49 protein-coding genes, 6 pseudogenes and 1 riboswitch (2 of these 56 running past the window's edge) are annotated in these 57,258 nt (G+C 65.6%); of the genes and pseudogenes, 47 read left to right on the top strand and 8 right to left on the bottom strand.

Features of this window, described 5'->3' with window-relative positions:
* Positions 1-753: the 5' portion of a SurA N-terminal domain-containing protein gene (locus ACETMP_RS07715; protein ID WP_375160491.1), read on the bottom strand. Its footprint begins 1,146 nt before the window's first position; only the first 753 of its 1,899 coding nucleotides appear in the window; it begins with the start codon at positions 751-753; the stop codon falls past the left edge of the window.
* A 276-nt stretch (positions 754-1,029) separates the two neighbouring features.
* Here ACETMP_RS07715 and tpiA point away from each other — a divergent pair, with 276 nt between their 5' ends.
* The 7 genes from tpiA (at position 1,030) to ACETMP_RS07680 (ending at position 7,172) form a co-directional block, all read left to right on the top strand.
* On the top strand, positions 1,030-1,785 hold the full coding sequence (gene tpiA, locus ACETMP_RS07710; RefSeq protein ID WP_375160490.1) for a triose-phosphate isomerase: 756 nt from the start codon (positions 1,030-1,032) through the stop codon (positions 1,783-1,785).
* 139 nt (positions 1,786-1,924) lie between these two features.
* Positions 1,925-2,311 (top strand): preprotein translocase subunit SecG, encoded by a 387-nt coding sequence (gene secG / locus ACETMP_RS07705; RefSeq protein WP_375160489.1) that lies wholly within the window; start codon positions 1,925-1,927, stop codon positions 2,309-2,311.
* Positions 2,312-2,477: 166 nt separating this feature from the next.
* The gene (locus ACETMP_RS07700) at positions 2,478-4,109 is read left to right on the top strand and encodes a CTP synthase (RefSeq protein WP_028136195.1); all 1,632 of its coding nucleotides are present in this window, start codon (positions 2,478-2,480) and stop codon (positions 4,107-4,109) included.
* 79 nt (positions 4,110-4,188) lie between these two features.
* Positions 4,189-4,515 (top strand): NIPSNAP family protein, encoded by a 327-nt coding sequence (locus ACETMP_RS07695; RefSeq protein ID WP_028136196.1) that lies wholly within the window; start codon positions 4,189-4,191, stop codon positions 4,513-4,515.
* Positions 4,516-4,835: 320 nt separating this feature from the next.
* Positions 4,836-5,684: a 3-deoxy-8-phosphooctulonate synthase gene (gene kdsA, locus ACETMP_RS07690; protein WP_375160488.1), complete on the top strand. Its 849-nt coding sequence runs from the start codon at positions 4,836-4,838 to the stop codon at positions 5,682-5,684.
* Positions 5,684-6,892, top strand: a complete 1,209-nt coding sequence (locus tag ACETMP_RS07685) for an MFS transporter (RefSeq protein WP_375160487.1) — start codon at positions 5,684-5,686, stop codon at positions 6,890-6,892. Before kdsA ends, ACETMP_RS07685 begins: the two co-directional genes overlap by 1 nt.
* Positions 6,893-6,956: 64 nt before the next feature.
* On the top strand, positions 6,957-7,172 hold the full coding sequence (locus ACETMP_RS07680; protein WP_028136199.1) for a hypothetical protein: 216 nt from the start codon (positions 6,957-6,959) through the stop codon (positions 7,170-7,172).
* Positions 7,173-7,217: 45 nt separating this feature from the next.
* On the opposite strand, the pseudogene queF reads toward ACETMP_RS07680, so the two are convergent.
* A pseudogene (gene queF, locus ACETMP_RS07675) lies at positions 7,218-7,669 on the bottom strand (preQ(1) synthase).
* 47 nt (positions 7,670-7,716) lie between these two features.
* On the bottom strand, positions 7,717-8,694 hold the full coding sequence (locus ACETMP_RS07670) for a lyase (RefSeq protein WP_375160486.1): 978 nt from the start codon (positions 8,692-8,694) through the stop codon (positions 7,717-7,719).
* Positions 8,695-8,868: 174 nt separating this feature from the next.
* Between ACETMP_RS07670 and eno the strand changes: the two genes are divergently transcribed.
* The 16 genes and pseudogenes from eno to ACETMP_RS07590 all read left to right on the top strand — a co-directional run bounded on the left by eno (position 8,869) and on the right by ACETMP_RS07590 (position 25,796).
* Positions 8,869-10,152, top strand: coding sequence for a phosphopyruvate hydratase (eno, locus tag ACETMP_RS07665; protein WP_375160485.1), 1,284 nt, complete (start codon positions 8,869-8,871; stop codon positions 10,150-10,152).
* A gap of 34 nt (positions 10,153-10,186) precedes the next feature.
* On the top strand, positions 10,187-11,335 hold the full coding sequence (locus ACETMP_RS07660) for a zinc-binding dehydrogenase (RefSeq protein WP_375160484.1): 1,149 nt from the start codon (positions 10,187-10,189) through the stop codon (positions 11,333-11,335).
* A gap of 120 nt (positions 11,336-11,455) precedes the next feature.
* On the top strand, positions 11,456-12,454 hold the full coding sequence (locus ACETMP_RS07655; protein WP_375160483.1) for an MBL fold metallo-hydrolase: 999 nt from the start codon (positions 11,456-11,458) through the stop codon (positions 12,452-12,454).
* Between the two features lie 271 nt (positions 12,455-12,725).
* Complete coding sequence (locus tag ACETMP_RS07650; RefSeq protein WP_375160482.1) at positions 12,726-13,277, top strand: NADPH-dependent FMN reductase; 552 nt, start codon at positions 12,726-12,728, stop codon at positions 13,275-13,277.
* 177 nt (positions 13,278-13,454) lie between these two features.
* The gene (locus ACETMP_RS07645; RefSeq protein WP_028136207.1) at positions 13,455-13,772 is read left to right on the top strand and encodes a septum formation initiator family protein; all 318 of its coding nucleotides are present in this window, start codon (positions 13,455-13,457) and stop codon (positions 13,770-13,772) included.
* A 215-nt stretch (positions 13,773-13,987) separates the two neighbouring features.
* On the top strand, positions 13,988-14,947 hold the full coding sequence (locus tag ACETMP_RS07640) for a GAF domain-containing protein (RefSeq protein ID WP_375160481.1): 960 nt from the start codon (positions 13,988-13,990) through the stop codon (positions 14,945-14,947).
* Between the two features lie 312 nt (positions 14,948-15,259).
* A pseudogene (gene adh, locus ACETMP_RS07635) lies at positions 15,260-16,776 on the top strand (aldehyde dehydrogenase).
* Between the two features lie 261 nt (positions 16,777-17,037).
* Positions 17,038-18,060, top strand: coding sequence for a pyruvate dehydrogenase (acetyl-transferring) E1 component subunit alpha (gene pdhA / locus ACETMP_RS07630; RefSeq protein WP_375160480.1), 1,023 nt, complete (start codon positions 17,038-17,040; stop codon positions 18,058-18,060).
* 28 nt (positions 18,061-18,088) lie between these two features.
* Positions 18,089-19,493 (top strand): annotated as a pseudogene (locus ACETMP_RS07625) (pyruvate dehydrogenase complex E1 component subunit beta).
* Between the two features lie 3 nt (positions 19,494-19,496).
* Positions 19,497-19,799 carry a DUF5076 domain-containing protein gene (locus ACETMP_RS07620; protein ID WP_028136212.1) on the top strand — a complete coding sequence of 101 codons (303 nt, stop codon included), beginning with the start codon at positions 19,497-19,499 and terminating at the stop codon, positions 19,797-19,799.
* Positions 19,800-19,801: 2 nt separating this feature from the next.
* Positions 19,802-20,254, top strand: a complete 453-nt coding sequence (locus tag ACETMP_RS07615) for a nucleoside deaminase (protein WP_028136213.1) — start codon at positions 19,802-19,804, stop codon at positions 20,252-20,254.
* 58 nt (positions 20,255-20,312) lie between these two features.
* Positions 20,313-21,672, top strand: a pseudogene (locus ACETMP_RS07610) (pyruvate dehydrogenase complex dihydrolipoamide acetyltransferase).
* Positions 21,673-21,694: 22 nt separating this feature from the next.
* On the top strand, positions 21,695-21,928 hold the full coding sequence (locus ACETMP_RS07605) for a hypothetical protein (protein WP_375160479.1): 234 nt from the start codon (positions 21,695-21,697) through the stop codon (positions 21,926-21,928).
* A 17-nt stretch (positions 21,929-21,945) separates the two neighbouring features.
* Positions 21,946-23,367: a dihydrolipoyl dehydrogenase gene (lpdA, locus tag ACETMP_RS07600; protein ID WP_375160478.1), complete on the top strand. Its 1,422-nt coding sequence runs from the start codon at positions 21,946-21,948 to the stop codon at positions 23,365-23,367.
* A gap of 131 nt (positions 23,368-23,498) precedes the next feature.
* On the top strand, positions 23,499-24,740 hold the full coding sequence (locus ACETMP_RS07595; RefSeq protein WP_375160477.1) for a threonine synthase: 1,242 nt from the start codon (positions 23,499-23,501) through the stop codon (positions 24,738-24,740).
* An 84-nt stretch (positions 24,741-24,824) separates the two neighbouring features.
* Entirely contained in the window at positions 24,825-25,796 is a 972-nt protein-coding gene (locus ACETMP_RS07590) for a tripartite tricarboxylate transporter substrate binding protein BugD (RefSeq protein WP_375160476.1), read from the top strand.
* 85 nt (positions 25,797-25,881) lie between these two features.
* On the opposite strand, the gene ACETMP_RS07585 is transcribed toward ACETMP_RS07590, so the two are convergent.
* A complete protein-coding gene (locus tag ACETMP_RS07585) occupies positions 25,882-26,802 on the bottom strand; it encodes a LysR family transcriptional regulator (RefSeq protein WP_375160475.1) in 921 nt (306 codons plus the stop codon).
* A 190-nt stretch (positions 26,803-26,992) separates the two neighbouring features.
* On the opposite strand from ACETMP_RS07585, the gene ACETMP_RS07580 reads away from it, so the two are divergent.
* Positions 26,993-27,418 carry a YybH family protein gene (locus ACETMP_RS07580; RefSeq protein WP_375160474.1) on the top strand — a complete coding sequence of 142 codons (426 nt, stop codon included), beginning with the start codon at positions 26,993-26,995 and terminating at the stop codon, positions 27,416-27,418.
* 22 nt (positions 27,419-27,440) lie between these two features.
* Here the strand turns inward: ACETMP_RS07580 and ACETMP_RS07575 are convergent, their stop codons facing one another.
* Positions 27,441-29,624, bottom strand: coding sequence for a transglycosylase SLT domain-containing protein (locus ACETMP_RS07575; protein ID WP_375160473.1), 2,184 nt, complete (start codon positions 29,622-29,624; stop codon positions 27,441-27,443).
* A gap of 318 nt (positions 29,625-29,942) precedes the next feature.
* Here ACETMP_RS07575 and ACETMP_RS07570 point away from each other — a divergent pair, with 318 nt between their 5' ends.
* From ACETMP_RS07570 to ACETMP_RS07535, 8 genes are all read left to right on the top strand, one after another.
* Entirely contained in the window at positions 29,943-31,679 is a 1,737-nt protein-coding gene (locus tag ACETMP_RS07570; protein WP_375160472.1) for an adenylate/guanylate cyclase domain-containing protein, read from the top strand.
* Positions 31,680-31,784: 105 nt separating this feature from the next.
* Positions 31,785-31,955, top strand: a complete 171-nt coding sequence (locus tag ACETMP_RS07565) for a hypothetical protein (protein WP_375160471.1) — start codon at positions 31,785-31,787, stop codon at positions 31,953-31,955.
* A 150-nt stretch (positions 31,956-32,105) separates the two neighbouring features.
* The gene (locus ACETMP_RS07560; RefSeq protein ID WP_375160470.1) at positions 32,106-32,318 is read left to right on the top strand and encodes a hypothetical protein; all 213 of its coding nucleotides are present in this window, start codon (positions 32,106-32,108) and stop codon (positions 32,316-32,318) included.
* A 108-nt stretch (positions 32,319-32,426) separates the two neighbouring features.
* Positions 32,427-32,690 (top strand): hypothetical protein, encoded by a 264-nt coding sequence (locus ACETMP_RS07555; protein ID WP_375160469.1) that lies wholly within the window; start codon positions 32,427-32,429, stop codon positions 32,688-32,690.
* Between the two features lie 39 nt (positions 32,691-32,729).
* Positions 32,730-32,944, top strand: a riboswitch (cobalamin riboswitch).
* A 113-nt stretch (positions 32,945-33,057) separates the two neighbouring features.
* Positions 33,058-35,295 carry a TonB-dependent receptor gene (locus tag ACETMP_RS07550; protein WP_375160468.1) on the top strand — a complete coding sequence of 746 codons (2,238 nt, stop codon included), beginning with the start codon at positions 33,058-33,060 and terminating at the stop codon, positions 35,293-35,295.
* Between the two features lie 1,642 nt (positions 35,296-36,937).
* On the top strand, positions 36,938-38,188 hold the full coding sequence (locus tag ACETMP_RS07545) for a dihydroxy-acid dehydratase (protein WP_375160467.1): 1,251 nt from the start codon (positions 36,938-36,940) through the stop codon (positions 38,186-38,188).
* Positions 38,073-38,612, top strand: coding sequence for a dihydroxy-acid dehydratase (locus ACETMP_RS07540; protein ID WP_375160466.1), 540 nt, complete (start codon positions 38,073-38,075; stop codon positions 38,610-38,612). The genes ACETMP_RS07545 and ACETMP_RS07540 overlap by 116 nt, the downstream gene beginning before the upstream one ends.
* Positions 38,613-38,645: 33 nt before the next feature.
* A complete protein-coding gene (locus ACETMP_RS07535; RefSeq protein ID WP_375160465.1) occupies positions 38,646-39,473 on the top strand; it encodes a tetratricopeptide repeat protein in 828 nt (275 codons plus the stop codon).
* Between the two features lie 124 nt (positions 39,474-39,597).
* Here the strand turns inward: ACETMP_RS07535 and xth are convergent, their stop codons facing one another.
* Positions 39,598-40,395, bottom strand: coding sequence for an exodeoxyribonuclease III (gene xth, locus ACETMP_RS07530; protein WP_049820088.1), 798 nt, complete (start codon positions 40,393-40,395; stop codon positions 39,598-39,600).
* 134 nt (positions 40,396-40,529) lie between these two features.
* On the opposite strand from xth, the gene ACETMP_RS07525 reads away from it, so the two are divergent.
* Positions 40,530-42,872, top strand: a complete 2,343-nt coding sequence (locus ACETMP_RS07525) for an ATP-binding protein (RefSeq protein ID WP_375160464.1) — start codon at positions 40,530-40,532, stop codon at positions 42,870-42,872.
* A 4-nt stretch (positions 42,873-42,876) separates the two neighbouring features.
* On the opposite strand, the gene erpA is transcribed toward ACETMP_RS07525, so the two are convergent.
* Positions 42,877-43,206 (bottom strand): iron-sulfur cluster insertion protein ErpA, encoded by a 330-nt coding sequence (gene erpA / locus ACETMP_RS07520; RefSeq protein ID WP_375160463.1) that lies wholly within the window; start codon positions 43,204-43,206, stop codon positions 42,877-42,879.
* A gap of 129 nt (positions 43,207-43,335) precedes the next feature.
* On the opposite strand from erpA, the gene ACETMP_RS07515 reads away from it, so the two are divergent.
* The 12 genes from ACETMP_RS07515 (at position 43,336) to surE (ending at position 55,401) form a co-directional block, all read left to right on the top strand.
* Positions 43,336-44,532 carry a deoxyguanosinetriphosphate triphosphohydrolase gene (locus ACETMP_RS07515; RefSeq protein WP_375160462.1) on the top strand — a complete coding sequence of 399 codons (1,197 nt, stop codon included), beginning with the start codon at positions 43,336-43,338 and terminating at the stop codon, positions 44,530-44,532.
* 9 nt (positions 44,533-44,541) lie between these two features.
* Positions 44,542-46,332: an arginine--tRNA ligase gene (gene argS / locus ACETMP_RS07510; protein ID WP_375160461.1), complete on the top strand. Its 1,791-nt coding sequence runs from the start codon at positions 44,542-44,544 to the stop codon at positions 46,330-46,332.
* A gap of 140 nt (positions 46,333-46,472) precedes the next feature.
* Positions 46,473-48,020 (top strand): SPOR domain-containing protein, encoded by a 1,548-nt coding sequence (locus tag ACETMP_RS07505; protein ID WP_375160460.1) that lies wholly within the window; start codon positions 46,473-46,475, stop codon positions 48,018-48,020.
* Between the two features lie 46 nt (positions 48,021-48,066).
* Positions 48,067-49,095 (top strand): beta-N-acetylhexosaminidase, encoded by a 1,029-nt coding sequence (nagZ, locus tag ACETMP_RS07500; protein WP_375160459.1) that lies wholly within the window; start codon positions 48,067-48,069, stop codon positions 49,093-49,095.
* Positions 49,092-49,931 (top strand): segregation and condensation protein A, encoded by an 840-nt coding sequence (locus ACETMP_RS07495; protein ID WP_375160458.1) that lies wholly within the window; start codon positions 49,092-49,094, stop codon positions 49,929-49,931. Before nagZ ends, ACETMP_RS07495 begins: the two co-directional genes overlap by 4 nt.
* A 21-nt stretch (positions 49,932-49,952) precedes the next feature.
* Complete coding sequence (gene scpB / locus ACETMP_RS07490; protein WP_375160457.1) at positions 49,953-50,729, top strand: SMC-Scp complex subunit ScpB; 777 nt, start codon at positions 49,953-49,955, stop codon at positions 50,727-50,729.
* Between the two features lie 166 nt (positions 50,730-50,895).
* Positions 50,896-51,129, top strand: coding sequence for a twin-arginine translocase TatA/TatE family subunit (locus ACETMP_RS07485; protein WP_028136237.1), 234 nt, complete (start codon positions 50,896-50,898; stop codon positions 51,127-51,129).
* A 93-nt stretch (positions 51,130-51,222) separates the two neighbouring features.
* Positions 51,223-51,759, top strand: coding sequence for a Sec-independent protein translocase protein TatB (tatB, locus tag ACETMP_RS07480; RefSeq protein ID WP_375160456.1), 537 nt, complete (start codon positions 51,223-51,225; stop codon positions 51,757-51,759).
* Positions 51,756-52,568 carry a twin-arginine translocase subunit TatC gene (gene tatC, locus ACETMP_RS07475; RefSeq protein WP_375160455.1) on the top strand — a complete coding sequence of 271 codons (813 nt, stop codon included), beginning with the start codon at positions 51,756-51,758 and terminating at the stop codon, positions 52,566-52,568. The genes tatB and tatC overlap by 4 nt, the downstream gene beginning before the upstream one ends.
* A 137-nt stretch (positions 52,569-52,705) precedes the next feature.
* Positions 52,706-54,037, top strand: coding sequence for a serine--tRNA ligase (gene serS, locus ACETMP_RS07470; RefSeq protein WP_375160454.1), 1,332 nt, complete (start codon positions 52,706-52,708; stop codon positions 54,035-54,037).
* A gap of 125 nt (positions 54,038-54,162) precedes the next feature.
* Positions 54,163-54,525, top strand: coding sequence for a hypothetical protein (locus tag ACETMP_RS07465; protein WP_375160453.1), 363 nt, complete (start codon positions 54,163-54,165; stop codon positions 54,523-54,525).
* A 108-nt stretch (positions 54,526-54,633) separates the two neighbouring features.
* Positions 54,634-55,401, top strand: a complete 768-nt coding sequence (gene surE, locus ACETMP_RS07460) for a 5'/3'-nucleotidase SurE (protein WP_375160452.1) — start codon at positions 54,634-54,636, stop codon at positions 55,399-55,401.
* 114 nt (positions 55,402-55,515) lie between these two features.
* Here surE and ACETMP_RS07455 read toward each other — a convergent pair whose 3' ends face one another.
* Positions 55,516-55,887, bottom strand: a complete 372-nt coding sequence (locus tag ACETMP_RS07455; protein WP_028136243.1) for a response regulator — start codon at positions 55,885-55,887, stop codon at positions 55,516-55,518.
* A 226-nt stretch (positions 55,888-56,113) separates the two neighbouring features.
* On the opposite strand from ACETMP_RS07455, the pseudogene ACETMP_RS07450 reads away from it, so the two are divergent.
* Positions 56,114-56,766 (top strand): annotated as a pseudogene (locus ACETMP_RS07450) (protein-L-isoaspartate(D-aspartate) O-methyltransferase).
* Between the two features lie 109 nt (positions 56,767-56,875).
* Positions 56,876-57,258 (top strand): annotated as a pseudogene (locus ACETMP_RS07445) (peptidoglycan DD-metalloendopeptidase family protein); it runs 1,004 nt beyond the window's last position.

The raw sequence follows: 57,258 nt of genomic DNA, 5'->3' as shown, positions 1-57,258 counted from the left end.
TACCTCGCTCCACTTGCCGATCTCTTCCGGCGAGACCACCACGAAGGCGATCTTGCGATATTCGGGCGCGCGGAACTGGACCTTGTGATCCTCGAAATAGGCCGCGAGCGCCTCGGGCGAGGGTGCGTCGATCTGGCCTGCCTGGGCGGCATCGAGCCTGACGAATTCAATGGCGCGCTGCTCGTTCTGGTATCGCGTCAGCACGTCGATCATGGCCTTCGGCGGCTCCAGGCCGGCCCCGATCGTGCCGGTGATCTGCCGGCGCAGCGACACCTTGCGCTGCTCGGACACGTAGCGCTGCTCGGTATAGCCGAAATTGCGGATCAGGGCCTGGAAGCGGCTCGCATCGAAATTGCCGCCGACACCCTTGAAGTTGGGGTCGTTCATGATGAGCTGGCGGATCTGGTCATCGGACTGACCGAGCCCGAGCCGGCGCGCCTCCTCGTCGAGGGCAGCTTCCGCGATGGTCTGCTGCAGCACCTGGCGGTCGAGGCCGAAGGCGCGGGCCTGATCGGGCGTCAGCGGCCGGCCGACCTGGCGGCCGATCTGCTGCAGGCGGTCGGTGTAGATCTGGCGGAACTCGTTGAGCGAAATCTCGGTGCCGCCGACCTTGGCCACCGTGGACTGCCCGAAGCCCTTGAAGATGTCGGCAATGCCCCAAACGCCGAAACTGATGATCAACACGCCCATCACCACGGCCATAATGATCTTGCCGAGCCAGTTTGATGAGGCCTTGCGCATTCCTCGAAGCATTTGGTCCAACTTGTCTGAGCAGGAGGGGAACGGGAGCGCGTCTTAATGCAGATTCCGCAAAAGCGCGTCACCAAATTGATCCATCATCATAAAGTGGCGGCTTTCCCCCGCAACCTCGGGTCCTCGGACCGCTTGCGGCTGCGGTGAAAAGCCCCAAAGCGTTTTCGAGCGAAGTGGACCCGGTTCGGGTCTGGAAAACGCGTCAAAACAAGAATCTGGAACTGCGGCAGGTCCTCTGCTAGCGCATGCACAAACCTCATTTTGCTGGGAATTGACATGACCGACGCCATCCGCCCCCTGATCGCCGGCAATTGGAAAATGAACGGTCTGAAGGCCCAGGCCGCCGAGTTCGCGGCCATGCTCGACGGCGCGGCCGGGGTGACCGGCAAGGCCGATCTGCTGGTCTGCCCGCCCGCGACCCTGATTGCGACCTTCGCCGAGAAGGCGCGCGGCAAGAAGGTCGCGGTGGGGGCCCAGGATTGCCATCCCAAGGCCTCGGGCGCGCATACCGGCGATATTGCCGCGGAAATGCTGGTGGATGCGGGGGCGAGCGCCATCATCGTCGGCCATTCCGAGCGCCGCGCCGATCACAGCGAGGGTGATGCCCTGATCCGCCAAAAGGCCGAGGCGGCCTGGCGCGCCGGAGCGACAGCGATCGTCTGCGTCGGCGAAACCCAAGGCCAGCGCGACGCCGGCCAGACCCTGGAGATTCTGCGCGGGCAGCTCGCGGGCTCGCTGCCCGATGGCTCGACCGCCGCAGATCTCGTCGTGGCCTATGAGCCGGTCTGGGCCATCGGCACCGGCCTGACCCCGACGGCCAAGGATGTCGAGCAGATTCATGGGTTTATCCGGGAACTCCTAACCACCAGGTTCAAGGCCGAAGGTAGCCGGATGCGCATCCTCTACGGCGGCTCGGTGAAGCCCTCGAATGCGGCCGAGCTGATGGCCGTGAGCAACGTCAACGGAGCTCTGGTCGGCGGTGCCAGCCTGAAGGCGGCCGATTTCCTTGCGATTGCCAAGGGCTGCCCCTAGCTAATCCAAAGCGCTGATCCGGACCCGATCGGGGGTGGCAATGCCCCCTCCGATCGTGTAACACCGCGCAACTTCAGGAAAACCCGCGAAGCGCGATCGGCCGACGTCAGGCGCCGCCCGCTTGTGACGGAAGGGCACTATGCAGACCGTTGTCATCGTCATCCATCTCATGATCGTCGCCGTAATGATCGGCGCCGTCCTGCTGCAGAAGTCGGAAGGCGGCGGCCTCGGCATGGGCGGCGGCGCGGGCTTCATGTCGAGCCGCGGCACCGCGAACCTGCTGACGCGAACCACCGCGATCCTGGCCGCCGGGTTCTTCCTCACCAGCATGTTCCTGTCCTGGCACGCCGGCTACAGCCGTGCGCCATCGTCGATCATCGGCACGCCGGCGTCGCAGGGCCAGCCAGCCGGCGGATCGCCGATCGCGCCGCCGACATCCGGCGGCATCCTGGATCTGCTGAAGAAGGCGGACGAGCAGCAGCAGGCGCCGGCTCCGACCGGCCCACAGGTGCCGCGCTCGCAATAAAGCAGGGGGGCCATGCAGGGCGGCTGCTACCGTCCTGCATCAACAATCCCCATCAAGGCACTGTCACCACTCTTAGTTTTGGCTCACCCACAGGCCCGCAGAATCTTTGGGGCGGAATACGAATCGCTTTGGCGAATCGAATGTAGGGGATTAGAGGTTAAGTCCCATGGCGCGGTACATATTCATCACCGGCGGCGTGGTTTCTTCGCTCGGCAAGGGTCTGGCTTCGGCGGCACTCGGTGCGCTGTTGCAAGCCCGGGGCTACAAGGTCCGCCTCCGCAAGCTCGACCCCTATCTCAATCTCGATCCCGGAACGATGTCGCCGTATCAGCACGGCGAAGTGTTCGTGACCGATGACGGCGCGGAGACCGATCTCGATCTCGGTCACTACGAGCGCTTCACCGGCCGGCCGGCGACCAAGGCCGACAACATCACGACCGGGCGCATCTACCAGGACATCATCTCCAAGGAGCGCCGCGGCGATTATCTCGGCGCGACCATCCAGGTGGTTCCGCACGTCACCAACGCGATCAAGGAATTCGTCCTCGACGGCAATGACGACTACGACTTCGTGCTGGTCGAGATCGGCGGCACGGTCGGCGACATCGAGGGCCTGCCGTTCTTCGAGGCGATCCGCCAGCTCAAGAATGAGCTGCCGCGCGATCACGCCGTCTATATCCATCTCACGCTGCTGCCCTACATTCCGAGCGCCGGTGAATTGAAGACCAAGCCGACGCAGCACTCGGTGAAGGAGCTGCGCTCGATCGGCATCCAACCGGACATCCTGCTTTGCCGCACCGACCGCGAGATCCCGAAGGAGGAGCGGCGCAAGCTCGGGCTGTTCTGCAACGTGCGCGAAAGCGCCGTGATCGAGGCGCGCGACGTCGACAACATCTACGCGGTGCCCGAGGCCTATCACAATGCGGGCCTCGATGACGAGGTGCTCGCCGCCTTCGGCATCGCCTCGCGGATTCCGCCGGAGCTGCGCAGCTGGCAGGAGATCAACGAGCGCGTGCGCAATCCCGAAGGCAACGTCACCATCGCCATCGTCGGCAAGTACACCGGCATGAAGGATGCGTACAAGTCACTGATCGAGGCCCTCTCGCATGGCGGCATCGCCAACAAGGTGAAGGTCAATCTCGACTGGATCGAGAGCGAGATCTTCGAGAAGGAAGATCCGGCGCCGTTCCTCGAGCACGTCAACGGCATCCTGGTCCCCGGCGGCTTCGGCCAGCGCGGGGCGGAGGGCAAGATCAAGGCGGCGCAATTCGCGCGCGAGCGCGACGTGCCTTACTTCGGCATCTGCTTCGGCATGCAGATGGCGGTGATCGAGGCGGCGCGAAACCTCGTCGGCATCGAGGACGCCAATTCCACCGAGTTCGGCCCGACCAAGGAGCCGCTGGTCGGCCTGATGACGGAATGGCTGCGCGGCAACGAGCTCGAGAAGCGCTCACAGGCCGGCGATCTCGGCGGCACGATGCGGCTTGGCGCATACCCCGCGGCGCTGAGCCGCGGCAGCCGCGTCTCGCAGGTCTATGGCGGCGCCACCGAGATCTCCGAGCGTCACCGCCATCGCTACGAGGTCAACACCGCCTACAAGGACCGCCTCGAGCAGCACGGCCTGAAATTCTCCGGCCTGTCGCCCGACGGCGTGCTGCCTGAGATCGTCGAGTACGAGGACCATCCCTGGTTCATCGGCGTCCAGTTCCACCCCGAGCTGAAGTCGCGGCCGTTCGAGCCGCATCCGCTGTTCGCTTCGTTCATTCAGGCGGCGATGGTGCAGAGCCGGCTGGTGTAGCCGGCTCGCCCGCCTTTGACGCACACGCAATTTGTTGCGACAACTTCCCTCCGCAAGAACAACAAGGGAGTGAACTCCAATGATCTACGAAATGCGCGTCTATCGCTGCGTGCCCGGCCGGCTGCCGGCGCTCCTGAAGCGGTTCGAGACCGCCACGCTGAAGATCTGGGAGAAGCACGGCATCAAGCAGGCCGGATTCTTCACGACGCTGATCGGTGAATCGAACCAGGAGCTGACCTATTTCCTGGCCTGGGACTCGCTTGCCGAGCGCGAGAAGAAGTGGGGCGCGTTCATGACCGATCCGGACTGGATGAAAGCCCGCGCCGAGAGCGAAGCCGACGGCCAGATCGTCGGCAACATTGTCAGCCAGATCCTGACGCCGACTGCATTCTCGGCGGTGAAGTAGCGATCCCTGCCGCGCTCAGGGCTGTCGCAATTGGACCGTCACAATAGATCGTCATGCCCGGGGCTTGTCCCGCCTGCGCGGCCGAAGCCGCTTCGGCGCGGCGAAGGCCCGGGCATCCACGTTCTTGGTGCTGTGTCGCGAGGCGTGGATGGCCGGGAGGAGCCCGGCCATGACGAAGTGGAGGCTCTCTCGCTCCGTTGCGATAGTTCTGGCGGCGGCGCGGAACTCTGGCGCAACCCTGATATTCGAACGGTCCGGGCCGAATAGGGTTGATCCGACCCTCATCGCGGCTATGGTCGCGCCGAAACGAGGGATTTGCCTTGAGCTCTTCGCATTCAGCGGCGCCGGTCGTCACCATCGGAAAGGTCAAGTTCGGCAACGATCTGCCGATCTCGATCATTGCCGGCCCCTGCCAGCTCGAAAGCCGTCAGCATGCGCTGGAGGTCGCCTCCGCGCTGAAGGAGATCGCTGCGCGGCTGAACATCGGCCTCGTCTACAAGACCTCGTTCGACAAGGCCAACCGCACCAGCGCCTCGGCGGCGCGCGGCCTCGGCCTTTCGCAGTCGCTGCCGATCTTCGCCGAAATCCGCGCCTCGCTCGGCCTGCCGGTCCTGACCGACGTGCATGAGGCCACGCAATGCGCCGAGGTCGCGCAGGCCGTGGACATCCTGCAAATCCCCGCCTTCCTGTGCCGGCAGACCGATCTGCTGCTGGCTGCGGCCGCGACCGGCAAGGTCGTCAACGTCAAGAAGGGCCAATTCCTGGCGCCGTGGGACATGGCGAACGTCGTCGCCAAGATCACGAGTGCGAACAATCCCAACGTGCTCGTCACCGAGCGCGGGGTGTCGTTCGGCTACAACACGCTGGTCTCCGACATGCGCGCGCTGCCGATCCTGGCGCGCACCACCGGCGCTCCCGTGATCTTCGACGCCACCCATTCGGTGCAGCAGCCGGGCGGGAAGGGGACCTCGTCAGGCGGCGAGCGCGAATTCGTGCCGGTGCTCGCCCGTGCTGCGGTCGCGGTCGGCGTTGCCGGCGTCTTCATCGAGACCCATCCCGATCCTGATCGCGCGCCCTCCGACGGGCCCAACATGGTGCCGCTGCGCGAGTTCGAGAGGCTGATCGCCAGGCTGATGGCGTTCGACGAGCTGGCAAAGAACCCGCGCTGATGCAGCAAGGCGAGGCGCGGGCGCAGGATCACGGCTTGCCGGCAGCGCTCTACGTCATCTCGGGCGCAAGCTTCGCCGCGGCCTTGTCGGCGCGCGCGCTCGATCCGGTGCTGCCGCACGTCGCCGAGGATTTTAGCGTCAGCATCGCCACCGCCGCGGGCTTTGCCGCGGTGTTCGCCTTCACCTTCTCGATCATCCAGCCGATCATCGGCGCTGCCGCCGATCTGTTCGGCAAGACGCGGCTGATGATCGGCTGTCTCGCGCTGCTCGGCTTCGCCAACATCCTGGGCGCATTCTCGACCTCGTTCTCGGTTCTGTTCGCGACCCGCATCCTCGCCGGCATCGGCTCCGGCGGCGTGTTTCCGGTGGCGCTGAGCCTCACCAGCGATCTCGTCGGGCCCGAGAAGCGCCAGGTTGCGATCAGCCGCACGCTCGCCGGCGCCATGACCGGCAATCTGCTCGGCGCCTCGGCCTCCGGCCTGATCGGCGATTTCCTCGGCTGGCGCGGCGTGCTCGCGGTGCTGGGCGGGCTCGTGATCGTGGCGTCGATCGCGGTCGCCGCCGGCTTTCGCGGCGCCAAGGTCCAGCCTCCGCCGCAGACGAGCCTGTCGGCGCTGAAGGCCGGCTATCGCACCATCTTCACCAATCCGAATGCCTATGTCTGCTACTCGGCGGTGTTCATCGAAGGCTGCTGCGTGCTCGGCCTGTTTCCCTACATCGCCTCGTTCCTGTTCGACCTCGGCCAGACCTCGCTGTCGATCGCCGGCATGGTCATCGCGGGATTTGCGGTCGGCGGCCTGTTCTACACGCTGACGGTGTCCCGCCTGCTGCCGTGGCTCGGCGTCAAGGGCATGATGATATCAGGCATGGCACTGGTGGCCTCGCAGCTCGTCGCCGTCGCGTTCGGGCCGCGCTGGGAAGTGCAGGCGCTGAATCTCATCGTGATGGGATGGGGCTTCTACATCGCCCATGGCTGTCTGCAGGTCTTCGCCAGCGAGCTCTCGATCGAGGCGCGGGCCACCGCGCTGTCGCTGCATTCGTTCTTCTTCTTCATGGGGCAGACCGTGGGCCCGCTCGCCTATGGCTTCGGGCTGCAGCACGCCGGCAAGGTCCCGACCCTGTTTGCGAGCGCCGCGGTGATGGTAGTGCTGGGCCTCGTCTGTGCCCGGCTGCTCAAGCCGCGGGTCCCCTCCGACGCGCGCACCTGACGAAAGGGTACCGAAACCCCGCAACTAAATCGGACGTCGTGCCGTCGGCGTGCTACAGCCGGGGATGACAAAGTTCCTGATCGCTGCGCTGCTCGCCATGGCTCCGGTCGCCGCGCAGACGTCTCAAGCCCAGCCCAAGCCACCGGTGACGGATCGCGAGCAGGTGCAGGCTGACCGCGCGAAAGCGGCTGCCGAGGAAAAGAACGCCCCGACCACGCGTCCCTGGGACCGAGATGCGAACGGCAAACGTCCCTGGGAAAGGTCATCCGTCTCGAAGTAGCGCCGCACGCCGCAACCAGTTCGCGAGTCGCCGCTCGCGTCGTTCTCAGCCCCGTCCGCGATAGGGCGCGACGCCTTGCTCGGGCACCCACAGGCCCTTGGGCACGCGGCCGGTCTGCCAGAACACGTCGATCGGAATGCCGCCGCGCGGATACCAATAGCCGCCGATGCGCAAGAATTTCGGCTTGATCTCCGAGGCGATGCGCTTGCCGATCATCACGGTGCAGTCCTCGTGAAAGGCGCCGTGGTTGCGGAAGCTTGCGATGTAGAGCTTGAGCGATTTCGATTCCAGCAGCCACGCACCCGGCGCGTAGTCGATCATCAGATGCGCGAAATCCGGCTGGCCCGTGACCGGACAGAGCGAGGTGAATTCCGGCACAGTGAAGCGCACCAGGTAGTCGGTGCCCTTTTGCGGATTGGGCACGCGGTCGAGCTGCGCGTCTTCCGGTGTGGGGGCCACTCGACCGCACGGCCGAGCTGGAGGGATTTCTTCGCCATCGTCGCATCCTGTTTCCACGCCGGGATGGACGCAAATATCGCTGCCGTCAACCGCTCGCGATGGTCTGGATCATGACGATGCGGTCGTTGCCGGACTCGCAACCCCACAGCTCGCCCGGCCGTCCGTCGAGCTGGCGCACATTGGCATTGGCCTTGTCGCTGGCGAAGACGTTGAACGTCTCCGTAGCGGGATCGAAGCGCACGATGGCGTTGGTGGAAAAGTCGGTCAGCCAGACCTTGTCCTTGTCGTCGACGAAGACGGCATAGGCGCGGGGGCGTTCGCCCGGCAGCTTCCACGTCTTCCACGACCCATCGGCGGGATCGTGCACCGAGACGTGGCCGCTATTCCATTCGCTGACCCAGATCCGGCTCCTCGAATCCGACCACACCCGCCGCGAACCCTGGCGCGGCGTGGGCGGCTCGACGATGCTGGCGTTGCCGGTCGCACGGTCGATCATGGCGATATGGTTGCCGGCGAGCGAGGCGTACCAGACATCGCCCTTGGGGGTGACCGTGATGCCGTAGGGACCGACGCCTTTGGGCGCCCTGAACACATTCATGTCGCCGGACTTCGGCGCGAGGCGGCCGTAATAGCCGGACTGACCGGTGAACCAGTAGGTGCCCTCCTTGTCGAACACGCCGGTGTTGAGGTTGGCGGCAGCGAACTTCTCCGGCAGGCGGAACAGCGTGACCTTGAGGTCGGAGGGATCGACCCGCGCGATCGCGTTCTGGCCGCCCTCGGTGATCCAGGGCGCACCGTCGGGCCCGATGGTCACGCCATGCGGAGCGGCGCCTTCGCCGAGGCTGACCGTCTTGAAACGGCCATCCCGGGGTTCGAGCCTGCCGAGCAGGCCCTTGCCCTGCGCCGTGAACCAGACCGAACCGTCGGGGGCGGGGGCCAGATCATGCAGGCCGATGCCGGCACTGATCGGGAAATATTTCGTCCGGAACGGGCCCTCCTGGGCGAGAGCTGGCCGGGTCGCGAGCAGCGCGGCGCTCGAGACGAGAAACTGGCGGCGATTCATGGCGTTACCCCGGCTGGTTCAGATTGAGGTTGGACGCGCAGATCAATCGAATGCGAGCTTAGCCCCGGCCGTCTCACGCGTCAGTCGAAGCCCATCGTCCAAGCGTTCACATTTGCTTGCGGCCCGTGTAAGACCCGCGGCACCGATCAGCCCTAACGAACGGAAGTGCACATCATGACCGCCATTATCGACATCATCGGCCGCGAAATCCTCGACAGCCGGGGCAATCCCACCGTCGAGGTCGATGTCGTGCTGGAGGATGGCGCGCTCGGCCGCGCTGCCGTGCCCTCCGGCGCCTCGACGGGCGCCCATGAGGCGGTGGAACTGCGCGACGGCGACAAGGCCCGCTATCTCGGCAAGGGTGTCAGCAAGGCGGTCGGCGCCGTCAACGGCGAGATCTTCGAGGCCCTCAGCGGCCTCGATGTCGAGCAGCAGGCCCAGCTCGACCAGATCATGATCGACCTCGACGGCACGGCGAACAAGAGCCGGCTGGGGGCCAACGCCATTCTCGGCGTCTCGCTGGCCTGCGCCAAGGCGGCCGCGAACTCGCTCGACATGCCGCTCTACCGCTACGTCGGCGGCACCTCGGCGCGCCTGTTGCCGGTGCCGATGATGAACATCATCAATGGCGGCGTGCATGCCGACAACCCGATCGACTTCCAGGAATTCATGATCCTGCCGGTCGGCGCCGCGTCCTTTGCCGAGGGCCTGCGCTACGGCGCGGAAGTCTTCCACACGCTGAAGTCGGAGCTGAAGAAGGCCGGCCACAACACCAATGTCGGCGACGAGGGCGGCTTCGCCCCGAACCTGCCGTCGGCCGACGCCGCGCTCGACTTCGTCATGAACGCGATCGGCAAGGCCGGCTTCAAGGCCGGGAGCGACATCGTGCTCGGCCTCGACTGCGCCTCGACCGAGTTCTTCAAGGACGGCAAGTACGTCTATGAAGGCGAGGGCAAGACCCGCTCGATCTCCGAGCAGGCCAAGTACCTGGCTGACCTCGTCTCGCGCTATCCGATCGTCACCATCGAGGACGGCATGTCGGAGGACGACATGGACGGCTGGAAGGAGCTCACCGACCTCGTCGGCAAGAAGTGCCAGCTGGTCGGCGACGACCTCTTCGTCACCAACGTCAAGCGCCTCGCCGACGGCATCAAGGCCGGCCGCGCCAACTCGATCCTGATCAAGGTCAACCAGATCGGCACGCTGACCGAGACGCTCGCCGCCGTCGAGATGGCGCACAAGGCCGGCTACACCTCGGTGATGTCGCACCGCTCCGGCGAGACCGAGGATTCCACCATCGCCGACCTCGCGGTCGCCACCAATTGCGGTCAGATCAAGACCGGCTCCCTTGCGCGTTCCGACCGCACCGCCAAATACAATCAGCTCCTGCGCATCGAGCAGCAGCTCGGCAAGCAGGCGCTCTACGGCGGCAAGGCGGCACTGAAGGCGCTGGCATAAGCCGGCGCTTGACCAAACACAGGGGAGGACCGACATGAGCGACGGCGAGACCGGACTGCACGAGACCGGACTGCAACTGCGTTCGCTGCTCAAGAAGAGCGGCGAGCTGGAATTGTCGCTCGTGGAGGTCCCGACGCCGGAGCCGGCCGACGACGAGGTCGTCGTCCGCGTCGAGGCGACGCCGATCAACCCCTCCGATCTCGGCCTCCTGATCGGCCCGGCCGACATGTCGGCCGCCAAAGCCTCCGGCACCAAGGAGATGCCGGTCATCACCGCGACGATGCCGGAGGCGGCGATGCGGATGATGGCAGCCCGGCTCGATCAGTCGCTGCCAGTCGGCAACGAGGGCGCCGGCACGGTGATCCGGACCGGCGCGTCGGACGCGGCGAAAGCGCTGATGGGCAAGACGGTGTCGATGATCGGCGGCGCGATGTACACGCAGTACCGCGTGCTGAAGGTCCGCGACGTCATGGAGCTGCCGGCGGGCACCACGGCGGCCGACGGCGCGTCCTGGTTCGTCAATCCGCTGACCGCGCTCGGCATGACCGAGACGATGCGGCGCGAGAACCACAAGGCGCTCGTGCACACGGCCGCCGCCTCAAATCTCGGCCAGATGCTCAACAAGATCTGCATCAAGGACGGCATCGGCCTCGTCAACATCGTCAGGAGCAAGGAGCAGGCCGATATCCTGCGCAAGATCGGCGCCAAGTACATCGTGGATTCCAGCGCGCCAAGCTTCACGGACGATCTCACCAATGCGCTGGTCGAGACCGGCGCCACCATCGCGTTCGATGCCATCGGCGGCGGCAAGCTGGCCAGCCAGATCCTGACCGCCATGGAAGTCGCGGCCAACAAGACCGCGAAGGAATACAGCCGCTACGGCTCCAACGTGTACAAGCAGGTCTATATCTACGGCAGCCTCGACAATCGGCCGACCGAATTGAGCCGGTCGTTCGGCCTGACCTGGGGCGTCGGCGGCTGGCTGCTGACGCCGTTCCTCCAGAAGATCGGTCCGGCCGAGATCGGCCGCCTGCGCCAGCGCGTGGCGTCCGAGCTCAAGACCACCTTCGCCAGTCACTACACCAAGGTAGTCTCGCTGGCCGAGGCGCTCGATCCCGCCAACATCGCCGTGTACGCCAAACGCGCCACCGGGGAAAAATTCCTCATCAACCCGAATAAATAATCGTGATCTGCGACGGCAGGTCACCGAAGGAAAGGTCTTGCCTTCTGCGCGCAGCGCGCGATTAAATTCCGCCGCCATTGCAGGCGGAAAAACCGCAAAGCGCTCAGAAGGGGACCTTCCATGACCGATCTCAGTCGCCGTCATCTGCTCGCAGGCGCCGCCGCCCTCGGCGCGGCTGCAGCGGCCGGGCTTGGACCGACCGCCGCCAAGGCCGCAGCGCCGCAGGCCGGAACGCAAGCGCCGGGCTTCTATCGCTACAAGGTCGGCAGCTTCGAGTGCACCTCGATCAACGACGGCGCGCGCACCTTTCCGATGCCGGAGAGGTTCGTCGCCAACATTCCGAAGGAGGAAGCGCTGGCCGCAGGGGAGGCGGCCTACATGCCGAAAGGCATGGTCACGATCCCGTTCAACCCGCAGCTCATCAATACCGGATCCAAGCTGGTGCTGATCGATACCGGTAACGGCATCGCCAATTTAGAGGCCAGCAAGGGCGCTGTCGGCCGCACATTGCAGAACATGCAGGCTGCCGGCGTCGACCCCAAGAGCGTCGACGTCGTGCTGCTGTCGCATATGCATGGCGACCACATCAACGGCATCCGCCTGGCCGACGGCGCCTTGGCCTTTCCGAACGCGGAGATCATGGTGCCCGGCAAGGAGTGGGAGTTCTGGACCAGTGAGGACAACGCCGCCAAGGCCGAGTCCAATCCGGCGCTGAAGAACAATTTCGCCAACATGAAGAAAACCTTCGCCGGCCTCGAGTCGAAGGTGACGAAGTACGAGTGGGGCAAGGAGGTCGCGCCGGGCATCACCTCGATCGCAACGCCGGGCCACACGCCCGGCCACACCTCGTTCGTGGTTGCGTCGGGCGATGCCAAGGTGCTGATCCAGTCCGACGTCACCAACATCCCGGAATTCTTCCTGCGCAATCCGGACTGGCACGTCATGTTCGACATGGACGCGGCGATGGCGCAGCAGACGCGTCACAAGTTCTACGATATGGCGGCAGCGGAGAAGGCGACGGTGGTCGGCTTCCACTTCACCTTCCCGTCGGTCGGTCATGTCGTGAAGGACGGCGCCAAATATCGCCTGATCCCGTCGGCGTGGAATCCGACGATCTGAGCTGCTTCACGGTCCGCGCGAACGTTCAGGCCGCCCTCGGGCGGCCTGATTGTTATGGTTCGTAGCCCGGATGTAGCGCAGCGCAATCCGGGAGGTTGCCACAAGGCAAATTGGCCCCGGATTACGCTGCGCTCCATCCGGGCTACTTGCCGCACCATCTGCTTTCGCGAAACGCAGCGTTTCCAATTCGGGCCGGTTCATGCACTTGCATCAATCGGTCCGGATCGCTTAAGTGCGGTCGGGCACCTCCCTCAAGGTTCAAGGACACCTCATGGCCTACAATATCGTCACGATCGCCGGCAGCCTGCGCAAGGAAAGCTTTTCGCTGAAGATCGCCAACGCGCTTGCCAAGCTCGCGCCCGGCTCGCTGAAGCTCGAGGTCATCACGCCGGCCGGCATCTCGTTCTTCAATCAGGATCTCGAGGGTGCGCCGCCCGCGGACTGGCTGGCCTTCCGCGACAAGCTTCAGAAGTCGAACGGCGTCCTGTTCGTCACCCCCGAATACAATCGCTCGATCCCGGGCGTCCTCAAGAACGCCATCGACGTCGCCTCGCGCCCCTATGGCAAGAGCTCGCTGCTCGGCAAGCCGATCGGCATCATCTCGAACTCGCCGGGACCGCTCGGCGGCGTCAGCGCGGCGAAGCATCTGCAGAATGTCCTGCCGGGCATCTCCGGTCCGCTGCTGCAGCAGCCGGAAATCTACCTCAACGGCGTCGGCGATGCCTTCGGCGCGGACGGCAGCCTGACCAAGGACTCCTTGAAGACGGTGCTGCAGCAATACATCGACGCCTTCGCCGCGCACGTGGCGAAGAATCAGGGGTAGGGTTGAACGAACGGCAAATGGGCTCGTCATTCCGGGGCGGCTCGAAGAGCCGAACCCGGAATCTCGAGATTCTCAGGTGCGCAATTGCGCACCAGGGTTCGATGCTACGCATCGCCCCGGAATGACGGTTTGCTCGGAGTTAGCACTCCCTTAACCAACCTGACCCATCTTCGCAGGATGGTCTCCCGCGCGCGCCTGAAATCGATCCTGACCGGACTTGCCCTCTACGCGATGGCGGCCGCCATCGTCGGCTATTTCGGCGTCAACGCCTATACCGGCAAATACGGCCTCAACGCCCGCCAGGAGCTCGATCAGGAGATCATCGCGCTGACCAGCGAACTGGCCCAGCTCAAGCGTGAGCGCGTCAGGAGCGAGCAGCGGGTGTCGCTGCTGCGGTCCGAGCGGATCGATCCCGATATGCTGGACGAGCGGGCGCGCTTCCAGCTCGATTATGTCAATCCGCGCGATCTCGTTCGGATGATCCCGGCGAAGTAGCGTTGCTCGCGCATTGCGAAACGGGCGCGAAAGCCGCTGCCGAGATCCGGCTTCTTGGCGCCATGCTCCTTCGAAGGTCGTAAGTCCGGAACCGGTCGGCTGCCTTGACGACGGCACCGCGGCGGGCTCATGGCTTGTGCAGCGCTCGCTGAAGTTGACGCAGATCAAACGGGTGGCGCCGGCACGTTCTAGTCTGTCATCCGGAGGAAACTGTGATGAATGGGTCAATGCCCCGGCATCACGCGGCCCGTGTCGAGGCCGCCATCGCGTCAGGCCAGGCGGCACGATCCGCGCTCGTGGCCTCGTGGCGCCGTTCGTCCAGATTGCACCATCTCGATCCCGGCGGCCGCACCTCGCCGATGCGGCTGACCGAAGCCGAACTGCACCGGGCGCGCGAGCGCGTCGCGCCGCTGCTGGCGGCCGCGCAAGGCGCGATGGACCGGCTCTACCAGGCCGTCGGCGCCAGCGGTTGCTGCGTGCTGCTCGCCGACGGCGAGGGCGTGCCGGTCGACCGTCGCGGCACGCCGGCGGACGACGCGACGTTTCAGTCTTGGGGACTGTGGACCGGTGCGCTCTGGAGCGAGGAGCATGAAGGCACCAACGGCATTGGCACCTGCCTCGTCGAGCAGCGTGCGCTGACGATCGACCGCGACCAGCATTTCTTTGCCCGCAACACGCTGCTGAGCTGCACCGCCGTTCCGATTTACGACCATGAGGCCGCGCTCGCCGGCGTGCTCGACGTCTCCTCCTGCCGCGCCGACCGCACCGACGCGTTCTCCAGCCTGATCGCGCTTGCGGCGGGCGAGGCGGCCAAACGGATCGAAGCGGATCTGTTCCGCAAGGCGTTCGCCCATGCCCGCATCGTGCTGACGCAAGCCGCGGACGGCCAAGGCGGCGGCCTCGTCGCGGTCGATGCGGACGATCTCGTGATCGGTGCGACCCGCTCCGCCCGGGTGGCGCTCGGAATCGCCCCCGGCCGGGCATGGCGGCCGATGCCCGCAGCCGATCTGCTCGGCGGCGACACCGCGCACGATCATCTTGCCGGCGGCCAGCGCGCGGTGGTGCAACGGGCAATGCTCCGCGCCGGCGGCAATGTCTCGGCGGCCGCCAAGGCCCTCGGCATCAGCCGCGCCACGCTGCATCGAAAGCTGAAGCGGTTCGAGCTGAACCACTAGGCCGCGCTGTTTACTCGAACTCCGATCTCGTGCCCCGGACGCAGCGCAGCGCGTCGCCCTTGCGACGTGGCGCGCTGCTGAGCCGGGCCCATGTCGCCGCATTCTCCCGTGCCCGCCTTCCGGGTCCCGGCTCGCGCAGCAACGCCAAGAGCGTTGCCGCGCGTCCGAGACACGAGAGTGTGTCGCAGAACTGCGACAGGTCGGTCCCGCCATCGCTTTCCCCCTGGCTGACAGCGAAGCCCTCCCGCGACATCGTCGGCGCAAGTCGTGAACACACGACGACAAGCCAACAGCAATCAACGGGAGTGATCAATGAACAAGGTGGAATTCCTCAGCGTCACCAAAGTTCCCTTCGCCGAACGCTATGACAACTTCATCGGCGGCAAGTTCGTCGCGCCGATCTCCGGCAAATATTTCGACAACGCCTCGCCGGTGACCGGTCAGGTCGTCTGCAAGATCGCGCGCTCCGACGCGCAGGACGTCGAGGCGGCCCTCGATGCGGCGCATGCCGCCAAGGCGGCCTGGGGCCGCACCAGCGTCGCCGAGCGCGCCGCGGTCCTGAACCGGATCGCCGATCGCATGGAAGAGATCTGGAGCGTCTCGCCATCGCCGAGACCTGGGACAACGGCAAGCCGATCCGTGAGACCCGCGCCGCCGACCTGCCGCTGGCGATCGACCATTTCCGCTATTTCGCCGGCGTGGTGCGCGCCCAGGAAGGCTCGATCGGCGAGATCGACCACGACACCATCGCCTATCATTTCCACGAGCCGCTCGGCGTGGTCGGCCAGATCATCCCCTGGAACTTCCCGCTGCTGATGGCCTGCTGGAAGCTCGCGCCCGCGCTCGCCGCCGGCAATTGCGTGGTGCTGAAGCCGGCCGAGCAGACCCCGGCCTCGATCATGGTCTGGGCCGAGATCATCGCCGACATCCTGCCGCCCGGCGTCCTCAACATCGTCAACGGCTTTGGCCTCGAGGCCGGCAAGCCGCTGGCCTCGAGCCCGCGCATCGCCAAGATCGCCTTCACCGGCGAGACCACGACGGGCCGGCTGATCATGCAGTACGCCAGCCAGAACCTCATTCCCGTCACGCTGGAGCTCGGCGGCAAGTCGCCCAATATCTTCTTCAAGGACGTCACGGCCGAGGACGACGATTTCTTCGACAAGGCGATCGAAGGCTTCGTCATGTTCGCGCTGAACCAGGGCGAGGTCTGCACCTGTCCGAGCCGCGCGCTGGTCCATGCCGACATCTATGACCGCTTCATGGAGCGGGCCTTGAAGCGCGTTGCTGCGATCACGCAGGGCGACCCGCGCGATGCCACCACCATGATCGGCGCGCAGGCCTCCGGCGAGCAGCTGGCGAAGATCCTGTCCTACATCGACATCGGCAAGCAGGAGGGCGCCAAGGTGCTCGCGGGCGGCGGACGGGCCGAGCTCGGAGGCGATCTCGCCGGCGGCTTCTACGTCAAGCCGACCGTGTTCGAGGGCCACAACAAGATGCGGATCTTCCAGGAAGAGATCTTCGGCCCCGTGGTCTCGGTCACGACCTTCAAGACCGACGACGAGGCGCTCGAGATCGCCAACGACACGCTGTACGGGCTTGGGGCCGGCGTCTGGAGCCGCGATGCCAACCGCTGCTACCGCTTCGGCCGGGCGATCCAGGCCGGCCGGGTCTGGACCAATTGCTACCACGCCTATCCCGCCCACGCGGCGTTCGGCGGCTACAAGCAGTCGGGCGTCGGTCGCGAGACCCACAAGATGATGCTCGATCATTATCAGCAGACCAAGAACCTCCTGGTCAGCTACAGCCCGAAGAAGCTCGGCTTCTTCTGATCGAGAATGCGGAGGGCGGCGCCTCGTCCGGCGCCGTCCACTTCGACGACTGGGATCGGCATGGTGCATAGTTCTTGAGCTGGTCATAACGCCGCATCGTGACGCGTAGATTTGTTGCCCGATCGGCGCCAAAGATTTTCCAATATTTCGACCACGTTGCAGTGCGGCATAATGAAAGTCGTGCCAAGTCGCTGCGGTGCTTTCCAAGGGCGTTTGACTTGGGTTAGAGAGGGCGAAAGTTTTCTCTGACCCGGAATTCCTATGGCCGCACCCAAGAAAGCCGCCGCAAGCACTCCACAGGACAAGACCGACGGCGGTTCGCCTCCGGAATTCACGAGGGAGCAGGAGCTCAAGGCGCTCCGCGACATGCTCCTGATCCGCAGGTTCGAGGAAAAGGCCGGCCAGCTCTACGGCATGGGTGCAATCGGCGGCTTCTGCCACCTCTATATCGGCCAGGAGGCCGTGGTGGTCGGCATGCAGATGGCCCTGAAGGAGGGCGATCAGGTCATCACCGGCTATCGCGATCATGGCCACATGCTTGCCACCGGCATGGACGCCAACGGCGTCATGGCCGAGCTCACGGGCCGCCGCGGCGGCTATTCCAAGGGCAAGGGCGGCTCCATGCACATGTTCAGCAAGGAGAAGCACTTCTACGGCGGTCACGGCATCGTCGGCGCCCAGGTCTCGCTCGGCACCGGTCTCGCCTTCGCCAACCATTATCGCGGCAACGACAATGTCAGCGTCACCTATTTCGGCGACGGCGCAGCCAACCAGGGCCAGGTCTACGAGAGCTTCAACATGGCGGAGCTCTGGAAGCTGCCGGTGATCTACGTCATCGAGAACAACCGCTACGCCATGGGCACCTCGGTCTCGCGCGCCTCGGCGCAGCAGGATTTCTCCAAGCGCGGCGCGTCCTTCAACATCCCCGGCAAGCAGATCGACGGCATGGACGTTCGCGCCGTCAAGGCTGCGGGCGAGGAGGCGGCGGCCTGGTGCCGCGCCGGCAAGGGGCCCTTCATCCTGGAGATGCAGACCTATCGCTACCGCGGGCACTCGATGTCCGATCCTGCAAAATATCGCACACGCGAGGAGGTCGAGAAGGTCCGTCACGATCAGGACCCGATCGAGCAGGTGCGCAACCGCCTGTTGGCCGCCAAGGTCAGCGAGGCCGACCTCAAGGCGATCGACGCCGAGGTGCGCGACATCGTCAACGCCTCCGCCGATTTCGCCCAGCATGATCCTGAGCCGGATGCCGCCGAGCTCTGGACCGACGTCTACCGCTGAACGCGCGCAAGCTTTCCTTGGAGAAGATATGCCAATTCAAGTGCTGATGCCCGCGTTGTCGCCCACGATGGAGAAGGGCAACCTCGCCAAATGGCTGAAGAAAGAAGGCGAAGCGATCAAGTCGGGTGACGTGATCGCGGAGATCGAGACCGACAAGGCGACCATGGAGGTCGAGGCGACCGACGAGGGCACGCTCGGCAAGATCCTGATCCCCGAGGGCACCGCCGACGTCGCGGTGAACACGCCGATCGCGACCATTCTCGCCGACGGCGAGAGCGCGGCCGATCTCGCCAAGGCGTCCGCGCCGGCGAAGCAGGAGAAGGCGGCGGAATCCGCACCGCCCGCCGCCGCCAAGTCCGAGGCGCCTCAGCCCAAGGAGCCTCAGCCCAAGGCTGCGCCGGCGCCGCAGGCCGTTGCCGAACCCGATCCGGAAGTGCCCGCGGGCACCGAGATGATCACGCAGACCATCCGCGAAGCCTTGCGCGATGCCATGGCCGAAGAGATGCGCCGCGATGCCGACGTCTTCGTGATGGGCGAGGAGGTCGCCGAATATCAGGGCGCCTACAAGGTCACGCAGGGCCTGCTCCAGGAATTCGGGGCCAAGCGCGTGATCGATACGCCGATCACCGAGCACGGCTTTGCCGGCGTCGGCGTCGGTGCCGCGATGGCCGGCCTCAAGCCCATCGTCGAGTTCATGACCTTCAACTTCGCCATGCAGGCGATCGACCAGATCATCAACTCCGCCGCCAAGACGCTCTACATGTCCGGCGGCCAGATGGGCTGCTCGATCGTGTTCCGCGGCCCCAACGGTGCGGCTGCGCGCGTCGCCGCCCAGCACAGCCAGGATTACTCGGCCTGGTACTCGCACGTTCCCGGGCTCAAGGTCGTCGCGCCGTATTCGGCCGCCGATGCCAAGGGCCTGCTCAAGGCCGCGATCCGCGATCCCAATCCGGTGATCTTCCTCGAGAACGAGGTGCTCTACGGCCACAGCGGCGAAGTCCCCAAGCTGGATGATTTCATCATCCCGATCGGCAAGGCGCGCATCGTGCGCGCCGGCAGCCATGTCACGATCATCTCCTGGTCGAACGGCATGACCTATGCGCTGAAGGCCGCCGACGAACTCGCCAAGGACGGCATCGAGGCCGAGGTGATCGACCTGCGCACGCTGCGCCCGATGGACACCGAGACCATCATCAACTCGGTGAAGAAGACCGGGCGTGCGGTGACGGTGGAGGAGGGGCTGGGCCCAGAGCGGCGTCGGCGCCGAGATCGCCGCGCGCATCATGGAGAACGCCTTCGATTATCTGGACGCGCCGGTGACGCGCGTCTCCGGCAAGGACGTGCCGATGCCGTATGCGGCGAACCTGGAGAAGCTCGCGCTGCCGTCGGCGGCCGAGGTCGTCGAGGCCGCCAAAGCCGTCTGCTACAGGTAGACCATGGCGGGCCCCAAGGAGCAGCCACTGCCGCCCGACGTCATGGCCCGCGACGACGCGGTCGAGATCCTGCGCGTGTTCGTGCTGGACGGCGGGCTGTCGATGGCGTTCCAGCGCGCCTTCGAGGAGCCCGACATGTGGGGCCTCCTGCTCGTCGATCTCGCCCGCCATGCCGCGCGCGCCTATGCGCGCGAGAGCGAATATACCGAAGAGGACGCGCTGAACCGGATCCTCGAGATGTTCCAGGCCGAGATCGAGCGTCCCACCGACACCGGCACGACGACGCCGCGCGGCAAGGGGCACTGACCATGGCGATCGAGCCCTATCATTACGATTTCATGCTGGAGGCGATCCGTGAGGCGGAGGCTTCGATCGCGCAGGGTGGCCTGCCGATCGGCGCCGTGCTGACGCGCGACAACAAGATCATCGCCCGCGGCCACAACAACCGCGTGCAGGAGAACAATCCGATCCTGCACGGCGAGATGAGCTGCCTGCGCGAAGCGGGCGCGATCTCGTTTCACGACACCGTCATGTACACCACGCTGTCGCCGTGCTCGATGTGCGCGGGTGCGCTCGGGCTTTTCAAGGTCAAGCTGGTGGTGATCGGCGAATCCGTCACCTTCGAAGGCTCCAAGGACATCCTCGACAAGTTCGGTATCCCCTGGATCGACCTTGCCGATGACCGCTCCATCACCATGATGAAGAATTGGCGTTCCATCCCGGCCAATGAGCGCCTGTGGCAGGGCGACATCGGCAACTAAACCTGGTCGTCTTCGCTGTCGAAAGACGACGTTTTGCAAAGTTCTTCTTGAGGTCAGCATGCCCATCAACATCCTGATGCCCGCTCTCGCCGACGATGGAGAAGGGCAACCTCGCCAAATGGCTGAAGAAGGAAGGCGACAAGGTCAAGTCCGGCGACGTCATCGCCGAGATCGAGACCGACAAGGCGACCATGGAGGTCGAGGCCATCGACGAGGGCACGATCGCCAAGATCCTGGTGCCCGAGGGCACGCAGGACGTCCCGGTCAACGACGTGATCGCCGTGCTCGCCGGCGAGGGCGAGGACGTGAAGGCGGCGGGGAGCGCCAAGCCGAGCGCTTCGGCCGCGCCGCCGAAAGCGGAGAAGCCCGCTGAAGCTCCTGCTGCTGCGCCAGCGCTCGCACCTGCCGCGCCCAAGGCCGCTCCGCCGCCTGCCGCGGCACCCGCGCCGCAGGCCGCAGCTCCGGCCGCGCAGGCGAACGGTCATGGCGGCCGCGTGTTCTCATCTCCGCTGGCGCGCCGCCTCGCCAAGGAAGCCGGCATCGATGTCGGCATGGTCACCGGCACCGGTCCGCACGGCCGCGTGGTCGCACGCGACGTCGAGCAGGCCAAATCAGGCAAGGGCCTCAAGGCGCCCGCGGCGCCGCCGTCCGGCGGCGCGCCCGCGATCGCTCCGACCATGTCGGACAAGCAGATCCTGTCGTTGTTCGAGCCGGGCTCCTACGAGATCGTCCCGCATGACGGTATGCGCCGCACCATCGCGCAGCGCCTGACCGCCTCGATCCAGAACGTCCCGCACTTCTACCTCACGATCGACTGCGACATCGGCAAGCTGCTTGCCGCGCGCGAGGAGATCAATGCGGCGGCGCCGAAGGACAAGGAGAAGAAGCCGCTCTACAAGATCTCGGTCAACGACTTCGTCATCAAGGCGATGGCGGTGGCGCTGCAGAAGATCCCGAACTGCAACGTGAGCTGGACCGAAAGCGGCATGGTCAAGCACCATCATTCCGACGTCGGCGTTGCCGTGGCGATGCCCGGCGGCCTGATCACGCCGATCATCCGCAAGGCGGAGACCAAGACGCTGTCGGTCATCTCCAACGAGATGAAGGATTTTGCCGCGCGCGCACGGTCGCGCAAATTGAAGCCCGAGGAATATCAGGGCGGCACCACCGCCGTCTCCAATCTCGGCATGTACGGCATCAGCCACTTCACCGCCGTCATCAACCCGCCGCATGCGACCATCCTGGCGGTCGGCACCAGCGAGGAGCGTCCCGTCGTGCGCGGCGGCAAGATCGAGATCGCGCACATGATGAGCGTGACCTTGTCCTGCGATCACCGCGCCATCGACGGTGCGCTCGGCGCCGAGCTGATCGGTGCGTTCAAGCAGCTGATCGAAAACCCCGTGATGATGATGGTCTGACGCGGCGGCAGAGGGGGCAAGCTTGCATGTCCGGACCCGCTGGCCATGGATATCTCTGCTGCTCGGCGCCGTCGTCGCGCTCAATCCGATCGGGCTCGATTTTCTTCGGTCCGCCTTCTTCTCGGGGGAGCAGCTGTCGCGGAACATCGCTCAACCGATCGTGTTGAGCGCGCTGGCCATTCTGGTCCTGATCGGGATCATTGAATGGCTGGTCAGATCTATTGTCTTCAAGCGCCGCGCCCGCGGCGCCTCTTGAGTTGAACGGGAGCCGCCATGGCCGACACATCCTTCGACGTCATCATCATCGGCTCCGGTCCCGGCGGCTACGTCACCGCGATCCGCGCCGCGCAGCTCGGCTTCAAGACCGCGATCGTCGAGAAATCCTATCTGGGCGGCATCTGCCTGAACTGGGGCTGCATCCCAACCAAGGCGCTGCTGCGTTCGGCCGAGATCTACCACTACATGCAGCACGCCGGGGATTACGGCCTGTCGGCGGAGAAGGTCTCGTTCGATCCCAAGGCCGTGGTGCAGCGCTCGCGCGGCGTCTCCAAGCGCCTCAACGACGGCGTCGGCTTCCTGATGAAGAAGAACAAGGTCAGCGTGATCTGGGGCGCGGCCTCGATCGACGCACCCGGCAAGGTCACCGTGAAGAAGTCCGACGTCGAGGCGCCGAAGGGCACGCTGGGCGAGGGGAGCTATCAGGCCAAGCACATCATCGTCGCAACCGGCGCACGGCCGCGCGTGCTGCCGGGGCTCGAGCCCGACAAGAAGCTGGTCTGGACCTATTTCGAAGCGATGGTGCCGGAGCGGATGCCGAAGTCGCTGCTGGTGGTCGGCTCCGGCGCGATCGGCATCGAGTTCGCCTCGTTCTTCCACACCATGGGATGCGAGGTCACCGTGGTCGAGGTGCTGCCGCAGATTCTGCCCGTCGAGGACGCCGAGATCGCGGGCCTCGCGCGCAAGCGCCTGGAGAAGCAGGGCATCAAGATCATGTCCTCGACCAAGGTGACCAAGCTCGAGAAGAAGGCCGACAGCGTCCTCGCCACCATCGACGACGGCAAGGGCAAGCCCGTCACCACCGAGTTCGAGCGCGTGATCTCGGCGGTCGGCGTCGTCGGCAACATCGAGAATCTGGGCCTCGAAAAACTCGGCGTGAAGACCGACCGCGGCATCGTCGTGGTTGACGGCTACGGCAAGACCAATGTTCCCGGCATCTACGCCATCGGCGACGTCGCAGGTCCGCCCATGCTCGCGCACAAGGCCGAGCATGAGGGCGTGATCTGCATCGAGGCGATCAAGGGCCTCAAACCGCACCCGATGGACAAGACCATGATCCCGGGCTGCACCTATTGCCATCCGCAGGTGGCGTCCGTCGGCTTGACGGAGGCCAAGGCCAAGGAGAACGGCCGCGAGATCCGCGTCGGCCGCTTCCCCTTCGTCGGCAACGGTAAGGCCATCGCGCTCGGCGAGGACCAGGGCCTCGTCAAGGTCATCTTCGACAAGAAGACCGGCCAGCTGCTTGGCGCCCACATGGTCGGCGCGGAAGTCACCGAGCTGATCCAGGGTTACGTCGTCGCGATGAATTTGGAGACCACGGAAGAGGAGCTGATGCACACCGTGTTCCCGCATCCGACCCTGTCGGAGATGATGAAGGAAGCCGTGCTGGATGCGTATGGACGGGTCCTGAATATTTAGCGAACGCGTCATTCCGGGCGCCTCGAAGAGGCGAACCCGGATCTCGAGATTCCGGGTTCGATGCTTCGCATCGCCCCGGAATGACGGACGATAGAGATCATTGGCAACAAGGAAGAAGAAAGAATCGAGCCATGCACGACAACGACAACCTCACCATCGAACGCCCGACCTTCGTCACCCATCTCGAATGCGCGATGGAGGGCGATCATTACGCCGCCGACCAGGTCCACAACCTCTCCAAGGCCGGCAAGCCGCTGCTGGTGCGCTACGACCTCGCGGGCGTGAAGAAGGCGCTGACCAAGGACGCGCTGGCGCAGCGCCCCGGCGACATGTGGCGCTATCGCGAGCTGCTGCCGGTGCGCAAATGCCAGGACATCGTCTCGCTCGGCGAGGTCACCACGCCGCTGATCCGGCTGCCCAAGCTCGGCAAGAAGCTCGGCGGCGGCGAGATCATCGTCAAGGATGAGGGACGGCTGCCGACCGGCTCGTTCAAGGCGCGCGGCCTCGTGATGGCGGTGTCGATGGGCAAGGCGCTCGGCATCAAGCACATGGCGATGCCGACCAACGGCAATGCCGGCGCGGCGCTGGCGGCCTATGCCACGAGCTGCGGCATCAAGACCACGATCTTCTGCCCGGCCGACACGCCCGAGGTGAACGTCAGCGAGATCGAGCTGCAGGGCGCGACCGTCTACCGCGTCAACGGCTATATCGACGATTGCGGCAAGATCGTCGGCGAGGGCAAGGCCAAGGTCGGCTGGTTCGACACCTCCACGCTGAAGGAGCCGTACCGCATCGAAGGCAAGAAGACGATGGGCCTCGAGCTCGCCGAGCAGCTCGGCTGGGACGTGCCCGACGTGATCTTCTATCCGACCGGCGGCGGCACCGGCCTGATCGGCATGTGGAAGGCGTTCGACGAGCTGGAGAAGATCGGCTTCATCGGCTCGAAGCGCCCGCGCATGGTCGCGGTGCAGGCCTCCGGCTGCGCGCCGATGGTGCGCGCGTACGAGGCCGGCACCGAGCACGCCACGCGCTGGGAGGACGCCCACACCATCGCCTCCGGCATCCGCGTGCCGCAGGCGATCGGCGATTTCCTGATCCTGCGCGCGGTGCGCGAGAGCAAGGGCTTTGCCATCGCGGTCGACGACGACAAGATCTCGGCGGCGCTGAACGAGGTCGCGCGCGAGGAGGGGTTGCTGCTCTGTCCCGAGGGCGCCGCCACCTACGCCGCCTACAAGGAGAGCCTCGCCGACGGCCGCGTCAGCAAGTCCGATCGCGTCATGTTGTTCAACTGCGCCACCGGCCTGAAATATCCGCTGCCGCCGGTCACGCGCACGCTCGACCGTCACAAGCCGATCGATTACGCGCAGTTCTAGCGCGGCATAGGCTACGAACGATCCCTCTTCCCGTACGCGGGCAGAGGGCCAAAAAACAACAAAGACATCGCTGGGGAGAAGACAATGACGAAGGCCGTCTGGGCTGCGCTGTTTGCTGTTCTCGCTGCTGTCGGCGCCGCGCGCGCCGATGACTATCCCACCCGTCCGATCACCATCATCGTGCCATTCGCGGCGGGCGGACCGTCCGATGCAATGGCGCGCGTGCTTGCCGAGCGCATGCGGGTGCCGCTCGGCCAGCCCGTGGTGATCGAGAACGTCACCGGCGCGGGCGGCTCGATCGGCGTCGGCCGCGCCGTGCAATCGCCGCCGGACGGCTACACCATCTCGTTCGGCCATCTCGGCACCCACGTCGCCAACGGCGCGGTCTACAAGCTCAAATTCGATCTCGTCGCCGACCTCGAGCCGGTGGTGCTGCTGCCGAGCAATCCGATGATGGTCGTCAGCAAGAACGCGGTGCCCGCGACGTCGCTGAAAGAGCTGATCGAATGGCTGAAATCGCGCAGCTCGGCGCCGACGGCGGGCACCGCCGGCGCCGGCTCCGGCAGCCACATCGCCGGCGTCTATTTCGAAAGCGTCTCCGGCATCAAGCTGCAATACGTGCCGTATCGCGGCACCGCGCCCGCACTGAACGACCTGATCGCCGGCCAGATCGACATCATGGTCGACCAAGCCTCCAACTCGATCGGTCAGGTCCGCGCCGGCACGATCCGCGCCTACGGCATCACCGACAGCAAGCGCCTGGCCTCGGCGCCGGAGATCCCGACCGTGGAGGAGGCGGGCCTCAAGGGCTTCAACATGACGCTGTGGTCGGGCATGTGGGTTCCGAAGGGCACGCCGAAGGAGATCGTGGCAAAGCTCAACGCCGCGGCCGTGGAAGCGCTGAACGATCCCGCCGTGAGGAAGCAGCTCGAAAACCAGGGTCTGGAGATGACACCGAAGGACCAGCTCGCCCCCGAAGCGCTCGGCACCCGGCAGAAGGCCGAGATCGCAAAATGGTGGCCGATCATCAAGGCGGCGAACATCAAGGTGGATTGAGGGGGCTTGTAGCTGGTGCGGTCATTGGCCCGATGGATGCGCAAGCGCATCCACTCATCTGGCCTCGGTCCGCTTCGACGCTGGGTCACTTGGGCGGCTCCCGCAGGTCGCGCAATTGAGACGAAGGATTGGCCCGGCGGCCTTCCAGCAAATCGCGCTCGTCGCCGAGGACACGGGCCATAAACTCGGTAAACGCGCGCACCCGTGCCGTCCGGCTCAAGTCCTCATGGGTTAGCAGCCAAAGCTCGGATTTGGCATCCGGCAGGACCTCTCCCACCCGTATTAGCCCGCCAGCCGCCTCGCCGAGGTAGCACGGCAGGACGGTCCGCCCCAGTCCCGCGGATGCCAGGTCGCGCAGCGCCAGTAGACTGTCCGCGCGAGCCGCGATTTCGACGTCGGGCACGTTTGCCCGCGTCCAGCGGCCGACGACAGTCCCGGCCAGGCTGTCGTCGGGAACGAGCCATGGGCCTGCATGGGCACCCGGGGCCGCATAGATGCCGAACGCGAGTCCGCACACTCGCCTGCCGCGGAGCACTTCGGGAGGACCGGTCATAGGGCGCACCGCGACGTCAGCCTCGCGGCGGGTCAGATCTGCGGGGATATTGCCGACCACCAATTCGATGATCACGGCGGGGTGGCGAACTCGAAAGGCTGCCAAGTGCTGGGGCAGGGTGGCCGCGGCTAGCGTATCGGTCGTGGCCACCCGCAGCGTGCCATGCATCTGCAGATCCCGTCCGGCCAAACGACGCTCCAGGTCGGCGACCGCGTCGGAAACGTGCCTTGCTGTCGCGAGCAATTGCTCGCCGCCAGCGGTGAGCCCGTACCCTGTGTGAAGCCGTTCGAATAGCCGGCATTGGTGCGTCCGCTCGAAGGCCTTCACGCGTCGCAGCACGGTGGTTCGGTTCACTCCTAACGCGCGCGCAGCGCCAGCGAGCCCGCCCTGCTCGGCAACTGCAAGCATAAAACGCAGGTCATTCCATTCGATGCGACGGGGTATGTGGGCCATTGCAGCCGAGCTCCGATGTTCAAGGAAAGGGCGCCGCAAACGCATGGGCTCCGAATTCTGCGCATCGGCCGTTTCAGCGAAAAAGGGTGTGCAATGGTGCACATCGCGACTGCAGGTTCGCATCATGGCCCCCTAACGCAAGCCGCGTTATCTGCAGCATCGGGGCTGACTTCACGAAGGAGACGTCAATATGGGTTCCCCGGCGCCTGAACTCAGCAATCTGTGGCTCGCCCGCGCCTTCAACGCGCAAGATGTCGACGCTGCAGCGGCCCTCTATCATCCGGAAGCTTCGATCGTGCAGGTCGACGCGGTGCACGGAGGCACCAAGATCGCGCGCGGCGCGGACGCGATCCGGGCCACCATGGCGTCCTATATCGCGCTCAAGCCCCACATGGACGTCGTGACCCACCACACGACCATCTCGGGCGATTTCGCGATGACGCGTTCGCAATGGCTCATTACTGGCCAGGCGGAGGACGGGAGGCCGATCGAGGTGCATCATCACGGGATGGAGGTTCACCGTAGGGGCGACGACGGCACGTGGTATTTCTTTCTGGATCACCCATTCGGCGCGGATCCGTCCTGGGCGGTCCCTCGTCCGCCTGAGACGGAGTGACAGGACACACGAGAAAAGGCGTTCAATCCACCGGCATCGCCGTGGCGCTGGCGTCCTTCGTCACGACGCGTTCGTCGCTCTTGCCGGCGACCATGCTGCTATCCTCGAACCGCGCGCGATAGACCAGTACGTTCTCGATCACGCGCTGGACGTAGTTGCGCGTCTCCGACAGCGGGATGCGCTCGACCCAGTCGACCGGGTCGACCTTGGGATCCCGGGGGTCGCCGCGCGCCTGCACCCAATCGCGCACGCGACCGCGGCCGGCATTGTAGCCGGCGAAGGTCATGATCTGATTGCCGCGATATTCCGAGAACAGCGCGCTGAGCTCGGCGGCGCCCATCTGCGTGTTGTAGACGGGATCGGAGACCATCCTGTCCCAATCGTAAATCAGGCCGAAGCGCTTCGCGGTGTCGCGTCCCGCTTCCGGCGTCACCTGCATCAGCCCGACCGCGTTGGCATGCGACTTGTCGCGCTGCTCGAACGAGCTCTCGGTGCGCGCCACCGAATAGATCACGCTGGTCTCGATCGCAGGCGCGACCTGCCGGTGCTCGGGGATGCCGATAGTGGGAAAGGCGTAATGGTCGAGCGCGAGCCCGCGCGCCAGCGCCGTCTTGCCGACCTCCAGCATCACGCGGGCATCGTTGCGACGCCGGGCGAGCTCGCCGAGCGCTTCGAGCGCGGCGACGTCGGTGCTCTCCTTGGCAAAGTCCTCGGCGTAATAGAACACCAGGTCGCGCTCGCCGATGCCGTAGAGCATGTCGGCGGCGCGCACGCGCTCGTCCGCGGGTGGCGTATCTGCCGCGGCCAGGACGAGCGAGGGCGCTCGCAGCTCGACGCGGTCGAGGCCGAGCTTGGCGCGCGCCAGCTGGCCGTAATAGGCGGTCGGATAGCGCGAGGCCGCCCGATAGCTCATGCGCGCATCGTCCGCAGCACCCATCGCCTCGGCGGCGCGGCCGCGCCAGTAATGGGCGCGCGACAGCGCGATCGGATTGGACGAGCCCTCGTCGACAGCGACGAAGTGCACCATCGCCGTCCTGGGATCGTCGAGAAAGCGTAGCGCGATCCAGCCGCACATGAAATGATAGTCGACGCGATAGACTTCCTTGTCCGGCACGGCGGCCGTGCGCACCACGTCATAGGCGGTTTTGAACTTGCCCTGGTCGAGCAGCTTGCGCGCAAGCATGCGCCGCTCCCGCCACCAGGCATCGGTGTCCTGGGCCGCCATGGTCTCGGGCGCGGCGGCCAGGATCACCTCGGCGGCATCGTCGATACGATCGTTCTGGAGATGCCATTTGGCGCGGCACAGCACATAGCCGAGATCGCGCCGCGCTTCGCTCGGGACGTCCTCGAGATAATCCTTGGCCTTGCTGGCCTTGCCGGTTACGGCGGCGCAGGCCTTGACGATCGCGAGCGCGTCCTCGCCGAGCCGTTTCGCGGCGCGCCGCGCCGCCGCGTAGTCCTTGGCGCCGAGCCGCTTGTCCATGCGGGCGCGATGATCGTCGGCGGTGAGGAGATCTGCGAACGCGTCGTAGGAATCCTGCTCGCTGCGCTCGGACAATTCGTCCGTGCGCCAGGCCTCGCGCACCAGATGCGCGGCCCGGTCGGTATCGCCCTCGGCGCGCAGCACGCGGGCGAGCGCGAACTTGCCCTTGGCGCTGATCGGGCGGTCCATGGTGAATTTGTGCACGGTGGCAGCATCGCTCTTCTCCTGCCACAGCCGCGCCTCGGCACGGCGGCGCAGCAGCGTGCGGCGGCTCGGCCAGTCCGGATTGGCGGTGAGGAACGCGGCGTAGCGCTTGAAATTCGCCGTGCTCTCGGAATGGCGCAGCATGAACCAGTCCGCGAGCTTCTGCCCGGCGGGATCGGCAATGCGGTCGCGCGCCGCGCTGGCATCCTCGCCCTTGCCCTTGCGCGTGAGGTCGATCGCGTCCTTCAGCGCGGCGAGGTCGCCGGTCAGCGGCGGCAACGCCGGTTTGCTGGAAGGCTCGTTGGTGGTCTTCGACTTGCGCTTGGCCTCGGCATGTTTGCCGTGGCGCGACTTGGCCGAGGACTTCGCCGCGGCGTGACGCTGCTTGCCGGCTTTCGCCTCATGCGTCTTCTTCGGCGTGGAGGATTTGTGACTGCTTTTTGCCGCCAGCCCGGTGGGAAGGAGAGCCAATGCGGCCACGGCAACGACACACGCGAACGAGCGTAGGCACTGGTTCATTCCATGGTCCCCCTGCGAAACCACCACAAACCAAGGTCCGCGACGACATGCGGCTTGAGAATCAAGGCACCGGATCCGATGCCACGGCATCGTCTCGCAGTCCTCACGCTGTCGCAACATTGCGGCGAAATACGGATGTGATGCGGGAACTCCGGGGAACTGAGGCGCTGGCCGCCCTTTAACCTTTGTTAACGATCCGGACGTGCGCGACGGCGAGGCCGGATCGAGGCGCTGGAAGGAACCAGATTGCGCGTGTTCCCGCAGCTGGGTCGGTGTATGGAGTTCCCTCCTGCATCCTTTTGGCCTTTGCCCGCAGCTATGCCCATTTTCAACCAGTCGATCCGGCACAAGATCGTCGGCATCGCCCTCGGACTGATCGTCCTGATGCTGGTCACCTCGATCCTGTCGATGGTGATGTCGAGCCAGGTCGGTGTCCTTCTGGACGAGCTGACCAATCGCTACATCCCGGCCTATAGCCATCTGGCCCGCGCCAACATCCACTCGCTGGAGCGGGCGCTGGCGCTGCGGCGGATGGTCATGACCAGGATGGAGGCGCCATCGGACGAGCAGGCCTATGCGGCGCGCCTTCGCGACTTCGAGGAATCCGACCGCAAGATCGAGGAGGGCGCCGAGGCCGCACGCAAGCTCATCAACGCGATCATCGACGACCCCAGGACCTATTCCGACAATGCCGCGCTGGGGCGGATCGATATCCGCATCGAGACCGCCGTCACCGAGCTGCGCCGCGACCTGAATGAGGACCATGCGAAGCTGCTCAAGCAGGTCGACGCCAGGCAGATGACGGAGGCCCGCGGCACGCTGGAGCACATCGACGTGGTGCGCGACCAGTTCAACCGCAAGGTCGATGCGATCCGCGCCGACATGCTGACGCAGGTCTTCTTCTCGACATCGCAGGTGATCAGCCGCCAGCATCAGGCGATCGTCGTCTCGGGCGTCGTGACGCTGCTCGCGGCGATCGTCGGCTTCGTCTTTGCGCTGATGGTATCCAGCGGCATCACCCGCCCGGTGCGGCTGCTGCTCGCCGGAACCCGGGAGGTCGAGGCAGGCCGCTTCGACAAGACCATCACCGTCTCCACCCAGGACGAGATCGGCGAGCTCGCCGCGGCCTTCAACCGCATGACCGAGCAGCTCCGGCACAACGAGCGCATCCGCGAGACCTTCGGCCGCTACATCGATCCCAAGGTGGTGCAGGGGCTGATCGACCGGCCGGAGATCGCGATCGACGGCGAGCGCCGGGTCATGACCATCATGTTCTGCGACATGAGCGGCTTCACCTCGATGAGCGAGGGCATGACGCCGCGCGGCCTCGTCAAGGTGATGAACCACTATTTCACGGTGATGTCCGCACCCGTCAGGAACAATCGCGGCATCATCGACAAGTATATCGGCGATGCCATCATGTCCTATTGGGGGCCGCCCTTCATCGAGGAGAACGAGCAGGCCCTCCTGGCCGGCATCGCGGCGATCGAGATGGCCGACCAGGTGCCCGCGCTGCAGCGGCAGCTGCCCGACCTGCTCGGCATCCGCGCCATGCCCGCGCCGTGCGATTTGCGGATCGGCATCGCCACCGGCGAGGTGCTGACCGGCAGCATCGGCTCCGAGCTGATGATGAGCTTCACCGTGATGGGCGATGCCGTGAACCTGGCCTCGCGGCTGGAAGCGGTCAACAAGGTCTACGGCACCCGCATCCTGATCTCGCAGGCCACCGCCGAGGCGATCGGATCGCGGCTCGAGCTGCGCGAGATCGATCGCCTGGCGGTCGCCGGCCAGAGCGCGCCGCAGCCGATCTTCGAGGTGATGGCGAGGGCGGGAACGCTCACCGATGCGCAAGCCAGCCTGCGCACGCACTATGCCGAGGCGCTCGCCGCCTATCGTATCAGGCGCTTCGATGCGGCGCGCGCTGCCTTCAACGCGGCCCTCGAAGCCGTTCCCGGTGACGGGCCCTCGCGCACGATGCTCGGCCGCATCGCGCAGCTCGAGGCGAGCCCGCCCGACGAGGGATGGGACGGCGCCTGGCGTCTCGACAGCAAATAGGCTGCCGCACCGGAAAAATTGCTTCTGCTCGATAACGATGTTCGCCGTGACCTATTTCCCGGGCTTAGGTTTGACGTCCTTGAGGCGTTTGATGGGGACACGCCGATGCCAGAACTTCAGGACAGGCTGGAACGGTTTGAGACGCTCACCGCCGAATGCGAGCTGATCGCCAAGCTCGCCACCGACGCCAGCAAGCGCGAGTTCTATCTGAAGCTTTCGGAGCAGTACCGGCAGTTGGCGCTCGACATGCGGCAGGCGATCGCGGCCGCGGCCTGAGGCCGGCTGCAATCCGTTCTTAAGGTTTGGCGCGCATCCTGATGGCATGCGGGCGTCGCTGATCGGCGGTGCCCGTGGTGGGAAGGCCGGAGTTCGCTGCAATGCAGCGCGCACCGGAACGTCATTGTCGTGCTAGACAGGGCAAATCCCATGCGCCTCGTTGCTGTGATCGTGTTCGCGCTCATGACGGCGGCCTGCGACCAGGAGCAGGACATCACCGGCTCGACGACGCCGGCCTGCCCCTTGCGGAACTACAGCTACAATCCCCGCGACATGAACCAGTGCGTTAACGCCTGCAAGGCATGCGATCGCGGCACCACCGTCACCTGCTCGACCTCCTGCACCCTCAAGGGCGCGCGCTGAGCGCGTTGGCGGCTGCCTCCGGAGCTGGCTCTCGCAATCGGCGGTGCTTAGGCACCGGAACGATTCACTTGGGTTAATCATTGAAGAGGCGGCAGGACGTGGAGTCCGATGGAAATGGGTATGCTCGATCCCGGTCGATTTCTGGTGTCGTGCTCGCATTGCGAGGCCTGGCCGATGGCCGCCAATGTGAAGCGGTCGAGCTGGTCGGCGTCTCCGCATGAGGTCCGCTTTGTCTGCACGCGCTGCCGCCGCGAGGAAACCGCGATCGTCTCGGCCTCCGGCGAACTGACCCCGATCAAACGCATCGATGTTCCGCCGCGCGACGTCACGGCCGCCTGGGCCCAGGCGCAACGTCCTCGCGGACGGACCTGAGCGCCGCCCAACGGTCGATTGACACTCTGCCGGAGCGACACGTAAATGGCCGGCGACGGTTCTCCCCAGGGAGATCAAAAGGGAATGTGGTGCGGGACGTCCCAATGCCGGGATCTGTCTCAACGCCACGGCTGCCCCCGCAACTGTAAGCGGTGAATCTTTCGTCCTGTGCCACTGGGAACCTCGGTCCTGGGAAGGCGACGTAAGGTAACGACCCGCGAGCCAGGAGACCTGCCGTCAGCCGTGGTCACACGCGAAGATGTCGGTCGGGGAGTACAGACATTGGCTTTACCGGAGCGGTCCGCCGCTCTGCCGTGAAACCTCGTTCGCTGTGACGTGCCACTGACGTCATACCGAGGTGACAACATTGTCCCGTCTCATTTCTGCCGCCCGGCGCCTTGGCGCCGGTCTGTTCGCATCCATCTCGCTCCATTCGCTGGATCTATCCACCGCCTTCGCCCAGCAGGGGCTTGCCGAGCAATTGCCGCCCATCGAGGTGAGCAAGTCCGACGATCGGAACCGGACGCGGGCGAGGGCGATCGGTGAGGGCGATGCGACGCGGCTGCGGCGGGCCGCGAACGGCGCGCCGGCAGGCGATGGCACCGGCTCATCCGGCTCGGGCTTGGAGGCTGCCGCCGGCAGCGGCGGCATCGTCGGGGCCGCCACGACCGTCATCACGGCCGCGGATATCGCGCATTCGCCGTCGCAGACGCTTGCCGAGATCATCGCAACGCAGGTGCCGGGGGCCCAGATCACGACGTTCTATGGCGGCCAGATCGGCGCCAAGACCAGCGTGGACCTGCGCGGATTCGGCGCCTTTGCCATCGCCAACACGCTGGTGCTGGTCAACGGCCGGCGGCTCAACGACATCGACATGGCGCAGGTGGACCTCTCCACCATCCCGCTCAATTCCATCGAGCGCATCGAGATCACGCGCGGCAATTCCGGAGCGGTGCTCTACGGCGACAACGCGGTCGGCGGCGTGATCAACATCGTCACCAAGACCGGCGCCGGCGGACCGCCCGCGACCGCGCGCATCGAGGCCGGCTTCGGCTCGTTCAACACCAGGCTCGGCAACGTCTCGACCTCGCTCAATTCCGGTCCGTGGTCGACCTCGTTCTACGGCAATACCGCCAGGACCGACGGCTATCGCGACAACAATCGCTATTCGCAGCAGAACGGCGTCGGCAATCTCAACTACACCACGCCAGGCCTGAGCGCGTTTCTCACCGTCACCGGCGATAATCAGGAGCTGCGGCTGCCGGGCGGCCGCACCGTCGATCCCTCCATCGGTCTCGACGAGCTCACCACCAATCGGCGCGGCACCAGCACGCCGTTCAACTACGCCAACCAGCAGGGTTTTGGCGCGACTGCCGGCTTCACCAGGACGCTGGTCAACGGCGTCGATCTCATTGTCGACGGCGGTGTGCGTGACAAGAAGCAGCAGAGTGCGTTCTTCGCGAGCCCGACGCCGGTTCCGGCCTTCTTCACGTCGACTTATGTCGAGTCCCATCTGACGAATTGGTCGATCACGCCGCGGCTCAGCGTGAAGAGCCTGCTGCTCGGCCTGCCGTCGCAGCTCCTGACCGGCATCGACTATTACGATGCGAGCTTTGCGCAGCACCGCGGCGCCGGGCAGGGGCTCGCCGCCTGGCACAATTACGACCTCAGGCAGCAGACGGTCGCGGGTTATTTCCAGCACACATTGGGCGTGCTGCCCACGACCGACATCTCCTACGGCGCGCGGGTGCAGAACGTCCGTCTTGCGGCACGCGACAATTTCGACGCGGCGGCGCCGTTCAATGCTGACATCGGCGCGCTGCCGCTGACGAGCGACGAGACCCAATATGCGCTGCATCTCGGGGGCGAGCATCGTCTCAACGACGTCGTCTCGCTGTTCGCTCGCGCCGCGCGCGCGTTCCGCACGCCTGACGTCGACGAGCGCCTGTCCTCGGGGCCGTCCTTCGATCTCCTGACTTTCGCCGCGATCCCGCAAACGTTCCAGCTCAAGACCCAGACCTCGCAGGACATCGAGGGCGGTCTGCGCATCAGGGGCGGCGGTCTGCAGCTGCAGAGCAGTCTCTATCTGATGGACCTCACCAACGAGGTCCATTTCAACCCGGTCCTGTTCTACAACACCAATCTCGATCCGACCCGGCGCTACGGCTCGGAGACCAGTCTGTCCTATCGCGTCAACGACACCCTGCTGCTGCGCTCCGGCATGGCCTATACCCGCGCGGTCTTCCGCGAAGGCGCCTGGGCCGGCAACGACGTGCCGCTGGTGTCGCGCTATACGGCGAGTGCGGGTGTCAGCTGGAACATCTGGCAGAACTACGTGGTGCTCGATGCCACTGCGCGCGTCTGGAGCGAGCGGCGCATGGACAACGACCAGGCGGGCACCCAGAAGCCGATCCCGGCCGGCGGCACGATCGACCTCAAGCTCAGCGGCCAGTATGAGCGCTACTTCTGGTCCCTCGGCGTCAACAATGTGCTGAATGCGCTCTACTACGACTACGCCATCGCCAGCACCTTCACGGACGGCCGCTTCAGCGCCTATCCGCTGCCCGGCCGTACCTATCTGCTCAAGGCCGGCGCCACGTTCTGACTCCGGCGGGCTGTCAGATGCCTTCGGATGGACCAGCGTTTCGCAATGACGTTGCTGGAGAGAACATGTGCGCGCATCGCTCTCTTGCCCCGGACGCAGCGCAGCGCTTTTTTTGGCGGCGCGCTGCAGAGCCGGGACACGGCGCCTGGGGCTTCGTGATCGGCGCGGCTGCGCTCGTCGCCGCCTACGCGGTCAGCCGGGATGCGGCGGCGCGTGAGGTGGTAGCCCGGGTGAGCGTAGCGCTAAGGCACCTGCCTGTGTCGGCCTCTGTCAATCCTGTCCCGCAAAAAAGATTCCGCTTTACCGAAATTCGGTTTCGGCGTATACGTCGGCCATCCCGGCTCAACCAGGAGGGGCGATCTCGAGGTCGTCTTGATCGCGAGCCGGGCTTGCGGTGGACGCGGCAGCGTCGGCACGAGAGGTGTGGGCAGGGCGGGTAGTCCCTGTGAGCCCATGGCCGCGTGCAGACGAACGGCGCTGTTCAGTTCGTCGCGCCGACATTCGACGGCACCGTGCACGATGCCGTCGACCCTGTGGCGCGAACGAATGCGCGTACGGCAAAACCGTGTGGTCCTGGCCGTCGTTGCTACGGTCAAGCTTTTCGAAGATGCGCGCGAGTCCAACCGGGCGGACGGCATCGTCAATTCGAACGGCGAGGGAGGCCAGAAGGAAAGTTCGGCTCCCGGGAGAGCACGGCATAAGCCGTCCGACCATCGCGCAGGGAAGGCCGAGTGATCGGCACCACCTGTATGCTGCTGTGCGGTTCTTCCTGCGTGTGCATTTTCGCGCAGCGGACCGCGGGTGCGATGTCGGCACCCGGCCTTCCCTGCGCCCTCTTGGATTTGAGGGTGGAGTGATCAAGCAAAACTCGGGCGAATTGCGCCGCGAGGCTGCGAAGGCGTGTCTGCAACCACGTACTCAGTGTCATCGCCCGCCTTGTGCGCACTTGCGCACTGGGGCGGGCGATCCAGTATTCCAGAGGCCGCAGTAATTGAACCGAGAAGCCGCGGCGTACTGGATTCCCCGCCGGAGCCTGTCATCGGGCTCGCCGAAGGCGAGACCCGGTGGCGGGGAATGACAGTGGTGATGGGAGGAAATAGCCTACCGCCTCGCCCACACCGCTCTCGTGCCCCGGACACAGCGCCCCCGGCGATGCGAAGCATCGTCCGGTACGTTGCGCTGCAGGGCCGGGGCCCATGTCGCGGCAATGTGCCGTGTCGCCCTGGGTCCCGGCTCTGCACCGCAACGCTCTCGCGTCGCGGCTTGTCCGGCACACGAGAGTGCGGCAGAGCCGCCGACTCACTTTGCGTGCGCATCTCGACTTCAGTACGACCTCGGTACCTCACAAGAGTTGAAATCAGAGGTTGTGGATCGCTTTCCTTGCGAGGTATCCAAGTATGCCAACCCGTGTCTTCCCGGTAACGATTGTGCCGTCTACGCAACACTCGGTTCCGATTTAACCGTCATCACTGGTGGTTCGCATCACCGCCGCTTTTTGGCCACACCCAAACATGAATAAAATCGCACAGATGTTTGAAGGGCAGCGGCGGTCCCAAGGGGCGCTGGAAAATCCCAAGGTCGATTCAAATCTTGGCTCTGATTTTTCGGGTCTGAAAGGGTCGACCGGGGAAGCTGGTTTGCGATGGGCGCGAAGTTTGACAAGCAGAGGCTGCCGAGCCGTCACGTGACGGAAGGCCCTGCGCGCGCGCCGCATCGGTCCTACTTCTACGCCATGGGTCTGACCACCGAGCAGATCCACCAGCCCTTCGTCGGCGTCGCTTCGTGCTGGAATGAAGCTGCGCCCTGCAACATCGCGCTGATGCGCCAGGCCCAGGCGGTGAAGAAGGGCGTGGCCTCGGCCGGTGGCACCCCGCGCGAGTTCTGCACCATTACCGTGACCGACGGCATCGCCATGGGGCATGACGGCATGCGCTCGTCGCTGCCGTCGCGCGAATGCATCGCCGATTCCGTCGAGCTCACCGTTCGGGGCCACGCCTATGACGCCCTGGTCGGGCTCGCCGGCTGCGACAAGTCGCTGCCCGGCATGATGATGGCGATGGTCCGCCTCAACGTGCCCTCGATCTTCATCTATGGCGGCTCGATCCTGCCCGGCACGTTCCGTGGGCAGCAGGTCACCGTGCAGGACATGTTCGAGGCGGTCGGCAAGCACTCGGTCGGTGCCATGTCGGACGAGGACCTCGACGAGATCGAGCGCGTGGCGTGCCCCTCGGCGGGCGCCTGCGGCGCGCAGTTCACCGCCAACACCATGGCGACCGTCTCCGAGGCGATCGGCCTCGCACTGCCTTACTCGGCCGGTGCCCCGGCACCGTATGAAATCCGCGACGCGTTCTGCATGACCGCGGGCGAGAAAATCATGGACCTGATCGCGTCCAACATCCGGCCGCGCGACATCGTCACCCGCAAGGCACTGGAGAACGCGGCTGCCGTGGTGGCGGCCTCCGGCGGCTCGACCAATGCTGCGCTGCACCTGCCGGCGATCGCGCATGAGTGCGGCATCAAGTTCGACTTATTCGACGTCGCCGAAATCTTCAAAAAGACACCATATGTCGCGGATTTGAAGCCGGGCGGCCGTTATGTCGCCAAAGACATGTTTGAAGTAGGTGGCATACCGCTTCTGATGAAGACGCTGCTCGACAACGGCTTCCTGCACGGTGATTGCCTTACCGTCACGGGCCGCACGATCGCCGAAAACCTCAAGAGCGTGAAGTGGAATCCGCACCAGGACGTGGTGCACCCGGCGAGACAAGCCCATCACCGTGACAGGCGGTGTGGTCGGCCTGAAGGGGAATTTGGCGCCAGAAGGTGCGATCGTGAAAGTCGCGGGAATGTCCAACCTCAGGTTCACCGGTCCGGCCAGGTGCTTCGACCGTGAGGAGGATGCATTCGAGGCGGTCCAGAACCGCACCTACCGCGAAGGCGAAGTCATCGTGATCCGCTACGAGGGGCCGAAGGGCGGCCCCGGCATGCGGGAAATGCTCCAGACCACCGCGGCGCTGACCGGCCAGGGCATGGGCGGCAAGATCGCGCTCATCACCGACGGCCGCTTCTCCGGCGCCACCCGCGGCTTCTGCATCGGCCATGTCGGCCCGGAAGCCGCCATCGGCGGCCCGATCGGGCTGCTCGAGGACGGCGACATCATCGAGATCGACGCGGTCGCCGGTACCCTTAACGTAAAATTGAGCGACGCCGAGCTCGCCCAGCGCAAGACCAAATGGAGCGCTCGCGCGACTAACCACACGTCGGGTGCGCTCTGGAAGTATGCTCAGCAGGTTGGACCAGCGGTCGGGGGGCAGTGACCCATCCGGGCGGCGCGCACGAGAAACAGTGCTATGCGGACATCTAGGCGTGCCATAGTTGCGTTTGTGTTGGGGGCGAGTGCGCTGGCCGCGCCGGCGCTTGCCTTCGACGGCGCCCCGGTCAACCCGAAGGACGCGACCATCCCGGTCGTGACCAACTTGCCGGGGACCGCGGCGACGGTGCGCGGCAAGATCGCGCCGGCGGCTGTGCCGCAGGAGACCTCGCTCAGTGCGCTGCAATATGCGGCGGAGGGCGGCCACCCCATCGCGCAGTGGAAGCTCGGCCGCATGTACGCCAATGGCGACGGCGTCGCCCAGGACGATCTGCGCGCCTTCGAATATTTCAGCCGGATCGCCAACGCGCATGCCGAGGACAGCCCGTCGGCGCCGCAGGCGCAGATCGTGGCCAACGCCTTCGTCGCGCTCGGCCGGTACTATCTCAGCGGCATCCCGAACTCGAAGATCAAGTCGGATCCGGAGCGGGCGCGGGAGATGTTCTCCTATGCGGCGTCGTATTTCGGCAATGCCGACGCGCAATACGATCTCGCCCGGCTCTACCTGAAGACGCCGGACGCCTCGCGCGAGGATTTCCGCTATGGCGCGCGCTGGCTCGGTCTCGCCGCGCAGAAGGGCCAGCACCAGGCGCAGGCGCTGCTCGGCCAGATGCTGTTCAACGGCGACCGTCTGCCGCGGCAGGCGGCCCGCGGCCTGATGTGGCTCACCCTGGCGCGTGACAGCGCGGGCACGGAAGAGACCTGGATCAAGGAAAGCTACAACCGCGCCTTCGCCAAGGCCTCCGACGACGACCGCGCCATGGCCCTGCAAATGCTGGAGCAATGGGTGCAGGGGCGCAGGGAATAGTCACGGTCCCGTCGGGTGGGTAAAGGCGCAAAGCGCCGTGCCCACGATCTCGTCATGATCGGAGCAGGTGGTGGGCACGCTTCGCTTTGCCCACCCTACGGCAGGTGCGGCATCTCGGCGTGCGTCACGCCGCCTCGAGATCCAGATCCGCCCACACCGGCACGTGGTCCGACGGCTTCTCCCAGCCGCGCACATAGCTGTCGATCCCGACATTGGCGAGCTTGTCGCTGGCCTGCGGCGACAGCAGCAGATGGTCGATCCGCAGACCCTGGTTCTTCTGCCAGGCGCCGGCCTGGTAGTCCCAGAAGGTGTACAGCCCGCCCTCGTCGGTGACCGCCCGCAAGGCGTCGGTCAGGCCGAGGCCGAGCAGGGACTGAAAGCTCTCCCGCGTCTCGGTCTTGAACAGGGCGTCCTCGGTCCAGGCAGCCGGATTGTGCACGTCGCGGGCATGCGGGATGACGTTGAAGTCGCCGGCGAGGATCAGCGGCTCCTCGGTCTTGAGGCGCTCCTTCGAATAGTCAAGAAGCCGCGACATCCATTTGAGCTTGTAGGGATATTTCTCGGTCCCGACCGGGTTGCCGTTGGGCAGATAGAGGCAGGCGATGCGCAGCACGCCCGACTTGAGCGTCACCACGCCCTCAAGGAAGCGGGCGTGGGCATCCTCGTCGTCGCCGGCGAGCCCCGACTTGGTCTCGTCGAAGCGCAGCTTCGAGAGCAGGGCGACGCCGTTGAAGGTCTTCTGCCCGTGCGTGACCACGTTGTAGCCGAGCGCCTCGATCTCCAGCCGCGGAAAGGCCTCGTCGACGCATTTGATCTCCTGGAGGCAGACGATGTCCGGCTGGCATTCCCTCAGCCAGGTCAGCAGCAGGTCGATCCGCTGCCGGACCGAGTTCACGTTCCAGGTGGCTACTCTGATGGTCATGTCGGCGGGCTCCGGGCAGGGGCCATGGTTAGAACAAACTGCAAACGCGCCCGTCAAGGACGCCGCAAAATCTCCCACAAAATTAACCCGGCTTAAGCAGGCGGCAGGCCATTGATCGTCAAGGGGTTCCTCGGATGGGCTGGCCGGACAAGTCGATGAAGCGAACTGCGCTGCGTGACGGACTGATCGGCGCCTTCCTGTATTGGCTCGGCGGCTTCGAGATCGAGGACGGGCTGACCGCCGGCCTCAGCGAGCGCGAGATCCGCCGCATCCGCGCCAAGCAGATCGACGCCGTGACGCAGTTGATCCCGGTGACGATGGCGGTGACGATGCTGAACGTCGCCATCGTCCTGATCCTGTTCTGGGGGCACGGCTGGAACGACTTCCTCGCGATCTGGGGCCTGACGCTCGCCACCACCGCCTCGCTCGCGGTGCGCTCCTGGCGGAGGTCGCACCAGAACCCGCCGCAGGAGGCCTCGCCTCGCGCCGCGCGGCAGATGCTGCGGCAGGCGGCCTTCCTCGCCGCGATCTGGGGCGCGCTGCCGCTCGCGCTGTTCAGCCGCATCGAGCCGACCAGCCAGCTGATCCTGGCCTGCCTGATGGTCGGGATGATGTCCGGCGGCGCCTTCACGCTCTCGACCTTCCCGCGCGCCGGCCTCGTCTATCTCGCCACCATGACGGTCGCCTGCGCCGGCGCGCTGCTGCTCTGCGGCACCGGGCCCTACCTGGTGACGGCGGTGTTCCTGCTGCTGTTCGCATTCTTCATGGCGCGCAACATCGTCTCGCAGGGCAATCTCTTCCTCGGCAATATCAAGGCCCAGCTCGAGCTGGAGCGGCAGACCGAGATCATCTCGCTGCTGCTGAAGGATTTTCAGGCGAACGCCAGCGACTGGCTGTGGCAGACCGATGCCGAAGGACGCCTGGTCGACGTGCCCGACCGCTTTGCCGACGTCGCGCAGGTACCGTTGCCGCTGCTGAAGGGATCGTATTTCGCCGACGTGCTCGACATGCTCTGCCCCGAGGACAAGAGCGCGGCCTACAACGTCGTCGGCCTGATGGAGCAGAACGAGCCGCTGCACGAGATGAACCTCAAGGTCGTCGCCGGCGGCGAGGCGCGGCTGTGGTCGCTGACGGCAAAGCCGGCCTATGACCGCGAGGGCCAGTTCCTCGGTTATCGCGGCTTCGGACGCGACGTGACCGAGCGCTGGCGCGCGGAAAAGGCCGAGGCCGAGAGCCGTGCCAAATCCGATTTCCTCGCGGTGATGAGCCACGAGATCCGCACCCCCATGAACGGCGTGCTCGGGCTCGCCAGCATGCTGCTGGAGACCAAGCTCGATCCGGAGCAGCGCGAGGCGGTCACCACGATCCGCGAATCCGGCGACAATCTCCAGCGCATCCTCAACGACATTCTCGACCTGTCCAAGCTCGAGGCGGGGCGCTTCCAGTTCGAGGCGATCGATTTCACCCCGCAGATGCTGGTCGAGACCGTCGCCAACGTCGCGCGCGCGAGCGCCAAGAGCAAGGGCAAGAGCAAGGATTTGGCAATCAAGCTCGAGCTCGATCCGAACCTGCCGCCGACGCTGCGCGGCGACGTCGCGCGTATTCGCCAGGTGCTGCTCAACCTCGCTTCGAACGCGGTAAAGTTCACCGACGAAGGCGAGGTGACGATCTCTGCGACCTGTCAGGCGCGCCGTGACCTGCTGGCGACCGTGGAATGGGCGGTGACCGACAGCGGCATCGGCATCGCCCCCGAAAAGCTCGGCCAGCTCTTCAGCGACTTCGCGCAGGCCGACGCCTCGATCAGCCGCCGCTTCGGCGGCACCGGCCTCGGCCTGGCGATCTCCCGGCGCATCATCGAGCAGATGGGCGGCACGATCGGCGTCACATCGACGCCGGGGCAGGGCTCGACCTTCCGTTTCACGCTGGTGCTGCCCTGGAGCCAGGCGCAGGCATCCGACCAAACGTCGGAACGCGACGAGGCTGACGTGCTCAAGGCCCGCATCGCCGGCCTCGATCGGCCGCTAAAGGTGCTGGTCGCGGAGGACGATGCGGTCAACCGCATGGTCGTGAGCAAGATGCTAGGGGCCTTCGACGTCGACCTGCGGGTCGTCACCGATGGCGCCGAGGCCGTCGCGGCGGCATCCGAGGGCCATTACGACGTCGTGCTGATGGATGTGCGCATGCCCGACATGGACGGGCTTGCCGCCACCCGTGCGATCCGCGCGCAGGGCGGGCGCTTCGCAAGCCTTCCGATCGTCGCGCTGACCGCGAACGCTTTCCCCGAGGATGTCAGGATCTGCCGCGAGGCCGGCATGTCGGACTTCCTGGCCAAACCGCTGCGCAAGCCGGCGCTGGTCGCGGCCCTGCTGCGCGCGCTGGACGGCTACACGATGTCGGACGACGCGCCGCTCCAGCCGGACCTGATGCCGGTCGAAATGGAGTGGACGGACGAGGAAAGACAGGCGACCGGCACGTAGCCAGTCAGACCGAGAAGCTGGTGCCGCAGCCGCAGGACGCGGTGGCGTTCGGATTGTTGACGCGGAACGAGGCGCCGATCAGGTCGTCGACGAAATCGACCTGCGATCCCGCCAGGAAGGGCTGCGAGGCGGAATCGACCAGCACCACCGCATTCTCCTGCTCGATCACGAGATCGTCGTCGGTCCTGGCACGGTCGATGTCGAACTTGTACTGGAAACCCGAGCAGCCGCCGCCCTCGACCGAGATGCGCAGCATCGCGCCAGAGCCTTCGCCCTTGAGGATCTCTCCGATCCGGCGTGCGGCCCGGTCGCTGATGGTCACGGCAGTGGTCATTGTCGGTCTCCGATAGTCCGGTCGTCCCACGCGATACCCATTTCATTTGGTATCCCGCGTCCGGCATAGTTAAGTGCAAGGATACGCAGAATCAAATGGATAGGGACTAAATTCGTCGTGTCCGTCGGAATGGCAGCTCCCCGCGCGCCCTATGCCTGCGATCCCGACCGCAGCCGCGGCCGGCTGGTCGCGGAGCCGCCGAGCCGGACCCGCAGCCCGTTCCGGCGGGATTGCGACCGGGTGATCCATTCCACCGCGTTCCGCCGCCTGAAGTACAAGACCCAGGTGTTCGTGTTCCACGAGGGCGATCACTACCGCACGCGGCTGACCCATTCGCTGGAGGTGGCGCAGATCGCCCGCGCGCTGGCGCGGCAGCTCGGGCTGGACGAAGACCTCACCGAAACCTTGGCGCTTGCCCACGATCTCGGTCATCCCCCGTTCGGCCATGCCGGGGAGCGGGCGCTGGATGCCTGCCTGAAGCAGTTCGGCGGCTTCGACCACAACGCCCAGACGCTCCGCGTCGTCGCTTCGCTGGAGCATCGCTATCCCGAGTTCGACGGGCTCAACCTGACCTGGGAATCGCTGGAGGGAATCGTCAAGCACAACGGTCCGCTGACCGATCGCAGCGGCGCGCCGGTCGGGCGCTATCGTGAGCACGGCATTCCCGTGGGCATCGCCGACTACGTCAGGACCTACGATCTCGAATTGTGGAGCTTCGCCTCGCTGGAGGCGCAAGTCGCCGCCATCGCCGACGACATCGCCTATGACGCCCATGACATCGACGATGGCCTGCGCGCCGGCCTGTTCCATCTCGACGATCTCAAGGCGATGCCGCTCACGGCCGAGATCATCGCCGAGACCTCCGCGCATTATCCTGACCTCGAAGACTTCAGGCGCGGCGCCGAGCTGGTGCGCGAGCTGATCTCGCATCTGATCGGTGCGGTGTTCGCACAGGCGCAGAACAACCTGGCCGCGGTGAAGCCGCAATCGGCCCAGGACGTACGCCAGCAGAGCCGGGCCCTGGTCGCGTTCCCAGCCGAGGTCGCGGAGGAAGAGGCTGCCATCAAGGCCTTCCTCTACCAGCATATGTACCGCCACAAGCGGGTGATGCGGGTGATGGCGGAGGCCGAGCAGATCCTGTTCGACCTGTTCGCGAAATACCTGCAATCCCCTGGCGAGCTGCCGCCGGAATGGCTGCTCGGGGCCGAGGCGGACAATGAGGGCGACCGGGCCCGCCGGATCGGCAATTTCATTGCTGGAATGACCGACCGTTTCGCCCTGACCGAGCACCAGCGGCTCTTTGACTCGACCCCGGATTTGCGTTAGGCGGCGGCCATGCCCGACACATCCTCAGCACTGCATTTGTTCGCCGACGTGCTCGCACGCGTGCATGCCGCCTGCCGCGCGCTTGCGAAGGAGGCCAACTGGCCCGAGAGCATCGATTTCGCGCGCGTGGTGGTCGAGCCGCCGCGCGATGCCACTCATGGCGACATGGCGACCAACGCTGCCATGGTGCTGGCGAAAGAGGCAAAGGCAAAGCCGCGCGATCTCGCCGAGCAGATCGCCGAGCGGCTTCGGGCGGACGCGCTGATTGCCAAGGTCGACGTCGCCGGTCCCGGCTTCATCAATCTGACCTTGAGGCCGGCCGCTTGGGCCGAGGCGCTGCGGACGGTGCTGCGCGAGGCCGCCGATTACGGCCGCGTCCGCGGCGGCTCCAAGGTCAATGTCGAATACGTCTCGGCCAATCCGACCGGGCCGATGCATGTCGGCCATTGCCGCGGCGCCGTGTTCGGCGACGCGCTGGCGAGCCTGCTCCAGTTCGCCGGCCACGACGTCACGCGCGAATATTACATCAACGACGCCGGCGCCCAGGTCGACGTGCTCGCGCGCTCCGCCTTCCTTAGATATCGCGAGGCGCTCGGCGAGGACATCGGCGCGATCCCGGAAGGCCTCTATCCCGGCGACTACCTCAAGCCGGTCGGACAGGCGCTTGCGACCGAGCACGGCGACAAGCTCCTCGCGATGAGCGAGGCCGGATGGCTGCCGACGGTCCGCGCCAAGGCGATCGCGATGATGATGGACGAGATCAAGGACGATCTCGCCGCCCTCAACATCCGCCACGACGTGTTCTTCTCGGAGCGCTCGCTGATCGAGGGCGGCAACAACAAGGTTGCCGAGACCATCGATTTCCTGAAGGCCAAGGGCGACATCTACGAAGGTCGCCTGCCGCCGCCGAAGGGCGCCCCGGTCGAGGACTGGGAAGATCGCGAGCAGCTGCTGTTCAAGGCAACCGCCTACGGCGACGACGTCGATCGTCCGCTGATCAAGTCGGACAATTCCTACACCTACTTCGCCTCCGACATCGCCTACCACAAGAACAAGTTCGACCGTGGTTTTGCCGAGATGATCGACGTCTGGGGCGCCGATCATGGCGGCTACATAAAGCGCATGCAGGCGGCGGTGAAGGCGACGACGTCGGGCAAGGGCTCGCTCGACGTCAAGATCGTCCAGCTCGTCAAGCTGCTGCGCAATGGCGAGCCGGTTAAAATGTCGAAGCGGAGCGGGGACTTCGTCACCTTGCGTGAGGTGGTGGATGAAGTCGGCCAGGACGCCGTCCGTTTCATGATGCTCTATCGCAAGAACGACGCGGTCCTCGACTTTGACCTCGCCAAGGTGATGGAACAGTCGCGCGACAACCCGGTGTTCTACGTGCAGTACGGTCACGCCCGCGGCCACTCGATCTTCCGCAACGCGCGGGCCGAGGTGTTCCCGGAGCTTCCCGAGGCTGCCGGCGACCGAATCGCCTGGCTCAGTGAGTCGGCGGTGGAACGGTTATCGGATCCGGTCGAGCTTGAACTTCTCAAGCGCCTCGCAATATATCCTCGTATGCTCGAAGCCGCCGCAGCGGCCCACGAGCCGCACCGAATTGCCTTTTATCTCTATGATTTAGCCAGCGAATTTCATGCACTTTGGACGAAGGGGCGCGATTTGCCCTATTTACGCTTCATTATCAATAATGATGCAGATCTAACAAAGGCGCGGCTGGCCATGGTCCAGGGCGTCGTCTCGGTTCTGGCATCGGGCCTCGCCATCCTCGGCGTCCATGCTCCGAACGAGATGCGGTAGTTTGGGGCGAACTACTTAAGGGGAATTCGGGGGTAACCGGCAGAAGCCGGATCGCTTAGACTTGGTTGAAAGCCTTGTGGGTCGAAAGCCGTGCCTTGGTCGAGGGGCGCGCGGCTTTCCCGAAGGGACGCATCATCACGATGGCCGAACGATATCAGGACAGACCGTTTCCTTCCGATGACTATGGTCGCGGTGGCGACCAGCATGGCAGGACGGACAGCGATCCCTTGGCTGAACTCGCCCGCTTGATCGGACAGACCGATCCTTTCGCTGCGCAGGCGCGGCCCGGTGCGCGTCCGCCGGCAGCATCTCCGCCCGGCCAGAGCTATCAGGACGACGATTATCGGCAGGACGATGATCAGCAGGACTATGCTGAGCCTGCACCGCCCGGACCGCCCTCATGGATGCGGCGCGCCAATGTGCAGCCGCAGCCGGCACCCGCAGAGCCCGACTATCCGGTCACCGTCAATCCGGTTCATCCGTTGCATCGCTATTCGGCCCCGCCCGCGGTGCCGGAGCCTGAACTTCGTCAGCCGCAAGCCCATCACGATCACGCCTATCAGGATCACGCCTATCAGGATCACGCCTATCAGGATCAGGCCTACCAGCAGCAGGCCGCCCATCAGGAGCCGTATCAGCAGCAGCCCGATCCGTCGCGCTACGACGATGCGCTCTATGGCCGGCTCGAGGCGGGCGAGCAGGATTATCAGCGTGAACCGGCCTATCCGGACGATCCTTACGCGTACCAGAGCGAGTATCCTGAGGAGGAGCTCGACGAGCCCAAGAAGCAGCGCGGCGGCATGATGACGGTCGCGGCCATCCTGGCGCTGGCGGTGGTCGGCACGGGCGCTGCCTTCGCCTACAAGACCTATATCGGCTCGTCCCGCAGCGGCGAGCCGCCGATCATCAAGGCGGACAACACGCCGACCAAGATCGTGCCTGCGCCGTCGGATTCCTCGACCAAGGTGCCGGATCGCATGGCGAGCGGCGATGGCACCGAGAAGATCGTGCCGCGCGAAGAGGCGCCGGTGGACGTCAACGCCAAGGCAGGCGGTCCCCGCGTGGTGTTCCCGCCGCTGAACCAGAATGCGAACCCGCCATCGGTTGCGAGCGTGTCGCCGTCCGCGCTGCCGCCCCCGGGTGCAAGCAACGGCACGCTGCCGAACAATTCGCCGCGTCCGATCAGGACTGTCGCCGTGAAGGGCGATCAAACCGACAGCGCCGCGCCGCAATCGGCAGCCGCCAAGCCCACGGCTGCGCCGAAGCCTGTGGCGGCGCCTGCGCCGGTTGCGCCGCGCAATCCGCCGACCTCGGCCAATGCCAGCGCCAATCAGCCGATGTCGCTGGCCCCGCAATCGGCTCCGGCGGCCGAGCCGCCGCAGCGGATGGCGGCGACCACTCCGACCCAGATCGCGCCCGCCGGCAGCGGCGGTGGCTACATCGTGCAGGTTTCCTCGCAGCAGAGCGAGGAAAGCGCCGCGGCGTCCTACCGCGTGCTTCAGAGCAAGTATGGCAGTGTGCTCGGCTCGCGCTCGCCGGTGATCAAGCGCGTCGACCTGACCGACAAGGGCAAGGGCGTCGTCTACCGCGCCTTCGCTGGTCCCTACGCCTCCGCGGAGGAGGCGACGCATGCCTGCAACAGCCTGAAGTCCGCCGGCCTGTCCGCCTGCTTCGTCCAGAGGAATTAACGGCCGTTTCCTTGACCCCCTCGCGGGTCAGGGTTAATCGGCCGTTATGAGCACGCGGGCCTTCATTACCGGCGTATCCGGAACGGAACTGACCGCCGTCGAGCGGGAGTTTATCCGCGAGCAGAGCCCATGGGGCTTCATCCTGTTCAAGCGCAATGTCGCCACACCAGCTCAAGTCGCTGCTTTGGTTGCAGAATTGCGCGATGCTGTCGGGGTTGCCGACGCGCCCGTCCTGATCGACCAGGAAGGCGGACGGGTGCAGCGGCTCGGTCCGCCGCACTGGCCGGTCTATCCGCCGGGCGCCGTGTTCTCGACCCTGTACGACACTGATTCGGTGCTTGGCCTCACGGCGGCGCGCCTTAGCGCCCGCCTGATTGCGGCTGATCTGGCCGATCTCGGCATTACCGTGGATTGCCTGCCGCTCGCCGACGTGCCGGTCGCGGGCGCCGATGCCGTCATCGGGAACCGGGCCTATGGCACCGAACCGGCCAAGGTCGCGGCGATCGCGCGCGCCGTCACCGAAGGACTGGAGCAGGGCGGCGTGCTGCCGGTCCTCAAGCACATTCCCGGCCATGGCCGCGCCACTGCGGACACTCATTTCAAGCTGCCGACGGTGGATACGCCGAGGGACGAGCTGGAACGGACCGACTTCGCGGCATTCAAGCCGCTGTCGGACCTGCCGATGGCCATGACTGCACATGTTGTGTTTAGCGCGGTCGACCCCGCCCATCCGGCGACGACATCTGCGACAATGATTGCTGACGTGATTCGCGGCGCAATCGGGTTCCAGGGTTTGTTGATGAGTGATGACGTGTCGATGAACGCGCTGTCGGGGACTATCGCCGAACGGACCCGCGCCATCTTCGCGGCCGGCTGCGATGTGGCCCTGCATTGCAACGGCGACATCGAGGAGATGCGTGCGGTCGCCGGCCAGACGCCTGTGCTGTCGGGCCGGGCGCTGGCGCGGGCGAATGCCGCCCTCGGCGCGCGCAAGGCGCCGCAGCCGCTCGACCGCGAGGCCGCACGCGCAGAGCTGGACGCATTGATCGCACGGACAACCACGGCATCCGCATGACCGCAGAAATTCTATCCTTCGAAACCGGGCGGCCCGCAGAGCTTGCCGAGGGTGAGCCGGCGTTGGTGGTGGACGTCGAGGGCTATGAGGGCCCGCTCGACCTGTTGCTCGCGCTGGCGCGGCAGCAGAAGGTCGACCTCGCCAAGATCTCGATCCTGGCCTTGGCCGATCAATATCTCCATTTCATCGAAGCCGCGCGAAAGATCCGGCTGGAGCTTGCCGCCGACTATCTCGTCATGGCGGCGTGGCTCGCCTTCCTGAAGTCGCGTCTGCTGCTGCCGGAGCCGCCGAGCGCGGAGGGCCCGAGCGCCGAGCAGATGGCGACCGCGCTCGCCAACCGCCTGCGCCGGCTGGAGGCCATTCGCGAGGCCGCCAACCGCCTGATGAACAGGCCGCAATTGCAGCGCGACATCTTCCCGCGCGGCGAGCCCGAGCAGATCGCCGAGATCAAGCATCCGAAATACACCGCGACGCTGTACGATTTGCTCACCGCCTATGCCTCGCAGCGCCAATCGCGCGTGCTGGCGAGCGTGCATCTGGCCAAGCGCACGGTGTGGTCGCTCGCCGAAGCACGCGCCACGCTGGAGCGGCTGGTCGGCAGCCTCAACGAACAGGACGATTGGGGCGTGCTGGACGATTTTCTGATCCGGCATGTCGCCGATCCCACCCAGCGCGCGACGGTGTTCGCCTCGAGCTTTGCCGCCGCGCTGGAACTGGTGCGCGAAGGTCAGCTGGAGCTGAATCAGAAAGAGGCGTTTGCGCCCATCTATTTCCGGAAGGGGCGCCCGAAACCGGTCCTGGACGCAGCTCCTGCGCCTGATGCGCCGGTCGCTTAAGTGCAAGAAGGAGAATCTGCCATGGCAAGCCTGGCTGAAGTGCGGGTAGAAGAGGCCGAGCCGATGGAGAACGAATCCCAGGCACGTCCCGAGGAATTGCGGCTGCTGGAAGCGCTGCTGTTCGCTTCGAGTGAACCGCTGGACACTGCGACGCTGGCCAAGCGCATGCCCGAGGGCGTCGACGTCAAGGCCGCGCTGGAACAGCTCCAGGCCGACTATTCCTTGCGCGGGGTGAATCTCGTCCGCGTCGCCAACAAATGGACCTTCCGCACGGCCGGCGATCTCGCCTGGCTGATGACGCGGGAGAGCACCGAGACCCGGCGCCTGTCGCGCGCGGCGATCGAGGTGCTGGCGATCATCGCCTATCACCAACCTGTGACGCGCGCCGAGATCGAGGAGATCCGCGGCGTCGTCACCTCGAAGGGCACGCTCGACGTGCTGCTGGAGACCGGCTGGATCAAGCCGCGTGGCCGGCGCAAGACGCCGGGTCGTCCACTGACCTTTGGAACCACCGAGGACTTCCTGTCGCAGTTTACCCTGGAACAGCTCGGCGATCTGCCGGGCCTCGAGGAGCTGAAAGGCACGGGGCTGCTGGATTCGCGCCTGCCGACCGGATTCAGCGTGCCGACACCGTCCGACGATCCGACGCTGCGCGAGGACGAGGATCCGCTGGAACCGGGCGACGAGCTGGATCTGGCGCTGGCGCCTGCTGTCGAGCCCGAGACTGCGGAAACGACGGCGGAAGCCGGCAATGAGGAACACGGCGAGGGCGGCAGCAAAGGCGGCAGCGAGGACTGACGTACCGTCCGCTGACGGGCCCCTGCGACCGGTTAACACTAGCAAGATTACGTAGCGCTCACAGCGAATTGGCGCTGCCTAGGTCCTTGTTTTTGCGACCTGCCGAGCCTAGGTTTCGGTGAAGATCGGCCGGGTCCCCGGCCATGCGCGTTTGGAGGGTTGCAGGATGGGTTCACTCAGCATTTGGCACTGGATCCTGGTGATCGCGGTGGTCCTGCTGCTGTTCGGCCGCGGGAAGATTTCGGACCTGATGGGCGACGTGGCGCAGGGCATCAAAGCCTTCAAGAAGGGCATGCAGGACGACGACAAGTCCGCCGAGAAGCCCGAGCCGGCCAAGTCCATCGAGCACAATGGTGCTCCGACCGCGGCGCGGACCGACGTCGGCAGCAAGGCCGTCTGAGCCGAGAGCAGCACGCGAGACGTGGGTAGGGCGGCCCCGATCCTGCGCGCAAGGGATTGGGCCGGTTACGGCTTCGCGTGAACGGAAGACCTCATGTTCGACATCGGGTGGAGTGAACTGGTCCTGATCGGGGTCGTGGCCCTGATCGCCATCGGCCCGAAAGAGCTGCCGGGCGTGCTGCGCATGGTCGGACAATGGATGGGCAAGGCGCGCAAGATGGCCGCCGAATTCCAGGGCCAGTTTCAGGAAGCGATGCGCGAGGCCGAGATGGCCGACCTCAAGAAGAGCTTTGACGAGGTCAAGGAAGCCGCCACCGGATTCAATCCGCTGACCTCGCTCCAGAAGGACGTCAGCGACGCACTGCGCGTCGATGCACTGGACAAGCCGGCCGAGACGGCCACGACGAATGCTGTCGAACCGCCGGCGACTTCAAGTGAAGCGCCGGCGACTTCGATTGAAGCGCCGGCAATGCCGACCACGCCGGAAGCGCCGACGCCCGCGACCTTCATGGAAGCCGAGGCGCATGCGGCAGCCAACGAGCCGCTTGTGATCACCCGTGAGGTCGAGCAGGAAAAGGTGGCGCAGGACACCGCGCCTTCCGAAGCGATCAAGGACGCCAAAGCGTCATGACCGACGCCGATATCGAGGCCAGCAAAGCCCCGCTGATGGACCATCTGATCGAGCTGCGCTCGCGGCTGATCAAAGCGCTGCTCGGATTCGGCATAGCATTCATCTTCTGCTTCTTCTTCGCCAAGCAGATCTACAACGTGCTGGTCTGGCCGTTCGTGTGGATCGCGGGCCCCGAGAACTCCAAGTTCATCTACACGGCGCTGCTGGAATATTTCATCACCCAGCTCAAGCTGGCGCTGTTCGGGGCCGGCTTCATCTCGTTCCCGATCATCGCGACCCAGATCTACAAATTCGTCGCGCCCGGCCTCTACAAGCACGAGAAGCAGGCTTTCCTGCCGTATCTGGTCGCGACCCCGTTTTTCTTCGTGCTCGGCGCCGCGCTGGTCTATTTCGTGGTGCTGCCGATGCTGGTCCGCTTCTCGCTCGGCATGCAGCAGGCCGGCGGCGACGAGACCGCGCAGATCCAGCTCCTGCCCAAGGTCGGCGAATATCTGTCGCTGATGATGTCGCTGATCTTCGCCTTCGGCATCGCTTTCCAGCTTCCGGTGATCCTGACTCTGCTCGGTCGGATCGGCATCGTCAGCTCGAAAATGCTGCGCGAGAAGCGCCGCTACTTCATCGTCATCGCCTTCGTCATCGCGGCCGTGCTGACGCCGCCCGACGTGCTCAGCCAGTGCTCCCTGGCGTTTCCGCTGATGGCGCTCTACGAGGGCTCGATCATCGCGGTCGGCATGGTGGAGAGAAAGGCCGCGGCCTCGCAGGCGGCCACCGGCAGCGACGTGTCGACGCCGGCCAATCCGGCGGAGTAGGGCGCTTGCACTCTATCATCACGCTGCGCAGCCCATGATTCGTCATGCCCGGGCTTGACCCGGGCATCCACGACTTGATCTAAGGCTGCAGATACGTGGATGGCCGGGATAAACCCGGCCATGACGGGAAGACAGCCATGCACGACATCAAATCGATCCGCGATAATCCGCAAGCCTTTGACGCCGGCCTCGCACGGCGGGGTTTGAAGCCGATGTCGGGCTCGCTGCTGGCGATCGACGAGAAGCGCCGTGCGGCGATCCTTGCCTCCGAGCAGGCGCAGGCGCGGCGCAACGCGGCCTCCAAGGAGATCGGTGACGCCAAGAAGGCCAAGGACGAGGCGCGCGCTGCCAGGCTGATGGCCGAAGTCGCCGAGCTCAAGACCACGATGCCGCAGCTCGAAGCCGCCGCGAAGGCCGCCGACGACGAGCTGACCAAAGAGCTGTCGGCGATCCCGAACATTCCGTTCGACGAGGTGCCCGATGGTGTCGACGAGCACGGCAACGTGCAGCGCCACGTGTTCGGCAACAAGCGCAACTACAGCTTCACGCCGAAGCTGCATGACGATCTCGGCACCGCGCTCGGCTACATGGATTTCGAGGCGGCGGCCAAGCTCTCCGGCGCGCGCTTCGTCGTGCTGAAGAAGGGCCTCGCGCGGCTCGAACGTGCGATCGGCCAGTTCATGCTCGACTTGCACACCACCGAGCACGGCTACACCGAGATCAATCCGCCGCTGCTGGTGCGCAACGAAGTGATGTTCGGCACCGGACAATTGCCGAAATTCGAGGACGATCAGTTCTGGGCGGTCAAGGGCGAGCTTCTCGTTGCGCCCGACCAGGAGCGGCTGAGGACCGAGCGCCTCGGCCTCATTCCGACCGCCGAGGTCTCGCTCACCAACCTCGCGCGCGAATCCATCCTCGACGAGAAGCAATTGCCGATGCGGCTCACCGCGCTGACGCCGTGCTTCCGCGCCGAGGCCGGGGCTGCCGGGCGCGACACGCGCGGCATGATCCGCCAGCACCAGTTCACCAAGGTCGAGCTGGTTTCGATCACGACGCCGGAAGTGAGCAAGGACGAGCTGGAGCGGATGCTGTCCTGCGCCGAGCAGGTGCTGCAGAAGCTCGACCTGCATTATCGCGTGATGACGCTGTGCGCGGGGGACATGGGCTTCTCGGCGCAAAAAACCTATGACATCGAGGTCTGGATGCCCGGGCAGGGCGAGGGCGGCATGTTCCGCGAGATCTCCAGCTGCTCGGTCTGCGGCGACTTCCAGGCGCGGCGGATGGATGCGCGCTCGCGCGGCCCCGACGGCAAGCCGCGTTTCGTGCACACGCTGAACGGCTCCGGCACCGCGGTCGGCCGCGCGCTGATCGCCGTGATGGAGACCTATCAGCAGGAGGACGGCGCGATTGCGGTGCCCGACGTGCTCCAGCCCTATATGGGCGGAGTGAAGGTGATCGCGCGCGACTAAAGCGTTTTCGAGCGAAGTGGGGTACCCGTTCGCGTCAAGAAAACGCAGCATGACGAGAATCGCGTTGCGAAGACCGGGCGGCCGGTTATCCTGCCGGCCCCTCGACAACGCGAACCCTCCGCCTCATGGCCTTGCACCGCGACATTTTCTGGGTCGGCCGACAATGGGCGGTGACGGGGGTCGGCATCCAGGCGATCGATCAGCGCCTGCGCGGCGTGCTCGACATCGAGATTGCGCGGCTGTGGGACGATGATCTCGTGCAGAGCCGGCGGGCCAAGCCCGGCGTGAATGCAGCCGATTTCGACAAGGCGCTGACGGTGGCGCGCGAACGCTTTCCGCAGGCGCCGGCGTCGGACCCGCTGGTTGCGCAGTTGAAGGCGCTCGGCGTGATCGAGACCCCCGTCGTGAGCCCGGCCGTACCGGCGATGCAGCTGCGGGCGGAAGGCCGACTGGCGCGCTTCCTGCCGCAATGGCGCATCCGCCGCTGACGGGCCCCGGCCGGGAACCTGCCGCCGGACCGCAATTGCCCGGTTTGCCTGATCGCCCCCAGCCGGATAAGACGGCTCAGACCCCCTTTCTGGAATCGAACCTTTCGCATGCGCATTCTCTGCACCAATGACGACGGCATCCATGCCCCCGGCCTCAAGATCGTCGAGGAGATCGCGCGCGCGCTGTCCGACGACGTCTGGGTGGTGGCGCCCGAGCTCGACCAGTCCGGCGTGTCGCATTCGCTGTCGTTGAACGATCCGTTGCGCCTGCGCGAGGTCGGACCTCGGCATTTTGCCGTGCGCGGCACGCCGACCGACTGCGTCATCATGGGCGCGCGCCATATCCTTGGGCCCAAGCTGCCCGACGTCGTGCTGTCCGGGGTCAACAAGGGCCGCAACGTCGCCGAGGACGTGGTCTATTCCGGCACCATCGCCGGCGCGCTGGAGGGGACCATCCTGGGTCTGCCGTCGTTCGCGCTGTCGCAGGAGTTCAGCCTCGAGACCCGCGAGCGCCCGCCGTGGGACACCGCGCGCAGGTTCGGGCCCGACATCCTGCGCAAGGTGATTGCCGCCGGCGTCCCGAAGGACACCGTCATCAACGTCAACTTTCCGTCCTGCGCGCCGGAGGATGTGCTCGGCATCCGCGTCACCCGCCAGGGCAAGCGCAATCTCGGTTTCCTGCGGGTCGACGAGCGCAAGGACGGCCGCGGCAATCCCTATTTCTGGATCGGCTTCGAGCGCGCCGCGATGATGGACACGCCGGCCGACGGCACCGATCTGGCGGCGCTGCGCGAGCGCTACGTCTCGGTCACGCCGCTGAGGCTCGATCGCACCAATGAGGCGTTTTCGGAAGAGCTCAGCGCGATGCTGAAGTAGCGGCCCGCGATGGCCCTGTAGCCCGGATGGAGCGAAGCGAAATCCGGGGCCGTCGGCGCCTCGTGACGAGATTCCCGGATTGCGCTGCGCTCCATCCGGGCTACGGAAAACATCCTATTCGCCGCGGAGCGCGGCTTCGATGGTCTTGCCGAGCGCGTCGAGCTGAAACGGCTTCTGGAGCGCCGGCCGGTCGCGGTACTGCTCGGGCAGGCCGGAGGAGCCGTAGCCGGTGGCGAAAATGAACGGGCAGCCCTTGGCCTGGATCACGTCGGCGACCGGCGAGATGACCTTGCCGTTGACGTTGACGTCGAGAATGGCGATGTCGAACTCGGTCGCCTGGGCGAGCCGCATGGCCTCGGTGATGTCGCCCGCCTCGGCCGCGACCTTGTAGCCGAGCTCCTCGAGCATGTCCGCGACCATCATCCTGATCATCACCTCGTCCTCGACGAGGAATACAGAGCGGCCGGAAAGCCCTGTCGCGGTCATGGTTGAGTCCTTGCCCATTGCCGAAAACGTTCGCAGATTACACGAATTGACGCAATGCGCGTTTCGACCGACGGACGCTTGAAAATGGTCATCACCGCTCGTCCGCGGCAGGCCAATCTGTGTTAGATGCTCCCGACGAAGGCTATCATGAGTTCCTGAGCAGGAACATGATTCTCCTGCCCGGCCTTGACGCCCGCCGGGCCGGCCAGGACAGCACAAGCAGGCAATGACCTCCCATCAGCACCCGCCGGAAAAGATGATGTTTCAGCTCACGCTGAGGCGTCGGGGCATCAGCGATCAGGCGGTGTTGCGAACCATGGAGGAGGTGCCGCGCGAGCAATTCGTCGACGAGGCCGACCGCGACGGCGCCTACCGTGACAGCGCGTTGCCGATCGCCTGCGGGCAGACCATCAGCCAGCCGTTCGTCGTGGCCTACATGACCGAGCAGCTGCAGCTCCAGAAGCGGCACCGGGTGCTCGAGATCGGCACCGGTTCCGGCTATCAGGCCGCCGTGCTGTCGCGGCTCGCCGGCCAGGTCCTGACGGTCGAGCGCTATCGCAGGCTTGCGGACACGGCGCGCGCCCGGCTCGAAAAGCTCGGCTGTCACAATGTCGAGGTGATGCTTGGCGACGGCCTCAATCTGCCGCCCAATATCGGCCCGTTCGATCGCATCATCGTCACCGCCGCGATGGAGCAGATCCCGGAGAATCTGGTCGAGCGGCTGGAGGCTGGCGGCATGCTGATCGCGCCGGTCGGCCCGCATCAAGGCGTGCAGACGCTGATCCGCCTGACCCGCAGCGCGCGGCCGGGGTCGAGCGCAAGGAACTGGTCGATGTCCGCTTCGTGCCGGCGCTGCCCGGGGTGGCGCGGGAGCTGTAGATTTCCGGATCGGCTGTGTGGCCAACATCTTATTGGGAGGGTTAAGCCGTTATTTACTCGGCGCGTGTTTACTTAAAGCACCAGTTCTGTTGCGTACGAGTGAGTAACCATGTCCGCTGTCGCCGAGTTGCTTTACTCGCGCCGCGTACCGCAGGTCGCGGTGCTGGCGCTGATCTCCTTCAGCTTCGCAGGGTGCAGCGCCGACATGTCGTCGCGGCTGTCCCAGTCGAATTTCTCCAATCCCTTCTCCTCCGAAGCCACCGGTACGGTGCAGCAGGCCCCGCCGCCGCAGCGCGAGCTGCCGCAATATGCGCGGCCGCAGACCCCGCCCGGCGCCTATCAGTCGCAGCCCTTGCCGCCTCCGGCGGTCTCCGCCCCGCAATCCTATCCTGTCGCGGCTGGTGGCGGGGTGTCCGGAGGCGGGCGTGGCGTCAGCTCCTACGCGCCGCCGGCGCAGCCGCATCTGGAGACCACGGCCACCGTGCCGCCGCG

Origin of the sequence: Bradyrhizobium dasycarpum, assembly GCF_042019905.1 — a bacterium.
Lineage (GTDB): Bacteria > Pseudomonadota > Alphaproteobacteria > Rhizobiales > Xanthobacteraceae > Bradyrhizobium > Bradyrhizobium japonicum_B.
Note: the sequence above shows the minus strand (reverse complement) of the source record. Positions and strands in the feature narration are given on the sequence as shown.

Coding starts and splice junctions, on each gene's coding strand:
- tpiA (WP_375160490.1), top strand. CDS start 1,030: ATGACCGACGCCATCCGCCCCCTGATCGCCGGCAATTGGAAAATGAAC.
- secG (WP_375160489.1), top strand. CDS start 1,925: ATGCAGACCGTTGTCATCGTCATCCATCTCATGATCGTCGCCGTAATG.
- ACETMP_RS07700 (WP_028136195.1), top strand. CDS start 2,478: ATGGCGCGGTACATATTCATCACCGGCGGCGTGGTTTCTTCGCTCGGC.
- ACETMP_RS07695 (WP_028136196.1), top strand. CDS start 4,189: ATGATCTACGAAATGCGCGTCTATCGCTGCGTGCCCGGCCGGCTGCCG.
- ACETMP_RS07685 (WP_375160487.1), top strand. CDS start 5,684: ATGCAGCAAGGCGAGGCGCGGGCGCAGGATCACGGCTTGCCGGCAGCG.
- ACETMP_RS07680 (WP_028136199.1), top strand. CDS start 6,957: ATGACAAAGTTCCTGATCGCTGCGCTGCTCGCCATGGCTCCGGTCGCC.
- ACETMP_RS07670 (WP_375160486.1), bottom strand. CDS start 8,694: ATGAATCGCCGCCAGTTTCTCGTCTCGAGCGCCGCGCTGCTCGCGACC.
- eno (WP_375160485.1), top strand. CDS start 8,869: ATGACCGCCATTATCGACATCATCGGCCGCGAAATCCTCGACAGCCGG.
- ACETMP_RS07660 (WP_375160484.1), top strand. CDS start 10,187: ATGAGCGACGGCGAGACCGGACTGCACGAGACCGGACTGCAACTGCGT.
- ACETMP_RS07655 (WP_375160483.1), top strand. CDS start 11,456: ATGACCGATCTCAGTCGCCGTCATCTGCTCGCAGGCGCCGCCGCCCTC.
- ACETMP_RS07650 (WP_375160482.1), top strand. CDS start 12,726: ATGGCCTACAATATCGTCACGATCGCCGGCAGCCTGCGCAAGGAAAGC.
- ACETMP_RS07645 (WP_028136207.1), top strand. CDS start 13,455: ATGGTCTCCCGCGCGCGCCTGAAATCGATCCTGACCGGACTTGCCCTC.
- ACETMP_RS07640 (WP_375160481.1), top strand. CDS start 13,988: ATGAATGGGTCAATGCCCCGGCATCACGCGGCCCGTGTCGAGGCCGCC.
- pdhA (WP_375160480.1), top strand. CDS start 17,038: ATGGCCGCACCCAAGAAAGCCGCCGCAAGCACTCCACAGGACAAGACC.
- ACETMP_RS07620 (WP_028136212.1), top strand. CDS start 19,497: ATGGCGGGCCCCAAGGAGCAGCCACTGCCGCCCGACGTCATGGCCCGC.
- ACETMP_RS07615 (WP_028136213.1), top strand. CDS start 19,802: ATGGCGATCGAGCCCTATCATTACGATTTCATGCTGGAGGCGATCCGT.
- lpdA (WP_375160478.1), top strand. CDS start 21,946: ATGGCCGACACATCCTTCGACGTCATCATCATCGGCTCCGGTCCCGGC.
- ACETMP_RS07595 (WP_375160477.1), top strand. CDS start 23,499: ATGCACGACAACGACAACCTCACCATCGAACGCCCGACCTTCGTCACC.
- ACETMP_RS07590 (WP_375160476.1), top strand. CDS start 24,825: ATGACGAAGGCCGTCTGGGCTGCGCTGTTTGCTGTTCTCGCTGCTGTC.
- ACETMP_RS07585 (WP_375160475.1), bottom strand. CDS start 26,802: ATGGCCCACATACCCCGTCGCATCGAATGGAATGACCTGCGTTTTATG.
- ACETMP_RS07580 (WP_375160474.1), top strand. CDS start 26,993: ATGGGTTCCCCGGCGCCTGAACTCAGCAATCTGTGGCTCGCCCGCGCC.
- ACETMP_RS07575 (WP_375160473.1), bottom strand. CDS start 29,624: ATGAACCAGTGCCTACGCTCGTTCGCGTGTGTCGTTGCCGTGGCCGCA.
- ACETMP_RS07570 (WP_375160472.1), top strand. CDS start 29,943: ATGCCCATTTTCAACCAGTCGATCCGGCACAAGATCGTCGGCATCGCC.
- ACETMP_RS07565 (WP_375160471.1), top strand. CDS start 31,785: ATGCCAGAACTTCAGGACAGGCTGGAACGGTTTGAGACGCTCACCGCC.
- ACETMP_RS07560 (WP_375160470.1), top strand. CDS start 32,106: ATGCGCCTCGTTGCTGTGATCGTGTTCGCGCTCATGACGGCGGCCTGC.
- ACETMP_RS07555 (WP_375160469.1), top strand. CDS start 32,427: ATGGAAATGGGTATGCTCGATCCCGGTCGATTTCTGGTGTCGTGCTCG.
- ACETMP_RS07545 (WP_375160467.1), top strand. CDS start 36,938: ATGGGCGCGAAGTTTGACAAGCAGAGGCTGCCGAGCCGTCACGTGACG.
- ACETMP_RS07535 (WP_375160465.1), top strand. CDS start 38,646: ATGCGGACATCTAGGCGTGCCATAGTTGCGTTTGTGTTGGGGGCGAGT.
- xth (WP_049820088.1), bottom strand. CDS start 40,395: ATGACCATCAGAGTAGCCACCTGGAACGTGAACTCGGTCCGGCAGCGG.
- ACETMP_RS07525 (WP_375160464.1), top strand. CDS start 40,530: ATGGGCTGGCCGGACAAGTCGATGAAGCGAACTGCGCTGCGTGACGGA.
- erpA (WP_375160463.1), bottom strand. CDS start 43,206: ATGACCACTGCCGTGACCATCAGCGACCGGGCCGCACGCCGGATCGGA.
- ACETMP_RS07515 (WP_375160462.1), top strand. CDS start 43,336: ATGGCAGCTCCCCGCGCGCCCTATGCCTGCGATCCCGACCGCAGCCGC.
- argS (WP_375160461.1), top strand. CDS start 44,542: ATGCCCGACACATCCTCAGCACTGCATTTGTTCGCCGACGTGCTCGCA.
- ACETMP_RS07505 (WP_375160460.1), top strand. CDS start 46,473: ATGGCCGAACGATATCAGGACAGACCGTTTCCTTCCGATGACTATGGT.
- nagZ (WP_375160459.1), top strand. CDS start 48,067: ATGAGCACGCGGGCCTTCATTACCGGCGTATCCGGAACGGAACTGACC.
- ACETMP_RS07495 (WP_375160458.1), top strand. CDS start 49,092: ATGACCGCAGAAATTCTATCCTTCGAAACCGGGCGGCCCGCAGAGCTT.
- scpB (WP_375160457.1), top strand. CDS start 49,953: ATGGCAAGCCTGGCTGAAGTGCGGGTAGAAGAGGCCGAGCCGATGGAG.
- ACETMP_RS07485 (WP_028136237.1), top strand. CDS start 50,896: ATGGGTTCACTCAGCATTTGGCACTGGATCCTGGTGATCGCGGTGGTC.
- tatB (WP_375160456.1), top strand. CDS start 51,223: ATGTTCGACATCGGGTGGAGTGAACTGGTCCTGATCGGGGTCGTGGCC.
- tatC (WP_375160455.1), top strand. CDS start 51,756: ATGACCGACGCCGATATCGAGGCCAGCAAAGCCCCGCTGATGGACCAT.
- serS (WP_375160454.1), top strand. CDS start 52,706: ATGCACGACATCAAATCGATCCGCGATAATCCGCAAGCCTTTGACGCC.
- ACETMP_RS07465 (WP_375160453.1), top strand. CDS start 54,163: ATGGCCTTGCACCGCGACATTTTCTGGGTCGGCCGACAATGGGCGGTG.
- surE (WP_375160452.1), top strand. CDS start 54,634: ATGCGCATTCTCTGCACCAATGACGACGGCATCCATGCCCCCGGCCTC.
- ACETMP_RS07455 (WP_028136243.1), bottom strand. CDS start 55,887: ATGACCGCGACAGGGCTTTCCGGCCGCTCTGTATTCCTCGTCGAGGAC.